55 protein-coding genes (2 of these 55 cut by a window edge) are annotated in these 56,819 nt (G+C 74.5%); 11 read left to right on the forward strand and 44 right to left on the reverse strand.

All coding sequences use genetic code 11. The features are described from left to right. The 5 genes from AB5970_RS09740 to AB5970_RS09760 all read right to left on the reverse strand — a co-directional run. A protein-coding gene (locus tag AB5970_RS09740) for a LacI family DNA-binding transcriptional regulator (RefSeq protein WP_370503736.1) crosses the window boundary here: on the reverse strand, positions 1-391 show its beginning. 659 nt of this gene lie to the left of the window's left edge; the window shows 391 of its 1,050 coding nt (coding positions 1-391); it begins with the start codon at positions 389-391; the stop codon falls past the left edge of the window. A 70-nt stretch (positions 392-461) separates the two neighbouring features. Further along, positions 462-2,408: a glycoside hydrolase family 127 protein gene (locus tag AB5970_RS09745; RefSeq protein WP_370503737.1), complete on the reverse strand. Its 1,947-nt coding sequence runs from the start codon at positions 2,406-2,408 to the stop codon at positions 462-464. A 106-nt stretch (positions 2,409-2,514) separates the two neighbouring features. Continuing rightward, positions 2,515-2,613 carry a 30S ribosomal protein bS22 gene (locus tag AB5970_RS09750; RefSeq protein WP_003792170.1) on the reverse strand — a complete coding sequence of 33 codons (99 nt, stop codon included), beginning with the start codon at positions 2,611-2,613 and terminating at the stop codon, positions 2,515-2,517. Between the two features lie 161 nt (positions 2,614-2,774). After that, a complete protein-coding gene (locus AB5970_RS09755) occupies positions 2,775-3,002 on the reverse strand; it encodes a helix-turn-helix domain-containing protein (protein ID WP_370503738.1) in 228 nt (75 codons plus the stop codon). A 130-nt stretch (positions 3,003-3,132) separates the two neighbouring features. After that, positions 3,133-4,320, reverse strand: coding sequence for an acetoin utilization protein AcuC (locus AB5970_RS09760; RefSeq protein WP_370503739.1), 1,188 nt, complete (start codon positions 4,318-4,320; stop codon positions 3,133-3,135). A gap of 137 nt (positions 4,321-4,457) precedes the next feature. Here AB5970_RS09760 and AB5970_RS09765 point away from each other — a divergent pair, with 137 nt between their 5' ends. Together AB5970_RS09765 and AB5970_RS09770 are read left to right on the forward strand one after the other, a co-directional pair. Beyond that, the gene (locus AB5970_RS09765; RefSeq protein WP_370503740.1) at positions 4,458-5,834 is read left to right on the forward strand and encodes a TrkH family potassium uptake protein; all 1,377 of its coding nucleotides are present in this window, start codon (positions 4,458-4,460) and stop codon (positions 5,832-5,834) included. Next, positions 5,827-6,534: a potassium channel family protein gene (locus tag AB5970_RS09770; protein WP_370503741.1), complete on the forward strand. Its 708-nt coding sequence runs from the start codon at positions 5,827-5,829 to the stop codon at positions 6,532-6,534. Before AB5970_RS09765 ends, AB5970_RS09770 begins: the two co-directional genes overlap by 8 nt. A 120-nt stretch (positions 6,535-6,654) precedes the next feature. On the opposite strand, the gene yjfF is transcribed toward AB5970_RS09770, so the two are convergent. The 7 genes from yjfF to AB5970_RS09805 form a co-directional block, all read right to left on the reverse strand. Next, entirely contained in the window at positions 6,655-7,683 is a 1,029-nt protein-coding gene (gene yjfF / locus AB5970_RS09775) for a galactofuranose ABC transporter, permease protein YjfF (RefSeq protein ID WP_370503742.1), read from the reverse strand. Beyond that, positions 7,683-8,711 (reverse strand): ABC transporter permease, encoded by a 1,029-nt coding sequence (locus tag AB5970_RS09780; protein ID WP_370503793.1) that lies wholly within the window; start codon positions 8,709-8,711, stop codon positions 7,683-7,685. The genes yjfF and AB5970_RS09780 overlap by 1 nt, the downstream gene beginning before the upstream one ends. A gap of 5 nt (positions 8,712-8,716) precedes the next feature. After that, a complete protein-coding gene (locus tag AB5970_RS09785; protein ID WP_370503743.1) occupies positions 8,717-10,255 on the reverse strand; it encodes a sugar ABC transporter ATP-binding protein in 1,539 nt (512 codons plus the stop codon). 96 nt (positions 10,256-10,351) lie between these two features. Further along, positions 10,352-11,359 carry an ABC transporter substrate-binding protein gene (locus AB5970_RS09790; protein WP_370503744.1) on the reverse strand — a complete coding sequence of 336 codons (1,008 nt, stop codon included), beginning with the start codon at positions 11,357-11,359 and terminating at the stop codon, positions 10,352-10,354. 593 nt (positions 11,360-11,952) lie between these two features. Beyond that, positions 11,953-12,684 (reverse strand): ABC transporter permease, encoded by a 732-nt coding sequence (locus AB5970_RS09795; protein ID WP_370503794.1) that lies wholly within the window; start codon positions 12,682-12,684, stop codon positions 11,953-11,955. Between the two features lie 89 nt (positions 12,685-12,773). Then, positions 12,774-13,511 carry an ABC transporter ATP-binding protein gene (locus AB5970_RS09800; RefSeq protein ID WP_370503745.1) on the reverse strand — a complete coding sequence of 246 codons (738 nt, stop codon included), beginning with the start codon at positions 13,509-13,511 and terminating at the stop codon, positions 12,774-12,776. 42 nt (positions 13,512-13,553) lie between these two features. Further along, entirely contained in the window at positions 13,554-14,372 is an 819-nt protein-coding gene (locus AB5970_RS09805; RefSeq protein ID WP_370503746.1) for a maleylpyruvate isomerase family mycothiol-dependent enzyme, read from the reverse strand. Positions 14,373-14,424: 52 nt separating this feature from the next. Here AB5970_RS09805 and AB5970_RS09810 point away from each other — a divergent pair, with 52 nt between their 5' ends. Then, a complete protein-coding gene (locus tag AB5970_RS09810; protein WP_370503747.1) occupies positions 14,425-14,814 on the forward strand; it encodes a DoxX family protein in 390 nt (129 codons plus the stop codon). Here the strand turns inward: AB5970_RS09810 and AB5970_RS09815 are convergent. The 23 genes from AB5970_RS09815 to AB5970_RS09925 form a co-directional block, all read right to left on the reverse strand. Then, positions 14,807-15,430, reverse strand: coding sequence for a TetR family transcriptional regulator (locus AB5970_RS09815; RefSeq protein WP_370503748.1), 624 nt, complete (start codon positions 15,428-15,430; stop codon positions 14,807-14,809). The genes AB5970_RS09810 and AB5970_RS09815 overlap by 8 nt on opposite strands. A 23-nt stretch (positions 15,431-15,453) precedes the next feature. Then, positions 15,454-15,675, reverse strand: coding sequence for a hypothetical protein (locus AB5970_RS09820; RefSeq protein ID WP_370503749.1), 222 nt, complete (start codon positions 15,673-15,675; stop codon positions 15,454-15,456). A gap of 65 nt (positions 15,676-15,740) precedes the next feature. Then, positions 15,741-16,751: a hypothetical protein gene (locus AB5970_RS09825; protein ID WP_370503750.1), complete on the reverse strand. Its 1,011-nt coding sequence runs from the start codon at positions 16,749-16,751 to the stop codon at positions 15,741-15,743. A 102-nt stretch (positions 16,752-16,853) separates the two neighbouring features. Next, positions 16,854-18,356 (reverse strand): L-arabinose isomerase, encoded by a 1,503-nt coding sequence (araA, locus tag AB5970_RS09830; protein ID WP_370503751.1) that lies wholly within the window; start codon positions 18,354-18,356, stop codon positions 16,854-16,856. Beyond that, positions 18,353-19,063: an L-ribulose-5-phosphate 4-epimerase gene (locus AB5970_RS09835; RefSeq protein WP_370503752.1), complete on the reverse strand. Its 711-nt coding sequence runs from the start codon at positions 19,061-19,063 to the stop codon at positions 18,353-18,355. The genes araA and AB5970_RS09835 overlap by 4 nt, the downstream gene beginning before the upstream one ends. Continuing rightward, entirely contained in the window at positions 19,060-20,640 is a 1,581-nt protein-coding gene (locus AB5970_RS09840) for a xylulokinase (RefSeq protein ID WP_370503753.1), read from the reverse strand. The genes AB5970_RS09835 and AB5970_RS09840 overlap by 4 nt, the downstream gene beginning before the upstream one ends. A 93-nt stretch (positions 20,641-20,733) precedes the next feature. Then, a complete protein-coding gene (locus tag AB5970_RS09845; RefSeq protein WP_370503754.1) occupies positions 20,734-21,072 on the reverse strand; it encodes a cupin in 339 nt (112 codons plus the stop codon). Between the two features lie 36 nt (positions 21,073-21,108). Further along, a complete protein-coding gene (locus tag AB5970_RS09850; protein WP_370503755.1) occupies positions 21,109-22,116 on the reverse strand; it encodes a LacI family DNA-binding transcriptional regulator in 1,008 nt (335 codons plus the stop codon). Next, positions 22,116-22,946 (reverse strand): pyrroline-5-carboxylate reductase, encoded by an 831-nt coding sequence (gene proC, locus AB5970_RS09855; protein WP_370503756.1) that lies wholly within the window; start codon positions 22,944-22,946, stop codon positions 22,116-22,118. The genes AB5970_RS09850 and proC overlap by 1 nt, the downstream gene beginning before the upstream one ends. A gap of 92 nt (positions 22,947-23,038) precedes the next feature. Continuing rightward, complete coding sequence (locus AB5970_RS09860) at positions 23,039-24,955, reverse strand: biotin/lipoyl-binding protein (RefSeq protein ID WP_370503757.1); 1,917 nt, start codon at positions 24,953-24,955, stop codon at positions 23,039-23,041. After that, positions 24,948-25,835: a hypothetical protein gene (locus tag AB5970_RS09865; protein WP_370503758.1), complete on the reverse strand. Its 888-nt coding sequence runs from the start codon at positions 25,833-25,835 to the stop codon at positions 24,948-24,950. Before AB5970_RS09865 ends, AB5970_RS09860 begins: the two co-directional genes overlap by 8 nt. A gap of 24 nt (positions 25,836-25,859) precedes the next feature. After that, positions 25,860-27,092 (reverse strand): ABC transporter permease, encoded by a 1,233-nt coding sequence (locus AB5970_RS09870; protein ID WP_370503759.1) that lies wholly within the window; start codon positions 27,090-27,092, stop codon positions 25,860-25,862. Then, positions 27,089-27,823, reverse strand: a complete 735-nt coding sequence (locus AB5970_RS09875; RefSeq protein WP_370503760.1) for an ABC transporter ATP-binding protein — start codon at positions 27,821-27,823, stop codon at positions 27,089-27,091. The genes AB5970_RS09870 and AB5970_RS09875 overlap by 4 nt, the downstream gene beginning before the upstream one ends. Continuing rightward, positions 27,816-29,009, reverse strand: coding sequence for an efflux RND transporter periplasmic adaptor subunit (locus tag AB5970_RS09880; RefSeq protein ID WP_370503761.1), 1,194 nt, complete (start codon positions 29,007-29,009; stop codon positions 27,816-27,818). Before AB5970_RS09880 ends, AB5970_RS09875 begins: the two co-directional genes overlap by 8 nt. A 98-nt stretch (positions 29,010-29,107) precedes the next feature. After that, complete coding sequence (locus tag AB5970_RS09885; protein ID WP_370503762.1) at positions 29,108-30,652, reverse strand: DUF7059 domain-containing protein; 1,545 nt, start codon at positions 30,650-30,652, stop codon at positions 29,108-29,110. A 153-nt stretch (positions 30,653-30,805) separates the two neighbouring features. Next, the gene (locus AB5970_RS09890; RefSeq protein WP_370503763.1) at positions 30,806-31,576 is read right to left on the reverse strand and encodes an endonuclease/exonuclease/phosphatase family protein; all 771 of its coding nucleotides are present in this window, start codon (positions 31,574-31,576) and stop codon (positions 30,806-30,808) included. A 12-nt stretch (positions 31,577-31,588) separates the two neighbouring features. Beyond that, on the reverse strand, positions 31,589-33,883 hold the full coding sequence (locus AB5970_RS09895) for a sodium-translocating pyrophosphatase (protein WP_370503764.1): 2,295 nt from the start codon (positions 33,881-33,883) through the stop codon (positions 31,589-31,591). Between the two features lie 185 nt (positions 33,884-34,068). Continuing rightward, positions 34,069-34,404, reverse strand: coding sequence for an STAS domain-containing protein (locus tag AB5970_RS09900; protein ID WP_370503765.1), 336 nt, complete (start codon positions 34,402-34,404; stop codon positions 34,069-34,071). Between the two features lie 57 nt (positions 34,405-34,461). Next, a complete protein-coding gene (locus tag AB5970_RS09905; RefSeq protein WP_370503766.1) occupies positions 34,462-35,112 on the reverse strand; it encodes an anaerobic ribonucleoside-triphosphate reductase activating protein in 651 nt (216 codons plus the stop codon). After that, on the reverse strand, positions 35,109-36,899 hold the full coding sequence (locus tag AB5970_RS09910; RefSeq protein WP_370503767.1) for a ribonucleoside triphosphate reductase: 1,791 nt from the start codon (positions 36,897-36,899) through the stop codon (positions 35,109-35,111). The genes AB5970_RS09905 and AB5970_RS09910 overlap by 4 nt, the downstream gene beginning before the upstream one ends. A gap of 197 nt (positions 36,900-37,096) precedes the next feature. Continuing rightward, positions 37,097-37,963 (reverse strand): biotin-dependent carboxyltransferase family protein, encoded by an 867-nt coding sequence (locus tag AB5970_RS09915; protein WP_370503768.1) that lies wholly within the window; start codon positions 37,961-37,963, stop codon positions 37,097-37,099. Next, entirely contained in the window at positions 37,960-38,604 is a 645-nt protein-coding gene (locus AB5970_RS09920; RefSeq protein WP_370503769.1) for a 5-oxoprolinase subunit B family protein, read from the reverse strand. The genes AB5970_RS09915 and AB5970_RS09920 overlap by 4 nt, the downstream gene beginning before the upstream one ends. Positions 38,605-38,620: 16 nt before the next feature. Beyond that, on the reverse strand, positions 38,621-39,391 hold the full coding sequence (locus AB5970_RS09925) for a LamB/YcsF family protein (protein WP_370503770.1): 771 nt from the start codon (positions 39,389-39,391) through the stop codon (positions 38,621-38,623). A gap of 103 nt (positions 39,392-39,494) precedes the next feature. On the opposite strand from AB5970_RS09925, the gene AB5970_RS09930 reads away from it, so the two are divergent. Beyond that, complete coding sequence (locus AB5970_RS09930; protein WP_370503795.1) at positions 39,495-42,044, forward strand: DEAD/DEAH box helicase; 2,550 nt, start codon at positions 39,495-39,497, stop codon at positions 42,042-42,044. Between the two features lie 14 nt (positions 42,045-42,058). Here the strand turns inward: AB5970_RS09930 and AB5970_RS09935 are convergent, their stop codons facing one another. From AB5970_RS09935 to ssd, 7 genes are all read right to left on the reverse strand, one after another. After that, positions 42,059-42,418 carry an Rv3654c family TadE-like protein gene (locus AB5970_RS09935; RefSeq protein ID WP_370503771.1) on the reverse strand — a complete coding sequence of 120 codons (360 nt, stop codon included), beginning with the start codon at positions 42,416-42,418 and terminating at the stop codon, positions 42,059-42,061. After that, on the reverse strand, positions 42,415-42,759 hold the full coding sequence (locus AB5970_RS09940) for a TadE family type IV pilus minor pilin (RefSeq protein ID WP_370503772.1): 345 nt from the start codon (positions 42,757-42,759) through the stop codon (positions 42,415-42,417). Before AB5970_RS09940 ends, AB5970_RS09935 begins: the two co-directional genes overlap by 4 nt. Continuing rightward, positions 42,756-43,070, reverse strand: coding sequence for a DUF4244 domain-containing protein (locus AB5970_RS09945; RefSeq protein WP_370503773.1), 315 nt, complete (start codon positions 43,068-43,070; stop codon positions 42,756-42,758). Before AB5970_RS09945 ends, AB5970_RS09940 begins: the two co-directional genes overlap by 4 nt. A gap of 259 nt (positions 43,071-43,329) precedes the next feature. Beyond that, positions 43,330-43,887 carry a type II secretion system F family protein gene (locus tag AB5970_RS09950; protein ID WP_370503774.1) on the reverse strand — a complete coding sequence of 186 codons (558 nt, stop codon included), beginning with the start codon at positions 43,885-43,887 and terminating at the stop codon, positions 43,330-43,332. Then, complete coding sequence (locus tag AB5970_RS09955) at positions 43,884-44,513, reverse strand: type II secretion protein F (protein ID WP_370503775.1); 630 nt, start codon at positions 44,511-44,513, stop codon at positions 43,884-43,886. Before AB5970_RS09955 ends, AB5970_RS09950 begins: the two co-directional genes overlap by 4 nt. Next, positions 44,510-45,691: a TadA family conjugal transfer-associated ATPase gene (locus AB5970_RS09960; RefSeq protein ID WP_370503776.1), complete on the reverse strand. Its 1,182-nt coding sequence runs from the start codon at positions 45,689-45,691 to the stop codon at positions 44,510-44,512. Before AB5970_RS09960 ends, AB5970_RS09955 begins: the two co-directional genes overlap by 4 nt. Then, positions 45,688-46,446: a septum site-determining protein Ssd gene (gene ssd, locus AB5970_RS09965; RefSeq protein WP_370503777.1), complete on the reverse strand. Its 759-nt coding sequence runs from the start codon at positions 46,444-46,446 to the stop codon at positions 45,688-45,690. Before ssd ends, AB5970_RS09960 begins: the two co-directional genes overlap by 4 nt. A gap of 213 nt (positions 46,447-46,659) precedes the next feature. Here ssd and AB5970_RS09970 point away from each other — a divergent pair, with 213 nt between their 5' ends. Further along, complete coding sequence (locus tag AB5970_RS09970; RefSeq protein WP_370503778.1) at positions 46,660-47,478, forward strand: HAD family hydrolase; 819 nt, start codon at positions 46,660-46,662, stop codon at positions 47,476-47,478. Between the two features lie 268 nt (positions 47,479-47,746). Here AB5970_RS09970 and AB5970_RS09975 read toward each other — a convergent pair whose 3' ends face one another. After that, positions 47,747-48,571, reverse strand: coding sequence for a cell filamentation protein Fic (locus tag AB5970_RS09975; protein WP_370503779.1), 825 nt, complete (start codon positions 48,569-48,571; stop codon positions 47,747-47,749). Positions 48,572-48,605: 34 nt separating this feature from the next. Between AB5970_RS09975 and AB5970_RS09980 the strand changes: the two genes are divergently transcribed. After that, positions 48,606-50,000 (forward strand): NAD-dependent malic enzyme, encoded by a 1,395-nt coding sequence (locus AB5970_RS09980; protein ID WP_370503780.1) that lies wholly within the window; start codon positions 48,606-48,608, stop codon positions 49,998-50,000. On the opposite strand, the gene AB5970_RS09985 is transcribed toward AB5970_RS09980, so the two are convergent. Further along, positions 49,997-50,731, reverse strand: a complete 735-nt coding sequence (locus AB5970_RS09985) for an IclR family transcriptional regulator (RefSeq protein ID WP_370503781.1) — start codon at positions 50,729-50,731, stop codon at positions 49,997-49,999. The two genes, AB5970_RS09980 and AB5970_RS09985, sit on opposite strands and share 4 nt — an antisense overlap. A gap of 80 nt (positions 50,732-50,811) precedes the next feature. Between AB5970_RS09985 and hutH the strand changes: the two genes are divergently transcribed. The 5 genes in view from hutH to hutI are tightly spaced (each overlapping or abutting the next) and all read left to right on the forward strand, a layout consistent with a single transcriptional unit that may run on beyond the window. Next, positions 50,812-52,350 (forward strand): histidine ammonia-lyase, encoded by a 1,539-nt coding sequence (hutH, locus tag AB5970_RS09990; RefSeq protein WP_370503782.1) that lies wholly within the window; start codon positions 50,812-50,814, stop codon positions 52,348-52,350. Next, positions 52,347-54,011 carry a urocanate hydratase gene (gene hutU / locus AB5970_RS09995; RefSeq protein WP_370503783.1) on the forward strand — a complete coding sequence of 555 codons (1,665 nt, stop codon included), beginning with the start codon at positions 52,347-52,349 and terminating at the stop codon, positions 54,009-54,011. Before hutH ends, hutU begins: the two co-directional genes overlap by 4 nt. Further along, entirely contained in the window at positions 54,008-55,171 is a 1,164-nt protein-coding gene (locus AB5970_RS10000; protein ID WP_370503784.1) for an allantoate amidohydrolase, read from the forward strand. Before hutU ends, AB5970_RS10000 begins: the two co-directional genes overlap by 4 nt. Next, the gene (locus tag AB5970_RS10005) at positions 55,168-56,484 is read left to right on the forward strand and encodes a formimidoylglutamate deiminase (protein WP_370503785.1); all 1,317 of its coding nucleotides are present in this window, start codon (positions 55,168-55,170) and stop codon (positions 56,482-56,484) included. Before AB5970_RS10000 ends, AB5970_RS10005 begins: the two co-directional genes overlap by 4 nt. Next, positions 56,481-56,819, forward strand: the start of a protein-coding gene (hutI, locus tag AB5970_RS10010; protein WP_370503786.1) for an imidazolonepropionase. 804 nt of this gene lie beyond the right edge of the window; only the first 339 of its 1,143 coding nucleotides appear in the window; its start codon is at positions 56,481-56,483; the stop codon falls past the right edge of the window. Before AB5970_RS10005 ends, hutI begins: the two co-directional genes overlap by 4 nt.

Here is a 56,819-nt window from a genome sequence, read left to right on the forward strand (position 1 = left end):
GCGAGAAGATCAGCCCGTCGGTGAGGTGCCGGCGCTGCCCGGAGAGCACCTCGAGCTCGCGCTCGCGCACCGACCCGGTCTGCTCGATGAGCACCGTGAGTCCCCGCGCCTCGGCGGCACGGATCACGGAGTCGGCCAGCTCGGCGAAGTACGGCAGCGACAGCTCCGGCACCGCGAGCCCGATGATCCCCGTGCGCCCGCGCCGCAGGTTCCGCGCCGTGAGGTTCACCTGGTACCCCAGGTCCGCGATGGCCTGCTCCACCCGCTCCTTGGTGGCCGGCCGGATGTACTGGTAGCCGTTGACCACGTTGGAGACGGTCTTGATCGAGACTCCGGCGCGCGCGGCGACCTCGTGCATGGTCACCGCACCCCCGCGCTTGGCCGTGCTCATCGCGCGCTCCTCGTCAGTACTGTCCCGGCTGCCTGGTGGATCGAGGGCAAGCGTCCCAGACCCGGGGCCGTCATTGGCGCTCCGCCACGGGCATCCACACCCGCATCGCCCCTGGTCCGCGGCTCGCCCAGCAGTGGTAGGGCACGGCGCGCACCGTGAGGCGCCGCTCCACCGGGGGCACGCCGGGGGTGCCGACGACGCCGCTGCCCACGGGCCGGTACAGCGGACCGCCCGACGCGGGCCGGTGCACGACGACGGCCTCGACGGCCACGGGCGCGTCGACACCCGCGACCGGCCCGACGGTCCGCAGGGGGCTGCCGGGCACCAGCGCTAGGTCCTCGAGCACGATGCCGGCCGGCAGTCCCGCCTGCTCGACGCAGAACACCACCGGGCCCCGCCGCAGCGCCACGCAGCCGCGCACGGCGTCGACGCGCGGGTGCGCCGCCACCGCGACCACGGGCATCGGGAGGTCGAGCTCGATCCGGGACGCCGGGCCGCTCACGCGCGCGTAGCCGTCCACGACCACCACCGGTCGCTCCACGCCGTCGACCACCAGCCGGGCGGCGGCCGGGTCCGCCCAGCCCGGGACCCGCAGCGACAGGTCCTCCGCCAGACCGTTCGGCCCGGCGTCGACCACCACCCGGCCGTCCCACGGGTACTCCGTGCTCACGGTGAACCGCGACGCGCCGACCGCCACCTCGGCGTCGGTGTACAGGTGCAGCTGCACGCCCCGGTCGTCGCGCGTCGCCACGTAACCCTGCAGCGAGGCGACCAGCCGGGCGAGGTTGGGCGGGCAGCACGCGCACGCGAACCACGGCAGCCGCCCGGCCGGCGAGAACTCGCTGGAGCCGTCGTGGTCGGTGCGGACCTGCAGCGGGTTGGAGTAGAAGAACCGCGTGCCGTCCGCCGAGGTGGACGCCCGGATGGCGTTGTGGAGCGTGCGCTCCATCTCGTCGGCGAACCGGCTCTCGCCCGTGAGCAGCAGCATGCGCCAGGCCCACTGGAAGGTCGCGACGGCCGCGCAGGTCTCGGCGTACGCGCGGTCCGGCGGCAGCTCGAACGGGTCGCCGAGCGCCTCGTCCTTGTGCCGCGACCCCGTTCCGCCGGTGACGTAGGTGCTCGTCGCCTGCGCCGAGTCCCACAGGCGCAGCAGCGCCGCGAGCAGCTCGGGGTCGCCGGTCTCGGCCACCACGTCGGCGACGCCCGCCGCCAGGTACGCCTGGCGCACCGCGTGCCCGGCGACCTCGGTGGCCTCGCGCACCGGCACGTGGTCCTGGTGGTAGGCGGGCTCGAACGGTCCGGAGCCGAGGACGCCCGACCCGCGCTGGTCGACCTGGCTGCGCGCGAGGTCGAGGTACGACCGCTCGCCCGTCAGCCGGTAGAGCTCCACCAGCGCGGTCTCGACCTCGGGGTGGCCGCAGTACCCGACCTGGCCGCCAGGCCCGAAGCGCCGGACCGCGAGGTCGGCGAAGCCCCGCGCGACGTCGAGCAGGTCCGTCCGGCCCGTGGTGCGCGCCCGCGCCACGGCCGCCTGCACCAGGTGCCCGAGCACGTAGAGCTCGTGCCCCCAGCGCAGGTCCGCGAACACCTCGTCGCCGCGGTACAGCGAGTGCAGGTAGCCGTCGTCGCGCTGGGCCGCGGCGAGCAGCGCGACGAGCTCCTGCGCCTGCCGCTCCCACGGCTGGTCGTCGGGCACCCGGCCCGCCTCCCACGCGATCGCCTCGAGCGTCTTGGCGATGTCGGAGTCGACGAAGTTGAAGCCGCGGTGGTCGGCGTCGGAGAGCCCGACCAGGCGCCGGACGTTGTCGATCGTGCCGGCGGCCTCGAGCTGCGCGAGCACGTGCGGGATCGTCGCGTCCCGGTTGACCGACTGCCAGCGGCCGAGGAAGCCCCCCGCGCCGATGGTCACGTCGCCGAACGCGAGGGGCCGGCGCCGGACGTGGCTCGCGCGCGGGGCGACCGGCCCGTCCACGGGCACGACCGCCGTCGGCGTCAGGCTGCTCGTCGTGGAGGACATGGCGCAACTCTACATCGTTGTAGAAGTCATCGGCCGGAGACACGTCAGGCCCGGCAGATGCCGGGCCTGACGGGACGAGCAGGCGGCCTCGAGGGGCCGCCGGGGCTCACTTCTTGTTGCGGCGCTGGTGGCGCGTCTTACGAAGAAGCTTGCGGTGCTTCTTCTTGGCCATCCGCTTGCGGCGCTTCTTGATGACGGAGCCCATGGGGTCCTCACTTCGCTTCCGATGGAGGCCCGGCAGACGGGCCGTTCTGGTGGTCGATCGACGCGTAGAAGAGATCGAGTGCTATCGAGTCGACCACGCACGAACAAAGTCCGAGGCTCTACCTTACGCGATCCCGAGGGCCCCCCGCGACGCGCGGTCGCTCAGGAGCTGCGGCGGTCCTGCTCGCGGGCCTCGACGGCCGGCGACGTGGCGAGGTAGTGGTCCAGCGCGTCCTGCGGGACGCGGAACGACCGGCCGACCCGGACGCCGGGCAGCTCGCCCGAGTGGAGCAGGCGGTACACGGTCATCTTGGAGACCCGCATCTCCTCGGCGACCTCGAGGACGGTGAGGAACCGCGTGCGGCCGGACTGGTCGCGCTGCTCGCTCATGTCTCTTCCATTCCGCCCGTCGGCGCGCCGGGCCCGCGCACCCTCCTGCGGGTGCCGGCTCAGCCTAGTGGCGCGTGGGACGCGTGGGAAAGAGGGGGCGCCTGGGACGTCCCCCGTGTGGCCCAGCGGGTCAGTCGTGCTCGGGATCGAGCCCGAGCGAGGGGAACACGGCCGCCCGGGTGGCCCGGATCGCGCGGTCCACGTCGTCCCCCGGGTCGTAGCCGGCGGACCACGGGCTGAAGTGCGCGTCGCGCCCGTCGGTCATGCGGTCGGGGCCGAGGCGGCCGTAGCGCTCGCGCACCAGGGAGCGCCACTCGTCCGGGATGGCCGTGTCGGGGTCGATCGGGTGGTGCGTCGCGATGCCCAGCAGGTGCGTCCACGAGCGCGGCACCACGTCGACCACGGCGTACCCGCCCCCGCCGAGCGCCACCCAGCGGCCGTCCGCGACCTCGTGCGCGAGGTCGTGCAGCAGCACCGCGGCCGCCCGCTGCCCGTCCACGCTGACCCGCAGGTGCGTCAGCGGGTCGAGCAGGTGGGTGTCGCAGCCGTGCTGCGTGACCAGCACGTCGGGGTCGAACTCGCGGACCACCGCCGGCACCACGGCGTCGATCGCCCGCAGCCAGCCCGCGTCGCCCGTGCCGGACGGGAGCGCGACGTTGACTGCCGTGCCGTCGGCGCCCAGGCCGCCGGACTCGCGGGCGTGCCCGGTGCCCGGGAACAGCGCTTGCCCCGTCTCGTGCAGCGACACCGTGAGCACGCGCGGGTCGTCCCAGAACATCGCCTGCACGCCGTCGCCGTGGTGCGCGTCGATGTCGACGTAGGCCACGCGCTCGGCCCCGGCGTCCAGCAGCGCGACGATCGCGACCGCCGCGTCGTTGTACACGCAGAAGCCCGACGCCGCCGCAGGCATGGCGTGGTGCAGGCCGCCCGTCACGTTGACCGCGTGCTCGGCCCGGCCCTCCCAGACCGCGAGCGCGGAGTCGACCGACCCCTGCACCACCCGGGCCGACGCCTCGTGCATGTGCGGGAACACGGGGTCGTCGCTGGTGCCCAGCCCGTGCGCGAGAGCGGGCGTGCCGTCGGCCGAGGCCCGGTGCACCGCGGCCACGTACTCCGGTTCGTGCACGGTCTGCAGCAGCTCGTCGGACGCCATCTCGGCGCCGGCCAGCTCGACGTCCGGTCCGGTCAGCAGCCCCAGCGACTCGGCCAGCCGGATGGTCAGGTCGAGCCGCTCCGACGTCATGGGGTGGCCGTGGCCGAAGTCGTACGCGAGCATCTCGCGCGACCAGACCACGCGCACGGGTGCCGACGACGTCATGCGGACACCGTCGCACCCGGCAGGGCCGCTGTCGATCCGACCGGCGCTGTCCACGATCCGCCTGTCGGGTCGATCCGGCCGGGGACGCGTGCCAGAGTTGCCCCGTCCGGCAGGCGCCGGCCGGTCGAGGAGGTGCGATGGCGCGAGGCGGCCCGGGCGTGACCTGGCGGGTGCGGGAGTACGTCGACCGCTCCGCACGGCAGTCCCCCGCACGGCTCGCGCTCGGCGTCTTCGCCCTCGTGATCGGCCTGGTCACCCTGGGCCTGTCGGCCCCGTGGGCCACGGCGAGCGGGCAGCGCGCGCCGTTCGTCGACGCCCTCTTCACCGCGGCGTCCGCCAGCACGGTCACCGGGCTCGTGGTCGTGCCCACCGGCGAGTACTGGTCGGCCTGGGGGCTCGTCGTCATCCTGATCGCCATCCAGATCGGCGGCCTGGGCGTCATGACGCTCGCGTCGCTGCTCGGCATGGCGGTGTCCCGCCGCATCGGGCTCACGCAGCGGCTGCTCGTCTCGTCGGAGACCAAGGAGACGCGGCTGGGCGAGGTCGGGTCGCTGGTCCGGACCGTGATCATCACGTCCGTGTCGCTCGAGCTCGTGATCGCGCTCGTGCTCTTCCCGCGGTTCCTGATGTTCGACGAGAACCTGGGCGAGGCGGCGTGGCACTCGATCTTCTACGCGGTGTCGGCGTTCAACAACGCGGGCTTCGTGCCGACCTCGTACGGCCTCGCGCCCTTCGTGTCCGACTGGTGGGTGCTGATGCCGATCATCATCGGCGTCTTCATCGGGTCGCTGGGATTCCCCGTCATCCTCAACGTCGCCCGCAACCTGCGCGAGCCCCGCCGATGGAGCCTGCACTCCAAGCTCACGGTCACCACCAGCGTCGCCCTGGTGATCGCCGGGTCGATCCTCGTGGCCACGTTCGAGTGGACCAACCCGGGGACCTTCAAGCCGCTGGGCCCCAGCGCGACGGCGCTGGCCTCGCTCTTCGCGGGCGTCATGCCCCGCTCGGGCGGCTTCTCCACGGTCGACGTCGGCAACATGCACGAGAGCACGTGGCTGCTGATGGACGCGCTCATGTTCGTCGGTGGCGGCTCGGCGTCGACCGCGGGCGGCATCAAGGTGACGACGCTGGCCGTCATGCTGCTCGCCATCCTGGCGGAGGGGCGCGGCGACAAGGACGTCGAGGCGTTCGGCCGCCGGGTCCCGCGCGAGGCGCTGCAGGTCGCGATCGCCGTCTCGCTCGTCTCGGCCACCCTCGTGCTCGTATCGTCGCTGCTGCTCCTGGCGATGACGGGCCTCACGCTCGACAAGGTGCTGTTCGAGGTCATCTCGGCGTTCGCCACCTGCGGCCTGTCCACCGGCATCACGCCGGACCTGCCGGCCAAGGCGAAATACGTGCTCACCGTGCTCATGTTCATCGGCCGGACCGGCACGATGACGCTTGCGGCCGCGCTCGCGCTGCGCAACCGTCGTCGGGTGATCCGGCTACCGGAAGAGAGGCCGATCATTGGCTGAGAAGTTTGGCGACCCGATCAAGGGGACGCAGAACGCACCACGCACGCCCAAGAAGGACGCGGGCGTGCTCGTCATCGGGCTCGGCCGGTTCGGGTCGTCCATCGCGGCGACCCTCGACCGGCTCGGGCAGGACGTGCTGGCCGTCGAGCGCAACCCCGAGCTGGTGGCCCAGTGGGCCGGGCGGATCGCGCTGGTCGAGGCGGACGCGGCCAACCCCGAGGCCCTCGAGCAGCTGGGCGCGCGGGAGTTCCCCGTCGCCGTGGTCGGCGTCGGCTCCTACCTCGAGGCGTCCGTGCTGATCACCGGCAACCTGGTCGACATCGGCGTGCCGCAGATCTGGGCCAAGGCTGTCAGCAACGAGCACGCGCGCATCCTGCAGCGGATCGGCGCCCACCACGTGGTGCTGCCCGAGGCCGACGCCGGCGCCCGCGTGGCGCACCTGGTGTCTGGCAAGCTGCTCGACTACATCGAGGTCGAGGACGGGTTCACCATCGTCAAGATGCGCCCGCCCAAGGAGACGCAGGGGTTCACGCTCGCGCAGTCCAAGGTCCGCGAGCGGTACGGCGTGACGGTCATCGGCGTGAAGAGCCCCGGGATCGAGTTCGTCTACGCGACGCCCGAGACCCGCCTGTCGGGCAACGACCTGATCATCGTGTCGGGCCACGCGGACCTGCTGGAGCGCTTCGCGGCCCGGCCGTAGCGTTGGACCATCGCGAGGTCGTGAGTTCGCGACGAGATCGTGAGGAGCAACTCACGATCTCGTCGGAAACTCACGACCTCGTCGCCGCCCGGCCGTCGGTCGGGCCTCGCCGACCGGTCGTCAGCGGCGCCTGATCACCAGGAGCCGCTGGAGGACCACGAAGATCAGCAGCAGCGCGCCGATGAAGATCTTGGTCCACCACGAGCTCAGGGTGCCCTGGAACGTGATGATCGTCTGGATCAGGCCCAGCACCAGCACGCCGAGCACCGACCCGAGGACGAAGCCGCTGCCGCCGGTGAGCAGGGTGCCGCCGATGACCACCGCGGCGATGGCGTCCAGCTCCATGCCGACGCCGGTCAGCGAGTACCCGGACCGCGAGAAGATGGCGAACAGCAGGCCGCCGAGGCCCGCGCACGTGCCGCTGATGACGTAGACCAGCACCTTGGTGCGCGCGACCGGCAGGCCCATGAGCTTGGCGGACTGCTCGCCGCCGCCGATCGCGTAGACCGTCCGGCCGAAGCGCGTGTAGTGCAGCGTGACGAACGCGACGAGCACCACGGCCAGGGCGATGACCCCGCTGGGCGTGATGACCAGGCCGTCCTCGGTGCCCCAGCGCGTGCGGGCCAGCGCCACGATGGTCGGGTCCGTGATCGGGATCGACTCCGGGGCCACCAAGTAGCACAGGCCGCGGGCCAGGAACATCGCGGCCAGGGTCGCGATGAAGGGTTGGATCTCGAACACGTGGACCATCACGCCGACCACGAGCCCGATCGTGGTGCCCACCAGGATCACGGTCGGGATGGCCACCGCGGCGCCGAAGCCGTGCGTGAACATCCAGGCCGCGATGCAGCTGGACAGGGCGACGACCGCGCCGACGGAGAGGTCGATGCCCCCGGTGAGGATGACGAACGTCATGCCGACCGCGAGCACCACCAGGAACGAGTTGTTGATGAGCACGTTGGCCATGACGCGGCCGGTGAGGAAGTTCTCGTACAGCGAGCCGCCGACGGCCAGCATGATGACGAGGACGACGACGGCGCCGAGCACCGGCAGGTAGCGCTCGTCGATGCGGAACCGGCGGACCCGCGCGCGCAGGGGTGTCGGCTCGTCCGCCGGCAGCGGGGTGGTGGTGATCTGGTCGGTCGCCATCAGGCAGCCACCTCCGCGGGGACCGGTGCGGCGGTCGGTCGTCGCGACCGCATCCTGTTGCGGACCACCGGCGACTGGAGCAGGCAGACCGCGATGACGACGAGCGCCTTGAACAGCGAGACCGCGTTGGCGGGGACGCCGAGGATGGTGACCGAGAACGTCAGGGTCGTGATGACGAGCGTGCCGACCAGCGTGCCGGCGAGCGAGAACTTCCCGCCGGCCAGCGAGGTCCCACCGATGACCACGGCGAGGATGGCGTCCAACTCGATGAACAGGCCCGCGTTGTTGGCGTCGGCCGCCATGATGTCCGAGCTCTTGATGAACCCGGCGATGCAGGCGAAGAAGGCGCACAGGATGTAGACGGTCCAGATGATCGTCCGGGACCGCACCCCCGCCAGGCGCGAGGCCGACGGGTTGATGCCGACGGCCTCGATCAGCACGCCGAGCGCGGTGCGCCGGGTCATCAGGGCCGTGGCGGCGAAGAAGAACCCGGCGATGAGCGCGGCGACGGGCAGCCCGAGCCAGTAGCCCGTCGCGATCGTCTTGTACGGCGCGCTGGTGACGGTGGTGATCTGGCCGCCGGTGATGAGCATCGCGATGCCGCGCCCGGCCGTCATGAGGATCAGGGTCGCGATGATCGGTTGGATGCCGACCACGGCGATGAGGAACCCGTTCCACACGCCGATCACCAGGCAGACCAGGACGGCCACGCCCATGGCGCTCAGCACGGTGGCCACCGACCCCGGGTCCGGCGACGCGGCGATCTGCGTGAGCGCGATGGCCCCGGCGATCGCCATGACGGCGCCGACCGACAGGTCGATGCCGCGCGTGGCGATGACCAGCGTCATGCCGAGGGCCACCAGAAGCAGCACGCTCGAGCGCCGCACGATGTCGATGGGCCCGCCGTACAGGTGGCCGTCGCGCACCGTGATGTCGAGGAACGTGTGCGCCTTGAGCACGCACGCGAGCAGCAGCAGCGCGAGCGCGACGATCGGCCACAACAGCCGGTGGCGCGTGATGGAGCCGATGGTGCTCACTCGTCCTGCCCTCCGCTCGCGATCAGGTGCACGACGTCGTCCGTGGTGACGTCGTCGGAGTTGACGATCTGCGCGACCAGCCGGCGGTCGCGCAGGACGGCGATGCGGTGCGAGAGGCGCAGCACCTCCTCCAGCTCGGCGGAGATGAACACGACCGCCATCCCCTGCGCGGCGAGGTCGGCCACCAGCCGCTGGATCTCGGCCTTGGCACCGACGTCGATGCCGCGGGTGGGCTCGTCGAGCAGCAGGAGCTTCGGCTGGGTGGCCAGCCACCGCGCGAGCAGCACCTTCTGCTGGTTGCCGCCGGACAGGTTGCCGGCGATCGCGTCCGGGTTGGCCGGGCGGATGCCCAGCGCCTCGACGTACCGTGCGACCACCTCGTCGGACTTGCGCCTCGACACCCGGCGCAGCCAGCCACGCTCCGCCTGCAGGCCGAGCGTGATGTTCTCGCGGACGGTCAGGTCGCCGACGATGCCCTCGGTCTTGCGGCTCTCGGAGGAGTAGACGATCCCGCGGGACAGCGCCGAGCGTGGCGTCCGCATCTTCGTCGGCCTGCCCTCGATCTGGATCTCGCCCTTGTCGGCGCGGTCGGCGCCGTACAGGAGGCGTGCCAGCTCGGTCCGCCCGGAGCCCAGCAGCCCGGCCAGTCCGACGACCTCGCCGGAGTAGACGTCGAGGTCGAACGGTTCGATGGTGCCCTTGCGCCCGAGGCCGATCGCCTGCAGGTACGGCGTCGTGTCGGCGCGCTCGGCGACGGAGCGCTTGGGCGCCTCCTCGAGCTGCTCGAGCACCTCGAGCGCGCGCCCGATCATCTTCTGCACCAGCTCGACGCGGGGCAGCTCAGCCGTGCGGTACTCGCCCACCAAGGCGCCGTTGCGCAGCACCGTCATGCGGTCGCTGATGGCGTACACCTGGTCGAGGAAGTGCGACACGAACAGGATCGCGACGCCGCGGTCGCGCAGGCCGCGGACGACGTCGAACAGCCGCGCGACCTCCTCGGCGTCCAGGCTGGACGTCGGCTCGTCGAGGATCAGCACGCGGGCGTCGACCACCATCGCGCGCGAGATGGCCACCAGCTGCTGCACCGCGAGCGAGTGGGACGACAGCGACGACTTCGGGTCGATGTCGAGGTTCATGGTCCGCAGGTGCTCGCGGGCCGCGGCGCGCGTGCTCCGCCAGTCGACGACGCCGGCCCGGCGCACCTCGTGGCCCAGCATGATGTTCTCGGCCACCGACAGGTTGTCGCAGAGGTTGATCTCTTGGTACACGGTGCTGATGCCGGCCGCCTGCGCCTGCGCCGGGCCCGCGAACGTGCGCTCCTCGCCGTCCACGACGATGCGCCCGGCGTCGATGCTGTACACCCCGGTGAGGGCCTTGATGAGGGTCGACTTGCCGGCGCCGTTCTCGCCCATCAGGGCGTGCACCTCGCCGGGGAACAGGCGGAAGTCGACCGCGTCGAGCGCCTTGACGCCCGGGAACGTGATGGAGATCCCCGTCATCGCGACGATCGGGGCTGGGGAAGCTGTCTCGGTCATCGTCGACCTTTCGTCCGCGCCGGTCCCACGGTACCGGCAGGGGTGTGCTGCCCGGGGGGACGTGGAGGTCCCCCCGGGCAGCCGGAGCAGGTCGGGTCAGTACTGCCGGGTCGGCAGCGCCTCCTTGGCCGCCGCCTGGTCGAACGCGTCGTCGTGCGTCACGATGCGCGGCTCGACGGTCCCCCCGTCGTGCAGCGTCTTGATGATCTTGGCGAGGTCCGGACCGAGCAGCGGGTTGCACTCGACGATGTAGCTGATCTTGCCCTCGGACAGCGCCGTCATGCCGTCCTTCACGCCGTCGATGCTGACGATCTTGATGTCCTTGCCGGGCACCTTGCCGGCGGCCTCGATCGCCTCGATGGCGCCCAGGCCCATGTCGTCGTTGTGCGCGTACACCACGTCGATGTCGGGGTAGGCCTGCAGGAAGCCCTCCATGACCGTCTTGCCCTCGGCGCGCGTGAAGTTGCCCGTCTCGGACGCGATGATCTTGATGTTCGGGTTGTCCTTGGTGGCGTCCGCGAAGCCTTCCTTGCGGTCGATCGCGGGAGCGGAGCCCGTGGTGCCCTGCAGCTCGACGACGTTGATGGGCTCGGTGCCGAGGTTGTCGGACACCCACTCACCGACGCGCTTGCCCTCCTCGATGAAGTCCGAGCCGATGAACGTCTTGTACAGCGACGTGTCCTTGGAGTCGACGGCACGGTCCGTGAGGATGACCGGGATGTTCGCCTGCTTGGCCTCCTCGAGGACCGAGTCCCAGCCGGACTCGACCACCGGGGAGAACGCGATGTAGTCGACACCCTTCGCGATGTAGGACCGGATCGCCTGGATCTGGTTCTCCTGCTTCTGCTGGGCGTCGGAGAAGCTCAGGTCGAACCCGGCGTCCTTCGTGAGGGTGTCCTGGATGGACTTGGTGTTGGCGGCGCGCCAGCCGCTCTCGGAGCCGACCTGGCTGAAGCCGACCGAGATCAGGTCGCCGCCGCCGTCGCCGCTCGAGCTGGTCGCACCGTCTCCGGAGCCACTGCTGCCGGCACAGGCCCCGAGCCCGAGGGCGAGCACCGCGATGCCGGCGGCGAACGACCGGGTCCTCAACTTCTTGCTGACCATCTGCTTCTCCTCCTCGAGAAACGCACTCGCACGCGGCTCCGGTCCACGCCGACCGGCCCGCGTCGTGCACCCCGGGGCACCGGGGGCACGAGCTCCGCCGGACCGAGGCCCAGCGGGTGGTTCGTCCTGATGTTAGCGCTCACATTCGTCCGGATGGTCGCGTTTCCAGGTTGCATTCCGGTCACGGTGCAGACCTGGGATGACCGACCCTGCCCGGCCTGTGACTCGAGGGACGCCTGCGCCACCTCGTGAGTCCCACGGATCACGGGCGCCACAAGAGCGGCACGATCGGCGGGCGTGCGATCACCGCGGGTGGACGCGCTGCCGCGCGTCGCGAGGTCGTGAGTTTGCCGCGACGTCGTGAGTTGCAACTCACGACCTCGTCGCGAACTGACGATCTCGCGCGAACCGACGGGCTCAGCCCGTTCCGCTGAGCTGCGCGCGCGCCACAACGGCGCCACGACCCCGCGCGAGCCCGCTCGCCTGCACGAAATCGTGGGTTCGGCACGAGGACGAGGGTCCGGACCCTCGTTCTCGTGCCGAACCCTCGTTCTCGCACCCGGACCCCCGCCGGCCTGGGGCGGCGGCGCCGGTCAGGGGGTGCGGCGGCGGAGGGTGGCGCTGCCGACGAGCAGGGCGCCGGCGATGAACAGGGCGATCACCCCGACGTCGCCTCGGACGTCGGGCCATGTGGCGCCGGCGGCCAGCTGCTTCATGGCGTCGAGCGCGTAGGTCAGCGGGAGCACGCGGGAGATCCACTCGAGGACGGTCGGCATCTCGTCGCGAGGCATCAGCAGGCCGCACGTGATGAGCTGCGGGAAGAGGACCAGGGGCATGAGCTGCACGGCCTGGAACTCGGTCTTGGCCAGCGCCGACGCCCCGAGGCCCAGGGCGCACCCGAGCACCGCGTCGAGCACGGCCACCAGGATGACGAGCCCGATCGGCCCGGCGACGTCCATGCCGCACACCCACACCGCGAACCCGACGATGACGAGCGCCTGGACCGTCGCCAGCACCGCGAACGCCAGTGCGTAGCCGACGACCACGTCGCCGCGGCCGATCGGCAGCGTCATCAGCCGCTCGAGCGTGCCGGAGGTGCGCTCCCGCAGCGTCGCGACGCTGGTGACCAGGAACATCACCATCATCGGGAACAGCCCGACCAGCAGTGGCCCGAACTGGTCGAGCACGGGCGTCCCGTTGAACATCCACGCGATCAGCCCGATGAGCACGCAGGGCAGCAGGACGACGAGGGCGATCGTGCGCTTGTCGTGCCGCAGCTGGGTGAGGACGCGCTCGGCCGTGGCGGCGGTCAGGGCGGGGGTCAGGCTGCCGCGCACGCGCTCGCGGCCGACCTCCGTCGGGGCGGCCGGCGTCACCCCGGCGGCGTGCCGCGAGGTCCTCGGTTCGGTCGCGCTCATGCTGCCGCTCCTCCCTCACCAGCGACCGCCTGGTCGACCAGCGCAAGGAACGCCGCCTCGGCGTCGCTCGTGCCCGTCCGGGCGAAGAGCTCGTCCAGGGTGCCGTCGGCCAGCACCGCTCCGCCGCGCAGCAGGATCAGCCGGTCGCAGCGCGCGGCCTCGTCCATCACGTGGCTGGACACCAGCAGGCTGACGCCCGTCCGGCTGAGCCGATGGAACAGCTCCCAGAGGTCGCGCCGCAGGACGGGGTCCAGGCCGACCGTCGGCTCGTCGAGCACCAACAGGTCCGGCCGGCCGAGCAGCGCGATCGCGAGCGAGACGCGGGAACGCTCACCGCCGGACAGGGTGCCGATGGACTGGCCGGCGTGCGCGACCAGGTCGACGTCGGTGAGGGCCCGCCGGATCCCCGCGGCGTCCACGCCCAGGATCGCGGCGGCGTACCGCAGGTTCTCGGTCACGGTGAGGTCGGAGTACACGCTGGGCGACTGGGTGACGTACCCGATCCGACGCCGCAACGGTGGGGAGCCCGCCGCCTGCCCGAGCACCGTGACCGTCCCTCCCGCCACGATCTGCGCGCCGACGATCGCGCGCATCAGCGTCGTCTTGCCGCTCCCGGAGGGCCCGAGCAGCCCGACCACCTGCCCCACCGGCACCGTCAGGTCCAGCGACGGGATGACGGGGGTTCCGCCGCGCACGACCCGCAGACCGGTGATCTCGATCGCGTTATTCCCCATACGGGGAATTGTGCTCCTGCCGGGCGCCCGCAGGCAAGGGCTCTACTGGGTCGACTCGACGATCACGGCGCGCAGCCGCGCGACGGCGGCGGGGTCGCCCTCGTGCGTCAGGGCATCGGCGGGGCCGCGTCCCCAGAGCCACAGCTCCAGGTCCCACGCGGCGCCCGAGACGGTCGCGGTGACGTCCTCGTCCTCCCCCTCCCACGGCGCGCCGCCGACGAGCTCCGCGCACTCGTCGTCGTAGGTCCTGCCCGTGGTGGGCGAGGTGCCGTGGAACCGGCCGAACGCCATCACCCACTCGCGGCCCGCGTCGGTGGCGTGCAGCCGCACGCGCTGCCCGTCGGGGGCGAACGTGGCCCACTCCGGCAGCCCGCTGACCATCACGCCGAGCATCTCGTCGACCCCGTCCGCCGCGAGCCCGATCCCCGGGTCGGTCACCGGCAGCCCGGCCGCCTGCTCCGCGTCGACCCGGTGCACCAGGGCCTCGTGCGCCTGCCGGCGGTACACCCACTCGACCGTGCCGCCGTTGGACGACCACGACCAGCACGGCTCGGCCGGGTCGTGCGCGGCCAGGGCGCCGAGCAGGGCCTCGGTCCGGGTGCGCAGGAAGGCGACCAGCTCGTCGTCCGGGCGTCGCTCCGTGTCCGTCGCGGCGTCGGGACCAGCGGGGGCGTTCCCGACGATCTGCGACCAGAAGTCCTGCACCTCGCCCAGGTGGTAGGCGAGGTCGGCCGTGTCCCAGTCCCCGCAGGCCGGCACCGGCGCGGGCGCCGTCACCCGGTCGAGGGCGTCCGCCGCCCGGGCGGACTCCTGCGCGATCACGTCGGCGTAGAAGGCGGGACTGCGGTCGACGGTGTCCATGCCGCGCACGGTATCGGCCCGCACCCACACGCCCGGCCGGATACGGTGGCGCGTGCTCTCCACCACCCTCCGGCGTCACGGGCCCGCGATCGCCCTCGCCGCGCTGCTGGGCACCTCCGGCGCGCTGCACCTGCGCAGGCCCGGGATCTTCCGCCCGCTGATCCCGCGCAGCCTGGGCGACCCGGACCCGTGGGTGCTGGGCAGCGGCGTCGCGGAGCTCGCGTGCGCGGCCGCGCTCGTCGTGCCCGCGACGCGGCGGATCGGCGGCGTGGCGTCGGCCGCCCTGCTCGTCGGGGTCTTCCCCGGCAACGTGACGATGGCCGTCCGGTCCCGGCCCGACGCGCGCTCGTGGACCGGCCGGCCCGCGGTCGCCTGGGCGCGGCTGCCGCTGCAGGTGCCGCTGGTCGCGTGGGCGGTCGCGGTGGCGAGGCGACCTAGCTGAGGGGTCCCGCCAGGTAACGCTGCAGGACGGGGCCGACGACGGCGACGACGTCGTCCACGGGCATCGACGCCAACGGCTCGAGCCGCATCACGTGGCGGGCCAGCAGGACCCCCGCCACCTGCGACGCGACGAGCGAGACCCGCAGCTGCTGGTCCGGGGGCGGCAGGATCCGGACCACCTGCCCGAACACCTCCCGGCTCACGTAGCCCATGAGCGCCTCGGCGGACACCTCGCCCGACGTCATCCCAGAGAACGCCACCCGGAACGCGACGCCGCCGTCCGCCTCCCAGACCCCGAGCACGGCGGCGAGCAGGCGCTCCCCCAGCCCTTCGACACCCCCGGCGGTGAGCCCGCCGGCGATCGCGGCCGGGTCCGCGCCGGCGGGGATCATCCCGGCGGCGAACAGCTCGGACTTGTCGCGGAAGTAGTGCCGGACGAGCGCAGGGTCGACGTCGGCCCGACGCGCCACGGACCGCACGCTCGCGCCGTCGAACCCCCGCTCGGCGAACTCGTCGCGCGCGGCCGCGAGGATGGTGCCGCGGGTGTCCTCCCCCGCCGGCCTGCGGCCGCGGCGACGCCCCGGCGTCGGGGCGTCGTCGGTGCCGGTCGCGGACATGGGACCAGCGTACGGAAACCGCCCTACGACTCCGGCGGCGCGCTGCGCTGCGTCGGCACCTCGCGCAACGGGGAGGGTCGGCGGCCGGCGGGCCACCGGGGCTGCCGCACGGCGACGGGGACGGCGGCGACCGAGACGACCGCGACCGCGACGGCGGCGGCCGGCCCGGCGAGCTGGAGGGCGGTGGCGGCCAGACCGCCGGTGACGAGCACGGTCTGGAGGGTACGACGGACGAGGGTGTGCATGGCGGAGCTCCTTGACGGCGAGGTGAACGGTGCGGGCTGGTCGCGCACAGGGCGCGGCGGCCCGCTCACGCCGGGGAGTCGAGGACCTCCGGGGCAGGCGCTGCGACGGGCGCCGGACCAGGGCCGGCACGGGTCGACGGCCCGCGGAGCACGGGCGGTGCTGCGGCGGACGGCACGTCGCCGTCGACGCCGCCGCGTCCGGTGCCGGCGGAGGCCGACCCGGACGTGGGTAGTCCGACACCGTCGCGGGGCAGGAGCGGGGGCCGGTGCAGGGAGCGGAGGGGATCGGGCTCCGCCGCCGACGCGACGCGCGCGAGCGGTCCGGCCGCGGGGTCCACGGCCGAAGGCCGGGCCGTCACCCCAGTCCCGTCAGCGGCAGCACGCACGTGGTCGGGGGATGCGGGCGCGCCCGCGGACGGGAACAGCGGGATGCCCGCAGACTCGTCCGACAGCGGGAGCGAGCCGGTCGCGCCGGCGACGGGCGGAAGGTCGTCCACGACCGGCTCGGGCACCGGGAAGGCGCCCGCCACGATCGGGGTGACGGCCTGAACGACTGGCGTGAGGATCTGCGCGACCGGAGCGACGACCTTGGCCGCGTTCTGCGCGACGGGCGCCACCAGCGGAGCGGCGATCTGCGCGACCGGCGCCACCAGCGGAGCCGCGACCTCCACAACCGGCGCCACCACCGGGGCGGCGGCCTGCGCGACCGGCGCCACCACCGGGGCGGCGGCCTGCGCGACCGGCGCCAGCAGCGGTGCCGCTACCTGCGCGACCGGCGCCACCAGCGAGTCCGTGACCTGCGCGACCGGGGCGACCAGCGGACCCGCGACCTGCGCGACCACCGGCGCCGCGACCCGGTCGACCACCGGCTGCGCGACGTCGACAACGGGTGCGAGCGCGGTCGCGGCGACCGGGGCGAGCGCCGCCGACACGCCGCCCAGCAGGTCGTCGGGGGACGGCGCCTCGGCGTGCGCCGGTGCCGCGGACCAGACGGCGGTCAGCACGCCGACGAGCACGGCACCGGCGCAGGCCAGCAGCGCGCGGAGCACCCAGGTCGCCCCCGGTACCCCCTGCACGCCCATCTGGTTCCCCCATCACCTCGCGTGTCATCACGTTAGGCACACGAGTTGCAAGGGGCAATCACTGCGCGGTCGGGCTCACCCGTTCGGTGGAACGGTTCAGAACCCCTGGGCGAGCCGGAAGTAGACCTGGTTCCACCGGACCTGGTCGCGGAACCCGCGCCGGGTGGTCGACTCGTCGATCACGAGCAGCTCGGTGCGGGCGATCTCGGCGAAGTCCTCGAACGCCTCGACGCCCACGGCCGTGCTGAGCACGGTGTGGTGCGCTCCCCCGGCCGTCAGCCAGGCCTCGGCGGACGTGCGGAAGTCCGGGCGGGGCTCCCACACGGCGCGGGCGACCGGCAGGTGCGGCAGGTCGGCGGTCGGCGGGACGACGTCGACCACGTTGGCGGTGAGCCGGAAGCGGTCGCGCATGTCCGCCAGCGAGACGACGACGCCGACGCCCGGGTCGGCCGAGAACACCAGGCGGACCGGGTCCTCCTTGCCGCCGATGCCGAGCGGGTGGATCTCGAGCGTGGGCTTCGCGGTGGTCAGCGACGGGCACACCTCGAGCATGTGCGCACCGAGGATCCGCTCCGAGCCGGGCGTGAGGTCGTAGGTGTAGTCCTCCATCAGCGACGCCCCGCCGGGCAGGCCCTCGCCCATCACCTTGGCGGCGCGGACCAGGATGGCGGTCTTCCAGTCGCCCTCGGCGCCGAACCCGTAGCCGTCGGCCATGAGCCGCTGGACGGCCAGGCCGGGCAGCTGGCGCAGGTCGCCCAGGTCCTCGAAGTTCGTCGTGAAGGCCTTGGCGCCCAGCGACTCGAGCAGGGTGCGCAGCGCGATCTCCTGCCGCGCGCCGTAGCGCAGGGCGTCGTGCCGGTCCCCGTCCTTCCGCAGCTCCGGGACCACGTCGTACAGGACCTCGTACTCGGCGACGAGCGCGTCGACGTCGGCGTCGGCGACCGCGTCCACCGCCGCCACCAGGTCGTTGACGCCCCACGTGTTCACCGAGACGCCGAACCGCAGCTCGGCCTCGGTCTTGTCGCCCTCGGTCACCGCGACGTTGCGCATGTTGTCGCCGAACCGGGCGAGCCTCAGCTCGTGCGTCGCGGCCCAGCCCGCGCACGCCCGCACCCAGGTGTCGATCGACGCGACCACGGCCGGGTTGGACACGTGCCCCGCGACCGTCTTGCGGGCGGCGCCGAGGCGGGTCGCGATGTACCCGAACTCCCGGTCGCCGTGCGCGGCCTGGTTGAGGTTCATGAAGTCGAAGTCGATGGAGTCCCACGGCAGCTCGACGTTGGCCTGCGTGTGCAGGTGCAGCAGCGGCGTGCGCAGGGCGTCGAGGCCGGCGATCCACATCTTGGCCGGCGAGAACGTGTGCATCCACGCGATGACGCCGATGACCTTGTCGTCGGCGTTGGCCTCGAGCGCGGCGCGGCGGATCGCGTCGGAGTCGGTGAGCACCGGCTTCCAGACGAGCGTCGCGGGGAGCGTGTCGCCCAGGACGCGCGCGATCTCCTGCGACTGCGTGGCCACCTGGCGGAGCGTCTCCTCGCCGTACAGGCCCTGGCTCCCGGTGAGGAACCAGATCTCGCGGTCGGCGTAGGGCTTGGTCATGAGTCGCGCTCCGGGGTGTGGGTGGGCTGCTGTCCGTAGACGTTCTGATAGCGGGCGTACAGGGAGTCGATGTCGGCCTGGGCGATCGGGACCGTGTCGCCCAGCTGCCGGGCGATGTGCACCGTGCGGGCGACCTCCTCGACCATGACGGCGGCCTTGACCGCGGCCTTCGCGTCCCGGCCGATGGTGAACGGCCCGTGGTTGCGCATGAGGACGGCGGGGCTGCGGGAGCCCTGCAGGGTCTCGACGATGCCGCGGCCGATCGAGTCGTCGCCGATGAGCGCGAACGGGCCGATCGGGACGTCGCCGCCGAACTCGTCGGCCATCATCGTCAGCACGCACGGGACCGGCTCGCCGCGCGCGGCCCAGGCGGTCGCGTACGTCGAGTGCGTGTGCACGACGCCACCGACCGACGGCATGTGCCGGTACACGTAGGCGTGCGCGGCGGTGTCGCTGGACGGGGCACGGGTGCCGTCGACGAGGGTGCCGTCCAGGTCGCAGACGACCATCGACTGCGGGGTGAGCTCGTCGTACGTGACGCCCGAGGGCTTGATGACGAACAGGTCGTCGGGGCCCGGGGCGTCGCCGACGACGACACGCTGCGACACGTTCCCGGCGGTCCACACCACCAGTCCCCAGCGGGGCAGCTCGGCGTGCAGGGTCGCGACGACCTCGCGCGTCTGCCGGATCTGGTCGTCGATGCTCACAGCGCCTCCACCGCGGCCCGCTCGACGGCCAGCCCGGCGCTGTAGCGCTCGAGGTAGGCGTCGAAGCCGCGGACGTCGTCCTGGTCCGGCGCGACCGTCTCCGAGACGGCGCCGCCGAACACGCGGGTGGTCAGGTACGTGCTCAGGTCCTGCTCGTCGGCCGCGCCGAGGTACGCGGCGAGCACCGCGATGCCCCACGCGCCGCCCTCGCCGGCGGTCTGGCCGACGGTCACTGGCGCCCCGACCGCGGCCGCGAGCAGCCTCTGCGCCACGCCCGCGGTGCGGAACAGCCCGCCGTGCGCGTACATCGCGTCCAGCTCGACGCCCTCGCCGCGGAGCACGCGCATGCCGAGGCTGAGCGTGCCGAACGCGCTGTACACCTGCGTGCGCATGAAGTTGGCCAGGGTCAGCCGGCTGTCCGGGGTCCGCACGAACAGCGGACGCCCCTCGGTCAGCCCGGTGATCGGCTCGCCCGACAGGTAGTTGTACGCCAGCAGCCCGCCGCCGTCGGCGTCGCCCGCGAGCGCCTCGCGCAGCAGCGCGCCGAACACCTCGTCCGGGGCGGTCGGCTGACCCAGCGCGGTGGCGAACTGGCCGAACAGGTCCGCCCACGCCCCGAGCTCGCTGGCGCCGTTGTTGCAGTGCACCATCGCGACGAGGTCGCCGGACGGCGTGGTCACCAGGTCGAGCTCGTGGTGGACCTGCGTCAGCGGCTTCTCCAGCACGACCATCGCGAAGATGCTGGTGCCCACGCTCACGTTGCCGGTGCGCGGTGCGACGGAGTTGGTGGCCACCATGCCCGTGCCGGCGTCACCCTCGGGCGGGCAGAGCGGGATGCCCGGCCGCAGCGTGCCCGTGGGGTCCAGCAGCGCGGCGCCGGCCTCGGTCAGCCGGCCGGCGTCCTGGCCTGCGAGCAGGATCTCGGGCAGCAGGGCCGCGACGTCCGCCCCGGGGTAGGCCGCGAGCATCGCCGCGTCGTACGTCTGGGTGGCCGTGTCGATGGGGAACATGCCGGACGCGTCGCCGACGCCGAGCACCTTGCGGCCGGTCAGCCGCCAGTGCACGTACCCGGCCAGCGTGGTGAGGAAGCGGACCCGGGCCACGTGCGGCTCGGCGTCGAGCTCCGCCTGGCGGAAGTGCGCGATCGACCAGCGCAGCGGGATGTTGTGGCCGAAGAGCCCGGTCAGCTCCTCCGCCGCGCGCCCGGTCGTCGTGTTCCGCCAGGTGCGGAAGGGCACCAGCAGCTCGTCGGCGTCGTCGAACGCGAGGTAGCCGTGCATCATCGCGGAGATCCCGATGGCCTGCAGGTTCGTGGGGCGCACCCCGTACCGCTGCTCGGTCTCGGCCAGCAGCGCGGCGACGGCCTCCTGCAGCCCGGCCCAGACGGCGTCCAGGTCATAGGTCCACACGCGGTCGACGAACTGGTTCTCCCAGTCGTGGCTGCCGCTGGCCAGCGGCACGTGGTCCGGGCCGATCAGGACGGCCTTGATGCGGGTGGAGCCCAGCTCGATGCCGAGCGTCGTGCGGCCGTCCGCGATGGCTGCCCGGGGGTCGGCACCGGGGGGATCGACCGTCATCACGCGGCTCCGCTCTTACGTCGAGGACCGCGGCGGACACCGGCGGCCGGGACACATGTTAGCGCTAACATCGGGTCCCGTCGCCACTCCCCCTCAGCCGTGCGACGACCGCCCGACGCCGGTGAGAGTGGTGAGCAGGAAGACGCTGTCCTCGAGCGCGTGCACCGAGTGCCGCTCGTGCGTGAGCACCCACAGATGCCCCGTGCCAGCCTCGACGTCGCCCTCCGGCGACTCCACGCGGACGCGGCCTTGCCACACCTGCAGCGTCGCCGCGTTCGGCGAGTTGTGCTCGCCCAGGCTCGACCCGGCGGTCAGGGCGATGACGGTCTGCCGCAGCTCGCCGTCGTGGGCGACGATGCCCGCCGACCGCCCGTGCTGGTCGGAGCGGGCGGCGTCCAGGTGCTTCGTGGCGAGCTCGGCGAGGTCGATCATGAGCCGAGCGTAGGGCCGCGTCTGCGCGGGCGGGGCTCAGCGGCTCCGGATCGAGCTGGCGCGGACCACGAGCTCCGCCGGGATCTGCTGGCGCGCGACGTCCTCGCCGGCGAAGGCGGCCTGCAGCGACTCGATGGCAAGCCGCCCGAGCGCCCCGAAGTCCTGCCGGACGGTGGTGAGCGGCGGCGTGTAGTGCGCGGCGCCGACCTCGTCGTCGAACCCGACGATCGCGACGTCGTGCGGCACGCGGACGCCGGCCTCCCAGAAGGCGTGCAGCAGGCCGAGCGCGAGCTGGTCGTTCGCGGCGAAGATCGCCGCCGGCAGCCCCTCCCGCACCATCCGCAGCCCGAGCTCGTAGCCGTCGGCGGCGTCCCAGCCGGCCTCGATGTGCTCGGGGGCGCCCGGCCCGGAGACCTCGCGCCAGCCGGCCAGGCGGTCCTGCGCGTCGAACCAGTCCTGCGGGCCGGCCACGTGGACCACCTCGGTGAAGCCCTGGTCGAGCAGGTGCTGGGTGGCCAGGCGGGCCCCGTGCCGCTGGTCGACGCCGACCGCGTGCAGGTGCGCGACCGGCGGGACGTCGGACGCCGACGAGATGAGCACCACCGGCACGGGCGACGCGATCGCGGCGATCGCCTGGGCGACCTCGGTGGTGGGCGCGATGATCGCGATGCCGTCGACGCCCTGGCCCAGGAAGTGCTCGATCGCGGTATGCATGCTGTCGCCGTCGAACTGCCGGATGGTCGCCACCGACACGAACCGGCCGACCACGCGCGCGGCCTCCTCGAGCCCCACCAGCGTGCTCGTCGGGCCGTACAGCGCCGTGGCGGGCGTGACCACGCCGAGCGTGCCGGACCGGCGCGTGACCAGGGCGCGGGCCGCGCTGTTGCGGCGATAGCCCAGCTGCGCGATGGCCGCGGTGACCCGGTCGCGGGTCTCCGGCCGCACGCTCGGGTGGCCGTTGAGCACCCGGGAGACCGTCTGGTGCGAGACGCCGGCCAGCGCGGCGACGTCACTCATCGCCGGAGGTCGTGCGAGCGTGCTCATCAGGACTGCTTGCCGAGCTCACGCGAGCGGTCGCGGGCCGCCTCCGCCGCGGCGACGATCCCGGCCCGGACGCCGTGGGCGTCGAGCACCTGCACCGCCGCGACCGTGGTGCCGCCCGGGGACGACACGCGCTCCCGCAGCACCGCCGGGTGGTCCCCGGACTGGGCCGCGAGCGCCGCCGACCCCTCCACCGTGGCCACGGCGAGCCTGGTCGCGAGGTCCCGGCTCAGCCCGAGCAGCACCCCGGCCTCGGCCATCGCGTCGATCAGGTAGAACGCGTACGCCGGCCCGGACCCGGAGATCGCGGTCACCGCGTCCAGGTCCTTCTCCTCCACGCGGACCACGAGCCCGGTGGCCGCGAGCATCTTCTCGACGAGCACCAGGTGCCCCTCGCTCGCGTGCGTGCCGGGGGCGATCGCGCTGGCCCCCTTGCCCACCACCGCCGGCGTGTTCGGCATGACCCGGACCACGGGCTGGCCCCGGTTCAGCCGCGTCTCGTACGCGGCGATCGGCACCCCGGCGGCCACGCTGACCACGAGCTCGCCGCCGCGCAGGGCGTCCTTGACCTCGTCCAGGACGGACGCGACGACGTTGGGCTTGACCGCCAGGAGCACGACGTCGGCCCGGGCGGCGGCCTCGGCGTTCGACGCCCCGGTCCGGACGCCGTAGCGACCGGCGAGCTCGTCGGCGCGCGGCACGTGCTTCTCGGTGACCTCGACCTGCTCGGGCGCCCAGCCCGCGGTCAGCAGCGCGCTGAGCAGGGTCTCGCCCATGACACCGCCGCCCAGCACCGCGACCCGCGGCGTGCCGTCGGTGACCTCGTCGGTCATCGTCGTCCTCCCGTCCGTGCCGCCGAGCGGCGACGCCGCGAGCCTACCGACCACCGATCGGCTCGTGGCGCGCCGCCCGGACGGCACGGGGGTCAGCCGCCGTTCGGGCCGCCCGTGAAGCCGGCCGGAGGGCCGCCGTTGCCGTCCATCACGAAGCCGGCGGGCGGACCACCCGTGTCGGTCGAGCTGCCGCCCAGGCCCGAGAGGCCCGTGGTGGTGGAGGACGTGCCGGTGTCGATCGCCTGGTCGAGGTCCGCCAGGACGACCTCGTCGCCCACCGAGAGGCCGTCGGTGATCTCGGTCCGCTCGGCGCCGATCGCCCCGCGCGTGACGGTGACGTCGGTCGGGGTGCCGTCCGTCAGCACCTGGACCGTGGCCGTCGTGCCGTCGACGTGCACGGCGGACGTCGGGACCGTGAGCACCTCGTCGGCGCCAGCGACCGACAGGTGGACCTGGGCGGACGCGCCGTCGTAGAGCTTCGCGTCGGTCGGGTCGAGGGCGAGCTCCACCGTGTACGCCGGGTCGGCCGTGGTCGACGTGTCGAGGACGCCGACGCTGCTGACCGTGCCGGTGAGCGTCGCGTCGGTGCTCGGCGTGGTCACCTGGGCCGTCTGGCCGACCGTGACGATGTCGATCTTGGTCAGCGGGACGCTGGTGGTCACCGTGTAGCCGTCGGGCCCGAGGATCGTGACCACCGCGGTGGTCGACGAGGCCGTGACCGAGTCGCCCGCGGCCAGCGAGACGGCCGCGACCGTGCCGGCGATCGGGCTGGTCAGGGTGGCGAACGGGAGCCGGCTCTGCGCCAGCGCCACGTTCGCCTCCGCGAGGTCGATCGCCGCCTGGTCGGCCAGGATCGTCGCCGCGGTGGCGACGGTCGCGGTGCTCGCGCCCGTCGGCGAGCTCGAGGAGGGAGTCGACGACGACGCGGTGGTCGACGACGACGGGGTGGAGGTCGACGTGGACGGCGCGGTCGAGGACTGCGAGGGGGTCGAGGTCGAGGTCGAGGTCGACGGCGTCGAGGGGGTGCTCGTGCTCGTCGAGGACGCGATCGCCCTGGTCAGCGCCTGCACTGCGTCGTCCAGCGCCGTGGCCAGCGTCATCAGCGCCTGCTGCTCGGCGTCGGTGGCCGTCTGCGCGTCGAGCGCCCCGGTCAGCGCGGCCTGGCAGTCGGCGAGCGCCTGCCGGATCGCGTCGGTGTCGGGGTCAGCGGCAGGGGTGGCCGGGTCGGCGTCCTCGGTCGCGGTCGGGTCCGGCGTCGGCGTGGGGTCGGCCGCGCCGTCGTCGGCACCCGCGTCCCCCGTGACGTCGCCGCCGACCACCGCGAGGAACGCCGCGCACGACGCCTGCGAGGCCGTGACGCTGGCGCCGCCGGCGGCCAGGGCGTCGGCCGTCACCTGGTACTGGTCGAGCAGAGCCTGCTGCGCCCTCTGCACGTCGGCCGTCGCCCTGGCCACCGCGGGGTCCGTCGCACCCGCGCCGCCGACGCTGGGGCTGGAGGCGGCCTGCGTCGGGGTGGAGGACGTCGACGGGCTCGACGCCGAGGACGGCGTCGACGAGGAGGCTGCGGAGGACGAAGAAGCGCTCGAGCTCGAGGACGTCTGCGAGTCCAGGTCGTCGCTGAGCTGCTTCTGGGCGTCGGCGAGGTCGGCCTGCGCCGTGTCGACCGCGTCCTGCAGCGCGCCGGTGTCGAGGGTGGCGAGCACGTCCCCGGCCGCGACGACCTGGCCGACCGACACGTTCACGGTCGCGACCGTGCCGTCGACCGAGAACGACGCGTCGCGCCGACTGGCCGAGGCGATGGTGCCCACGGAGTCGACGATCTGCTCGACGCTCGACCGCTCGGCCTTCGCGGTGCGGTACCGGCTGCCGTCGGGGCCTGCGACGGCCAGCGCGACGCCGCCACCGGCGGCGACGAGCACCACGGCACCGGCCACGCCGAGGGCGACGACGCGCCGCCGGCGGGCGCGACGACGCAGCGCGACGGACGGGCGGGCTGCGCGGTCAGGCATCGGTGCCGCCCTGGTCGGTGGTGCCGGTCCCGCCCTGGCCGCCACCCGGGCCGCCCGGGAACCCGCGTCCGGCGATCCCGGTCGAGCACGCGCCGTCGGTGGGCGCAGAGATCGTGATGCTGGTCGCGGTCACCTTGCCGCTGTCGTCGGCCTCGCCGCGGGCGCTGGCGCACTGCCCGACCACGATCGCCGAGGCGTCGGCGGTCACGGACTTCGTGTACGTGGTCGCGTCCGTGACGGTGACCGTGCGCGACGTCGTCGCGTCGTCCTGACCCGTGACCTCGACGGTCAGGGTGCTGCCGTCGATCGCCGTGACCTTGCCGCCCGCGACGCCGCCGAACGACATGGCACCGCCCGACGGCAGGTCCGTCGGGGCGCCCGACGGGCGGTCCCCCGCCTGCATGCTGGGCATGTCCGTGGGGGCGCCGTCGGGCCGCTGGCCCCCGCCGGGGCCCCCGCCGCCGAACCCGCCGGAGCAGGTGCCGTCGTCGGCGGCCGCGGTGAGCCGGATGCTCGTCGCCTCGAGCGGCGCCGAGGTGTCGGTGGAGGTGCTCGTCGACACCGCGACGACGCACGAGCCGACCGTGACGTCGGACAGCGCGCCGGCGACCGTCGCCGAGAAGGTCGTCGCGTCGGTCCAGGTCACCGCGGTCTGCGCGTCGGTGGACCGGACCTGCATGACCGTGCCGGTGACGGACGCGATCTCGCCCGAGGCTCCGCCGCCACCCGGGCCGCCGGCCTGTGCGCCGCCGCCCTGCTGCTGCGGCGCGGCGGAGGTGGCGGGCGCGGCGGCCTGGGAGGCGCCGGCGGAGCAGCCGGCGAGGGCGAGGACCGAGGCCGCGGCGAGCGCGGGAAGCAGTCGCGTGGTCAGGGTGGACATGGGACGTCTCCTTGCTAGAGGGGGCTATTCCGCGCGCAGCGCGTCGATGGGGGCCAGTCGCGCAGCGCGCGTGGCGGGGTAGACGCCGAACACCAGGCCGATGCCCATGGCGACGACGACCGAGCCGACGACCGCGGCGCCCGACACCACGACCGAGCTGCCGAGCAGGCCGGGCAGCACCTGCGCCGCGACGATGCCGAGCGCCGCACCGAGCACGCCGCCGGCCAGGCCGAGCACCGTGGCCTCGACCAGGAACTGCCGGCGGATGGCCCACGGCGGGGCGCCGAGCGCCTTGCGCAGGCCGATCTCGCGGGTCCGCTCCGTGACAGAGACGAGCATGATGTTCATGACGCCGATGCCCCCGACCAGCAGGGACAGGGCCGCGATGCCGGTGAGCAGCACGGTCAGCGTCTTGTAGACCGCCGTGGCCGTCGACACCAGGGCGTCCTGGCTGTTGATGGTGAAGTCGGCACCGTCGGCGGCGGTGATGCCGTGCAGGTTGAGCAGCAGGGCCTCGGCCTCCTGGTAGGCCGCGTTGAGCTGGTCGGTCGACGCCGCCTGGACGTAGATCGTCGACACCGCGTTGCGGTCCTGGCCGCCCACCAGCGTGTCCGCCGCGGTCGACATCGGGATGACCGCGAGGTCGTCGAGGTCGCTCTCGCCGCTGGCCCCCTCGGCCTCGAGCACGCCGACCACCCGCAGGTCGGTGTCGCCGATGGTCACGGTCTGGCCCACCACGCGGGTCGAGCCGAAGAGCTCCTGCGCGGTCTCGGGGCCGAGCACGACGACGTCCGCGCGGGAGGCCTCGTCGGCAGCCGTGAAGAACGCGCCCGACGCGAGCGTGCGGCCGCGGACGTCGAGCCAGTCGGTGCTGGTGCCGACGACGCTGGTGGTCCAGTTGGTGTCGTTCGCCTCGAGCGAGGACGACGTCGTCTTCTCGGCCGCGACCTTGCCGATGTCGGGCGCGTCGACCGGCGAGGCGAGCGCCTCGGCGTCCGCCGTGGTCAGCGTGGTGCGCGAGCCGAAGCCGCCGCGGACGCCCGCCGTGCTGGTGCTGCTGCCCGGCTTGACGATGAGGAGGTTGCTGCCCAGCTGGTTGATCTGCTCGCTGACGTCCTTCTGCGTGCCGAGCCCGAGCCCGACCGTGAGGATCACCGCGGCGATGCCGATGAGGATGCCCAGCACGGTGAGGATCGAGCGCATCGCGTGCGAGTGCACCGCCGCCCAGGCGGTCCGGAGGGTCTCGGTCCAGGTCATGCCGCACCCCCGACGATGAGCCCGTCGCGGACGCGGACGATCCGTTCCGCGCGCTCGGCCACCTCGGCCTCGTGCGTGATGAGGACGATCGTGCGGCCCTGCGCGTGCAGCTCGTCGAAGAGCGAGAGCACGTCGTGGGTGCTGGTCGAGTCGAGGTTGCCGGTGGGCTCGTCCGCCAGCAGGAGCGCCGGCTCGCCGACGAGGGCGCGGGCGACCGCGACGCGCTGCTGCTGGCCGCCGGAGAGCTCGCCGGGACGGTTGGCCAGACGGTCGCCGAGGCCCACGCGCTCCAGCGCGGCTGCGGCCCGCTCCCGGCGTTCCGCCGCGTGCACCCGCCCGTAGACCAGCGGGAGCTCGACGTTGCGCCACGCCGGCAGCGAGGGCAGCAGGTTGAACTGCTGGAACACGAACCCGATCTGGCGGTTCCGGATGTCGGCGAGGTCGATCTCGTCGAGCTCCCCCACGTCCTCGCCGGCCAGGTGGTAGGTGCCCCGCGTCAGCGTGTCCAGGCAGCCGAGGATGTTCATGAGCGTCGACTTGCCGGAGCCCGACGGCCCCATGACGGCCACGTACTCGCCCTGCTCGATCCGCAGGTCGACGCCGCGCAGGGCCTCGAACTCGATGCTGCCGGACGTGTAGGTCTTGGTGACGCCGACCAGGTCGATGACGGGCTCGTTCTCGTGGGTGGGCGGCGGTGGCGCGTCGTAGTACGGCAGCGTCAGCTCAGCCATTCGTCGAACCGCCCTGCTGCTGGACCGGACCGGTGCCGCCGTCGGGCGGGACGCCCTGGAAGCCGCCCTGCGGGAACGTGCCCTGCTGGTCCGTGCCCTGCCGGCCCGTGCCGCCCGTGCCCGGCGTGAAGGTCGCGAGCACGACCTCGTCGCCCTCGGCCAGGCCCGCGGTGATCTCGGTGAGGTTGCCCGACGTCTCGCCCGTGGTGACCGGAACCGCGACGGTCGTGCCGTCGGCGTCGACCTGCTTGACGGTCGTGGTGCCGTCGGCCGCCGTGGTGACCGCGAGGCTGGGGATCGTGAGCACGTCGGTGCGGCGCTCGTAGACGAGCTCGACGTCCGCGGACACCCCGTCGTGCAGGCCCTCCTGGTCGCCCGTGACCGCGACGGTCACCGGGTAGGCGGCGACGCCGGTGTCGCTGGTGGACAGCAGGCCGATCTCGCTGATGGTGCCGAACACCGGGGTCGTGGCGCCGTCGAGCGTGACCTCCGCCTGGTCGCCGACCTCGATGAGCGCGACGTCGGCGTCGGAGACCGTGACGTCGACCTCCCACGCGTCGGTGCCGACGATGGTGAACTGCGCGGTGCTGGTCGAGCCGGTGCTCGAGCCCGTGGGGGCGTTCCCGCTCGACCCGCCGCTGACCGCGTCGCCGACCTCGAGGTTCACCGCGGTGAGCAGGCCCGCGACGGGGGCGACCAGCGTCGCGCCGTCCATCGCCGCCTGGGCGGTGTCGACGCCCGACTGCGCCACGTCGACCTGCGCCTGCGCGGCGGCGACCTGCGCGGTGCCGCTGGCGTCCGACAGCTTGGCCTGCGCATTGGCCAGCGTGGCCTTCGCCTGGAGCAGGTCCGCGTTGAGCTGCAGGGTGTCCACCGTGGCGAGCGTCTGACCGGCCGTGACCGTCTGCCCGACCGCCACGGGGACGGCGGTGACCGTGCCGCTCACGTCGAAGCTCACGTCCTGCTGCACCGACGGCGTCAGGGTGCCGCTGCCGCTCACCGACTTCTGCATCGTCGTCAGGCTCGCGGCGACCGTCCGGGTCACGGGTGCGGCCGACGCCGCCGACGCGTCCCTGATCCCGAACCACCAGACCCCCGCACCGATGAGGCCCACCAGGACCACCGCGGTGATCGTCCTCGTCAGCGGCGTCGTCCGCCTCCATACGTGCTGCATGTTCTCCCTCACGTCGACCCGGTCCTGTGACCTGGGCCGAACGTAGGGAGGGGTGCTGGGCCGGCCTTAGCACCGGCCTGTGGCTCACCTGTGAGTCAGGTGCGGCAGCGTCAGTCCGCGGGCAGCAGCAGGCCGTCGCGGACCAGGCCCCGGGCCGACGGGAGGACGTCGGCGGCGACCGCGTCGGCGCCGACCTCGAGCAGGGCGCCCAGCGCGTTCACGATCTGGCCGACCGTGAGCTCGCCGTCGCAGACCCCGACGAACCCTGCGAGCGCCGTGCCGGCCTGGACCGCGCGCCCGAAGCCGCCGCCCTGGCGCAGCAGCACCACCTGCGGGTCCGCCGACCCCGGCGTCAGGTACCGCTCCTCGGTGACGTCGGGGGCGACCACCAGGCGCTGGCCGGCGAGCTCGTCGTCGTCCATCGCGAGCCAGTCGTGGGCCGCGAGCGACGCGGCGATCGCCGGCCCCAGCGGCTGCCGCACGGTGCCGGTGACCTCCTCCAGGCGGCGCAGGGTCGGCGCCCCGAGGGGCTTGCGCAGGGTCACGATGCCGAACCCGATCCCCTCAACGTCCCGCGAGGCGAAGTCGTCGAGCCACTGCCCGTACCGCAGGGCCCAGGCAGCCCGGTCCCGGTCGGGCGTGGTGCCGCCGTCGCGGATCCACGTCTCGGCGTACTGCGCGGGGTCCTGCAGCTCGCGCTGCACCACCCAGCCGTCGAGCCCGCTGGCGTCGAGCCACGAGCCCACCCGCTCGTGCCACTGCTCGCCGCGCCGGACCTCCCAGTTGCCCAGCAGCTGCGCGACGCCGCCCGGCGCCAGCACCGACCCGACGCCCTCGACCAGCTCCCGCACGATCGCGTCCCCGGCCCGCCCGCCGTCGCGGTACTCGTACGACGGCATGCCCGGCGTGCGCGGCGTGATGACGAACGGCGGGTTGCTGACGACGAGGTCGAACCGCTCGGCGGCGACGGGCTCGAGCATCGACCCCTCGCGCAGCTCGATCCGGGAGCCGTCCAGCCCGGCCAGCGCCGCGTTGAACCGCGCGAACGCCAGGGCCCGTCGCGAGATGTCGGTGCCGACCACCCGCCGCGCGTGCCGCGACGCGTGCAGCGCCTGGATCCCGCACCCGGTCCCCAGGTCGAGCACGTGGTCCCGCTCGTCGCGGACGGTGACCTGCGCCAGCGTGGTGGACGCACCGCCGACGCCGAGCACGTGGTCCGTCCGCAGGGCCGAGCCCGTGGCCAGCTCCCCGAGGTCCGACGCGATCCACCAGTCGACCTCGCCGCCGCCGTCGACGGCCGTGTACGGGCGCAGGTCCACCCGGGCGCGGACCTGGTCGCCGTCGGCCTCGACCAGGCCGAGCCGCTCCGCCCCCGCGACGGTGAGCGTCGGGAGCGCGCGCTCGAGGGTCCGCCGGGGCGTGGTCGAGCCGAGCAGGAACGTCCGCACCAGGGCCGCGACCGGGTGCTCGGAGGCGGCCGCCGTGGCCCGCAGCGCCGGTACCGGCTCCTCGCGGTGCAGCGCGTCGGCGGCGACGGCCCCGAGCACCTCCTCGACGCCGGCGACGCCGTACCCGGCGGCGGACAGGTCGTCGCGGAGCGCCGCCACGAGCGCGGCATCGGTCAGGGGGGCGCCGGGCGCGGGATCTGTGGGCACGCCGCCATCATCCCCGCCCCGGCCGCCGGCCACGACGTCCGCACATCCGGTCGCGGGGGCGCGCGATCGTGCGGACGTCCGCGGACAGTCCCCGCAGCGTCCGCACAATCGGTCGTCGGGGCGCGCGAATGTGCGGACGTCCGCACCCGGCGGTCAGGCGTTCAGGTCGACGATCAGGGGGCGGTGGTCGCTCGCGCGCAGGACGTCGGGGCCGGACACGACATGCGGCGCGGAGACGCGAAGGTCGGGGGTGACCAGGATCGCGTCGATGCGGTGCAGCGGCTCGAGCGCGGGGAACGTGGGGCCGCCGTCGGGGTCGGAGTCGAGGAGCAGACCCGTCAGGCTCGACCAGGTCGGTCCGCCGGGCAGCTCGTTGAGGTCGCCGAGCACGACCGTCCGGGCGCCGGGGACGTGGTCGCGCAGGATGTCGGACAGGTGGGCGGCGCGCTCGTCGCGGACCAGGGACAGGTGCACGACGACGAACCGGATGCCGTCGACGGTCGCCATCGCGACGCCCCGCCGGGTGCGCCCGGACAGCGGCGGGAGCCGGAGCGCGCGCGCGGCGGCCACCACGCGCCCGGGGGCCACCAGCAGCGCCGTGGTCCGCGCGCCGCGACCGTTCACCACCGTCCGCAGGCCGACAGCCCGGGCGAATCTCCACATCCGCAGCCGGCCGAGCAGCCCGCGCGGGGGCTCCTGCACGCCGAGCACGTCGGGCGCGGCGGCGCGGACCACGGCCACCGCGTCCGGCCGGGACAGCTGCAGGCCCTTGACGTTGTAGGTCATGACCCGCAGGCGGCCGGCGTCGGAGCTCACCGGGACATCCTGGCCCACCAACCAGCGGACACGCGGGTCCTCGCACCGGCCGTGGCGGGCGAGCACGAGCGTGTGCACGACGATGCCCCCGACCAGGGCCGGGGGCATCGTCGTCGTGCGTCAGCCTGCGAGCGCCTTCTCGGCCTCGCGGGTCAGGTCCTCTCGGTCGGCTCGCGCGGCCCGAAAGCGGGACATCACCACGGCGCCGCCCGCGATGAGGGCGGCGACGACGGCGATGGCCAGACGCGCGGTCTGGTTGGCGTCGGCACCCACGGAGATGGCGACCACGGCCGGCGCGATGAGCAGCGACACCAGGTTCATCACCTTGATCAGCGGGTTGATGGCCGGTCCGGCGGTGTCCTTGAAGGGGTCACCGACGGTGTCGCCGATGACCGCCGCGGCGTGGGCGTCGGAGCCCTTGCCGCCGAAGTTGCCGTCCTCGACGATCTTCTTCGCGTTGTCCCAGGCGCCGCCCGAGTTGGCCAGGAAGACCGCCATGAGCACGCCGGACGCGATGGCCCCGCCGAGGAACCCGGCGAGCGGGCCGACGCCGAGGCCGAAGCCGACGGCGATCGGCGCGAACGCCGCGAGCAGACCCGGGGTGGCCAGCTCCCGCAGCGAGTCGCGGGTGCAGATGTCGACGACCTTGCCGTACTCCGGCCGCACGTCGTACGTCATGATCCCGGGGTTCTCGCGGAACTGGCGCCGCACCTCGAACACGATGGCGCCCGCGGCCCGGGTCACGGCGTCGATCGCCAGGCCCGAGAACAGGAACACGGTCGCGCCACCGAGGATCACGCCGACCAGGGTGACCGGGCTGATGATCGAGTAGTTCACCATCGCCGCGGTGAGCTCGTCGCCCACCTGCCCCGCCGTGCCCAGCGCGTTCTTCACCGCGTCGGCGTACGACCCGAACAGCGCGGTCGCGGCGAGCACGGCCGTCGCGATCGCGATGCCCTTGGTCACGGCCTTGGTGGTGTTGCCGACGGCGTCGAGGTCCGTGAGGATCTGCGCGCCCTCGGGCGTGACGTCGCCGGACATCTCGGCGATGCCCTGCGCGTTGTCGCTCACCGGCCCGAACGTGTCCATGGCGACGATGACGCCGACCGTGGTGAGCAGGCCGCAGCCCGCGAGCGCGATGAGGAACAGCGACAGCGCCACGGACCCGCCGGCCAGCAGGAACACGCCGCAGATGGCCGCCGCGATGATGCCCGCGGTGTAGACGGCGGACTCGAGGCCCACCCCGATGCCCGAGAGCACCACGGTGGCCGCGCCGGTCAGGGTGGTGCGCGCGACGTGGAGCGTCGGCTTGCTCGTCGTGCCCGTGAAGTACCCGGTGACCCACAGGATGATGCCCGCCAGCACCACACCGATGGCCACGGCGACCGAGGCGATCAGCCGCGGGTCGCCGGCGTGGGTCTCCAGGCCGGTCGTGCCGCCCGTGAGGTCCGCGAACGTCGACGGCAGGTAGATGAAGGCGGCGATCGCCGACAGGGCGACCCCGACGAGCGCCGAGATGTAGAAGCCCCGGTTGATCGCGGTCAGGCCGCTCTCCGCGCCGCGCACCCGCGTGATGAACACGCCGAGCACCGCGACGAGCGCACCCATGGCCGTGACGATGAGCGGGAACACGAGCCCCTGCTCGCCGAACGCCGCCTTGCCCAGGATCAGCGCCGCGACGAGCGTCACCGCGTAGGACTCGAACAGGTCGGCCGCCATGCCGGCGCAGTCGCCGACGTTGTCGCCCACGTTGTCCGCGATGGTGGCGGCGTTGCGCGGGTCGTCCTCGGGGATGCCCTGCTCGACCTTGCCGACGAGGTCGGCGCCCACGTCGGCCGCCTTGGTGAAGATGCCGCCGCCGACGCGCATGAACATGGCGAGCAGCGCGGCCCCGAAGCCGAAGCCCTCGAGCACCGCCGGCGCCTCGGCCTTGTAGATCAGGACGACGGACGCGGCGCCGAGCAGGCCGAGGCCCACGACGCTCATGCCGACGAACCCGCCGGTCCGGAACGCGATGCGCGCGCCCTCCGCACGCCCACCCGCCTGGGACGCGGCGGCTGCCACCCGGACGTTGGCCCGCGTGGCCAACCACATGCCCAGGTACCCGATCGACGCGGAGAACCCGGCACCGATCAGGAAGAACACCGACCGGCCGATCTTGACACCGCTGTCGCCCGGCAGCAGGAACAGCAGGGCGCAGACGACGACCGCGAAGAGGGCCAGGGTGCGGAACTGCCGGTTGAGGTACGCCGCAGCCCCTTCCTGGACCGCGCGCGCGATCTCGCGCATGGACTCGGTCCCCTCACCGGCCGCGAGCACCTGGCGACGCAGGGCGACGGCGATGAGCAGGGACGCGACCGCAACGGCCGCGATGACACTGACGATCGTGATGCTCGTTGACCCGAGCTCGACCATGCATCCTCCTCGGACATCAGCGAGGCCCCCCTGACCACGCCCGTCCCGCAGCCCCGTTGCTGCGCGACCCGGTGAGTCTAGCCAGCAGATGTGACGTGGATCGCACCACCACGCGTCGGCGCTCGTCGCCTACGCCTCGCCGGCGAAGATCACCCGTGTGCCCGGCGACAGGCGCCGCGCGGGGCTCAGTCGGCGAGCGCGGCCTCGACCGTGTCGTGCACGGTGAACACCTGCAGCAGCGCGGTGATGCGGAAGACCTTGAGCAGCCGCTCGGAGTCGATCACCAGCTGGAGCTGGCCGCCGGCCAGGCGCACCTTCTTCAGGGTGCCGACGAGCAGGCCGAGGCCGGTCGAGTCCATGAAGGTCACGCCCCGCAGGTCGATGACCAGGTCGGCACGGTCGCGGTCGAGCAGCCGCGCGAGCTCGTCGCGCAGGTGGTCGGCGGAGGACACGTCGATCTCGCCCTCGACCGTCACCACGGTCCGGGGACCCATGTCCCGGCTGGTCACACGCACGTCCACGCAGGCTCCCCTCCCGAGGGCATTCAAACAGAGTGGACGCCACCACGCCGGGACGAGTTACCCCGGCAACCGGCGCGCGTCGAGGAGGGCGGCCCGGTACTCGCTCGAGGTGCCGTCCGCGCGGACCTCCTGCAGCACGTGGTCGCGCACCCCGAGGTCGGCCAGGGCCGCCGTCAGCTCCTCGACGTCGGCGTCGCCCAGCACCGTCGGGTCGACCGTCGTGCGGACCTGCACGTCGACGCCCGCGTCCAGCACCAGGCGCAGCGACGTGAACGCGGCGTCGGCGCTGGTCGTCGGCCCCCCGACGCGGGTGATCGCGCGGTAGAGGCGCGCGGGCGCCTTGATGTCGAGGCCCACCCAGTCGACCAGGGGCAGCACGGCGGCCAGCCGGCGCGGGTAGGCGCCGGCCGTGTGCAGGCCGACGCCGAACCCCGCGTCCCGCACCTCGCGGGCGGCGTCGACCAGCTCCGCCTGCCTCGTCGGCTCCCCGCCCGAGAACACCAGGCCGTCGAGCAGGCCGTGCCGCCGGTCCAGCAGGTCGAGCACGTCGGCCCACGGCACCGTGCCCGGCACCCGCGGGTCGAGGATCGACACGTTGTGGCAGTAGGTGCACCGCCACGGGCAGCCCTGCAGGAAGGCGGTCGCGACCAGGCGCCCCGGCCAGTCGCACGACGACAGGGGCACCAGGCCGGCGATCGCGAGGGTCATACGAGCGCGGGCTCTCGGAACGGCGTCCGCTCTTCGTGCTCGCCCTGCTTGCCGATGTTGAACGAGCTCACCGGCCGGTGGTAGCCCATGACGCGCGTCCACACCTCGCAGGTCAGGCCGCACGTGGTGCAGGTCGTGTGCTCGCCCGCGAGGTAGCCGTGGTTCGGGCAGATCGAGAACGTCGGCGTCACCGTGAGGTACGGCAGGCGGAAGCTCGAGAGGGCACGGCGCACCAGCGTGCGGCACGCGTCCGGGGTGGACAGGCGCTCGGCCATGTAGAGGTGCAGCACCGTGCCGCCGGTGTACTTGGTCTGCAGCTCGTCCTGCCGCGACAGGGCCTCGAACGGGTCGTCGGTGTACCCCACCGGCAGCTGCGAGGAGTTGGTGTAGTACGGGTGGTCGTCGGTGCCGGCCTGGAGGATCTCCGGGAACCGGCGGCGGTCCTCCTTGGCGAACCGGTACGTGGCGCCCTCCGCGGGCGTCGCCTCCAGGTTGTAGAGGTGGCCGGTCGCCTCCTGCAGCTCCACCATCCGCGCGCGCACGTGGTCCAGCACGCGCACGACGAGCGCGTGGCCGCGGTGGTCGACGATCCCGTACCGGTCGCCCGTGAGGTTGCGGACCATCTCGTGCAGCCCGTTGACGCCGATCGTCGAGAAGTGGTTCTCCAGCGTGCCCAGGTAGCGGCGCGTGTACGGGAACAGGCCGTCGTCGATGAGGCGCTGGATGAGCTCGCGCTTGAGCTCCAGCGACGTGCACGCCAGGTCGATCAGGCGGTCGAGGTCCGCCAGCAGGCCGGCCTCGTCGTCGCGGTGCAGGTAGCCGAGCCGGGCGCAGTTGATGGTCACGACGCCGATCGAGCCGGTCTGCTCCGCCGAGCCGAACAGCCCGTTGCCGCGCTTGAGCAGCTCGCGCAGGTCCAGCTGCAGGCGGCAGCACATCGACCGCACGTCGCCCGGGTTCAGCTCGGAGTTGAGGAAGTTCTGGAAGTACGGCAGCCCGTACTTGGCGGTCATCGCGAACAGCCGCTCGGCGTTCTCGCTGTCCCAGTCGAAGTCCTTGGTGATGTTGTACGTCGGGATGGGGAACGTGAACACCCGGCCCGAGGCGTCGCCGGTGGTCATGATCTCGATGTACGCGCGGTTGATCATGTCCATCTCGACCTGCAGCTCGCCGTACATGAAGTCGCACGGCTCGCCCGCGACGAACGGCACCTCGTCGCGCAGGTCGTCGGGGCACACCCAGTCGAACGTGAGGTTGGTGAACGGCGTCTGCGTGCCCCACCGCGACGGCACGTTGAGGTTGTAGACGAGCTCCTGGATGCCCTGCAGCACCTGCTCGTAGGTCAGGCCGTCCAGCCGCAGGTACGGCGCCAGGTAGGTGTCGAACGAGCTGAACGCCTGCGCGCCGGCCCACTCGTTCTGCATGGTGCCGAGGAAGTTGACGATCTGGCCGACCGCGGCGCTGAAGTGCTTCGGCGGGCGCGCGTCGACCTTGCCCGGGACGCCGTTGAGGCCCTCCTGGAGCAGGTTCCGCAGCGACCAGCCGGCGCAGTAGCCGGAGAGCATGTCGAGGTCGTGCACGTGGATGTCGCCCTCGCGGTGCGCCGTGCCCACCCCGGGCGGGTAGACGTGGCTGAGCCAGTAGTTGGCCACCACCTTGCCGCTGGTCTGCAGGATCAGGCCGCCCAGCGAATAGCCCTGGTTGGCGTTGGCAGCCACGCGCCAGTCGCTGCGGTCGAGGTACTCCTCGATCGAGGACCCGACATCCACGACCACCTTCTCCGACATGTCCTGCTCCTGTCTCCACGATGAGGATCCCCCGATCGCCACCACAAGATGATGTGGTCGAAGCGATCTCTGGGGACTAGATGTAGAGATTTCTATGCCTGCGCCCGGACTCCACGTAGGCCTTTGGTCCCGGCCGCCGGCGCGTCCCCGTGCGGGGATCGCGGCGCGACGCGCGAAGTGTCGGCGTGTCGCTCCCGTCACCCGCGGACGAAGCGCACGGGGTCCCCGGGACGCAGCTGCCCGAGCCTGCCCAGGGCGTGCCGGCGGACCACCGCGGCGACCGGGTAGCCGCCCGTGACGGGGTGGTCGACGGAGAACACGACGGGCCGGCCGTCGGGCGGCACCTGCACGGCGCCGACCACCAGGCCCTCCGACGGCAGCTCGCGCCCCACCCGGTCCGGCCGGCGCGCGACGACGGGTCCGTCGAGCCGCACGGCCACCCGGTTGGTCGCCGGCGTCACCAGGTAGTCATGGGCCCAGCAGAGCCGCGCCAGCGGGTCGTCGAACCAGTCGGCGTGCGGGCCGGGAACCACGGGCAGCTCGACGTGCGCCGGCCACGGCCCGACGGGCGCGACGTCGACCAGCGGCCAGTCCCGCGGCGCGTGGCCGACCGGCAGGACGTCGCCCGCGGCCAGGGGCGCCGGACCCAGCCCGGCCAGCTGGTCCGTGCTGCGGGAGCCCAGCACGGGCGGCACGTCGATCCCGCCGCGCACGGCCACGTAGGTGCGCAGGCCCGCGACGACGGTGCCCAACCGCAGCTCCGCCCCGTCGGCGAGCTCCAGCACGGCCTCGTGGCCCACCGGCCGGCCGTCCACCCACGCCGGCCCGCGTCCCCCGGTCAGCGCCACGGTCAGCGGCCCGCGCGCACGCACCCGCAGCCCTCCGAGCAGCACCTCGAGGCCCGCGGCGCCCTCGTCGTTGGCGACCAGCCGGTTGGCCAGCCGCAGCGCTCCCGCGTCGGCCGCGCCCGAGCGCCCGACCCCGACGTGCGCCCAGCCCGGCCGGCCCAGGTCCTCGACGAGCGTGAGCAGGCCGGGTTCGAGCACCTCGATCGCGCCGCTCACGTCGCCCGGAACCGCACGCGCGTGCCGGGCTGGAGGAGCGCCGGCTGGTCCCTGGCCACGTCGAACAGCACCACCTCGCACCGCCCCAGCAGCCGCCAGCCGCCCGGGGTCGCCGCGGGGTAGACGGCGCTGAACTCGTCGGCGACCGCGACCGAGCCGGCCGGGACCCGCTCGCGCGGGCTGTCCAGCCGGGGGACGCGCAGCGCCGGGTCCAGGCCGGTGAGGTACGCGAAGCCGGGCATGAAGCCGCCGAAGGCCACCGTGTAGGTCGCGGCCGTGTGGCGGTCGACCACCTCCTGGGCCGTGAGCCCGGTGAGCCCCGCGACGTCGGCGAGGTCGGGACCGTCGTAGTCGACGTCGAGGACGACCTCATCGCCGCCGTTCCCGGGCGCCACGCTCCTGGACCTGCCGGCCCACCACCGCACCACCGGGAGCGCGGCCGGGTCGGCGCCCTCGCGCACCCGCAGCAGCAGCGTGCGCGCGGCCGGCACCTGGTCGACGATCGCCGCCGCGTCCGGGTCCGACGCGCGCGCGGCGCGGACCGCGTCGTCCAGCTGCCGGACCTCGGCCAGGCCCGGGAGCTCGACCAGGACGGCGTCGTCCCCGTAGGGGAGCACCCGCAGGTCGCGCGCGTTGGTCATGGGCCGATCCTGCCGGTCAGGCCGGGCTGCGGACGAAGGAACCGATCCGGATGCCGCCGTCCTCGAGGGCCGACCGCACCGCGGCCGCGAGCACCGCGGCGCCCGGGGTGTCGGAGTGCACGCAGACGGACTCCGCGACGACGCGCACGTCGGTGCCGTCCACCGCGCGCACCATGCCGTCGCGGGCCATCCGCACCACGCGGGCCGCGACCTCGCCGGCGTCCGTGACCAGCGCACCCGGTTCCGACCGGGGCACCAGCGTGCCGTCGGCGCGGTAGCCCCGGTCGGCGAAGGCCTCGGTGACCGCCCGCAGGCCTCGCCGCGCGGCCGCGTCCAGCACCGCGGAGCCGGGCAGGCCGACCACCGGCAGGTCGCCCACGGCCTCCACCACGGCGCGCGCGTGCACCTCGTGGTGGACGACCGCGTTGTACAGCGCGCCGTGCGGCTTCACGTAGGCCACGCGGGTCCCGACGCCGACCGCGATCTCCCGCAGGGTCGCGACCTGCTCCGCCACCTGCACCCGCAGCACCTCCTCCGGCACGTCGAGGAACCGGCGGCCGAAGTGCTCGCGGTCCAGGTAGGACACGTGCGCGCCGACGGCGACCCCGCGCTCGGCCGCCGCCCGGCAGACCGCAGCCATGATCCGCTCGTCGCCCGCGTGGAACCCGCAGGCGACGTTCGCGCTGGTCACCACGTCGAGGAGGCGGGCGTCGACGCCGTCGACCCCCGGCTCCCAGGCGTCGAGCTCCTCGCCGAGGTCGCAGTTGAGGTCGATCCACGTGGCCATGCCCCGATCCTGCCCGACGACCGCCCGGTGCGAGGATGGCCGCGTGGTCCGATCCGGCGAGCTGCTCGACGTGCTGCTCGCCGCTGGACGGCGCGCAGACCGGATGACGCACGTGCGGCACCTCCCGCCGCGCCCCGGCGAGCAGGCGGACTGGCCCGCCTGGGCCGACGCCGACCTGGTGCACGGGTACCGGTCGCTCGGCGTCGAGCGCCCCTGGCTGCACCAGGTCGAGGCCGCCGACGCCGCCTGGTCCGGGCGGCACACGGTGCTGGCCACCTCCACCGGATCCGGCAAGTCGCTCGCGTTCTGGCTGCCCGCGCTCACCGCCACGCGGGCCGCGGCGGCGGGGGCCCTGCTCGATCCCGGTCGCATCGAGACCGTGAGCCGCCGGGCCACCACCCTGTACCTCTGCCCGACCAAGGCCCTGGCCGCCGACCAGCTCGCCGCGCTCGACCGGCTTCTGGTCGCCGGTCGCACCCGCGACGTCCGGGTGGCCACCTGCGACGGCGACACCTCGCTGGAGGAGCGGCGCTGGGTGCAGGAGCACGCCGACGTGGTGCTCACCAACCCCGACTTCCTGCACTTCGCGCTGCTCCCGCAGCACCGGCGCTGGGCCCGGCTGCTCGGGTCGCTCCGGTACGTCGTGGTCGACGAGTGCCACGCCTTCCGCGGCGTGTTCGGCGCGCACGTCGGGCTGGTCCTGCGACGGCTGCGGCGGCTCGCGGCGTCCTACGGCGCGACGCCGACCTTCCTGCTGGCCTCCGCGACCACCTCCGACCCGGCCGCGAGCGCCGCACGGCTCATCGGCGTCGACGCCTCCGAGGTCACCGCCGTCACGCAGGACGCCTCCCCCGCCGGCCGCAAGACGTTCGTGCTGTGGCAGCCCCCGGAGCTGCCCGGGGTCGAGGCGCCGTGGTCGTCGCTGCTCCCCGCCGACGACCCCTGGGCCACCCCGCTCGCGCTGCCCCGCCACGTGACCCGCGGGCAGGACGACCCGAGCCCGCCCGCGCCCGACGACGTCTGGGGAGCATCGGCTCCCACCCCGACGTCCCAGCCCGTCGTCCTCGCGGACCTCCTCGCGGCCGTCGACCTCGGGGTCGAGGGCTCCGGCCCGCTCGGCACCGGTGAACGGGTGGTGGCCGAGCCCGCGGACCGTCCACGGCGCACGGCCACCGCCGAGATCGCCGACCTGCTGGCCGACCTCACGGCCGCGGGCGCGCGCTCGCTCGCCTTCACGCGCTCGCGCCGCGGGGCCGAGTCCGTCGCCGCCACCACGCGCGCGCACCTCGAGGAGATCGACCCCACGCTGGCCCGGTCCGTCTCGGCCTACCGCGGCGGCTACCTGCCGGAGGAGCGCCGGGCGCTCGAGTCCGCGATCCGATCCGGCTCCCTGCGCGCGCTGGCCACGACCAACGCCCTCGAGCTCGGCGTCGACATCTCCGGGCTGGACGCCGTGCTCATCGCGGGCTGGCCCGGCACGCGCGTCTCGCTCTGGCAGCAGGCCGGCAGGGCCGGGCGCGCCGGGACCGACGGGCTCGTGGTCCTCGTCGCGCGCGAGGACCCGCTGGACACCTTCCTGGTGCACCACGCCGAGGCGATCTTCGACGCCCCCGTCGAGGCGACCGTCTTCGACACCACCAACCCGTACGTCCTCGCGCCGCACCTGTGCGCCGCCGCGGCCGAGCTTCCCCTGCGCGCCGACGAGCTCGACCTGTTCGGTCCCCGGACCGCGGAGCTGCTGGGCCAGCTGGTCGAGCGCGGCACGCTGCGCCGTCGTCCGTCCGGCTGGTACTGGACGCACAACGAGCCCGCCAGCCGCCTGACCGACCTGCGCGGGTCCGGCGGCGACCCCGTCCGCGTCGTCGAGTCCGTCACCGGTCGGCTGCTCGGCACGGTCGACGCCGGCTCCGCGGACTCGACCGTGCACGACGGCGCCGTCTACGTGCACCAGGGGGCGACGTTCGTCGTCGACGAGCTGCGGCTGGAGGACGGCGTCGCCCTGGTCACGCGCCGCGACGTCGACTACGGCACCTGGGCCCGGTGGGTCACGACGACCGAGATCCAGTCGGTCGACGCGCAGGTGCCGTGGGGGCCGGTGACCTGGGGGTTCGGTTCCGTCGACGTGACCACACAGGTGCTGGGCTACCAGCGCAAGCGGATCCCCGACCTGCAGGTGCTGGGCAGCGAGGAGCTCGACCTGCCGGCCCGCACGCTGCGCACGACCGCCGTCTGGTGGACCGCGCCGGCCGAGGTCCTGGCCGCCGCCGGCGTCACGGTCGAGACCGCCCCGGGCGCCCTGCACGCCGCCGAGCACGCGTCGATCGGCCTCCTCCCGCTGCTGGCCACGTGCGACCGCTGGGACCTCGGCGGGCTGTCCACCGCGCTGCACGTGGACACCGAGCAGGCCACCGTGTTCGTCCACGACGCCTACCCGGGCGGCGCCGGGTTCGCGGAGCGCGGCTTCGCGCTCGGGGCCACCTGGCTGCGCGCCACCCGCGACGCGATAGCCAGCTGCCGCTGCGCGACGGGCTGCCCCGCGTGCGTCCAGTCCCCGAAGTGCGGCAACGCCAACAACCCGCTGGAGAAGGCCGCAGCGATCCGCCTGCTCGATGCGGTGCTGGCCCACGCGCCCGGGCCTGCTCCCGCCGCCTGAGCGCCGCTGGCGGTTCACCCGGCCACCGCGCGGGCCGACGACGGGCCCGCCCGCGCCGCCGCCGTGGCGTCGCCCGCGGCCGCGTGCACGACAGCCCTCACCCCGAGCACCCCGTCGCCCTCGTCCGTGCAGTCCACGAGCCGGGCCCCGTTGCGTCGGGCCACCTCATCAGCGAGGGCACACGCACCCGTGGCCGACTCGTGGCGCAGCACGGCGGCGCCGGCGAGGGCTGCGAGGTCCGCGGCGGACTGGGCGCGGCCCCGGGCCAGCTGGGCGGACGCGAGCAGCCCGAGCAGCGCGGCGACCAGCACCACCGCCGCCATGAGGCCGAGCAGCAGCACGGTGCCCGAGCCACGGTCGTCGCGCGGACTCATGGCTCGACCGTCGCGACGGCGGACGCGTGGGCGCGCAACGGCGACCCCTGCCACGAGCCGACGGGCACGGACACGTCGACCGTCACCCAGCCGCCCGCACGGCTCACCGCGACCGCCGCACGATCGCCCGCCACGTGCCGCGCCGTCACGGTGACGGTGCCGTCGGGCTCGCCCAGCGCCGCCGCCCGCGCGCCCGCCCGCGCCCCGTCCGCGCACCGCGTCTGCGAGATCGCCGCGGACGCCACCGTCAGCAGCGCCGCGACGAGCAGGACCACCGCGGGCAGCCCGGCGGCGAGCTCGGCGGTGACGCTCCCCCGGTCGCGCCGGCCCGCGGGGCTCACAGCGACAACGCCTGCCGGATGATCCCCAGCAGCAGGCCCTTCACCTCGTTCCCCTTGAGGATCACCACCAGCAGCCCGGCGAACCCGACCGCGGCCAGGGTCGCGATGGCGTACTCGGCCGTCGCCATCCCGGCCTCGGCCAGCTCCGCGCGCACGTGCCGGCCACGGGCGTGCCACGCGCGGACGCTGCGCGGCAGGACCGCGCGGCGCCGGGTCGCGGGTCCGGGGTGCGGTGCGTGGGCTTCCGTCGGGTCGTCGTCACCGCCCGTGTCGGCGCTCGCCTCGGTCGTCCCGGTGGGCTCGATCGTCATGGCCTCTCCTCTCGTCGGACGCCGGGGACCGTCCGGCGCCACGCCAGCGTCGACCGCGACACCGGGGCGCGGGCGGCCGCGTCGGCGATCCGTGGATCCAGCCGCTGCAACGAGGGGCTGTGGGCGGGTCGACCGGCGGTTCGGCCGAACAGGCCCTCGGTCTCGGCGGCACGGGAACGCGGTCCGACGGACGGCGTCTGCCGAACCGGTCTCCGGCGCGGCTGACCAGCAGGGGCGCGTGGACGGCTCGACGGGCGCCTCAACCGAAGAGGTCCCCCGCCAGGCTGAGCAGCAGGGGAACCAGCCCGAGCAGCACGAACGCCGGCAGGAAGCACAGCCCGAGGGGTAGGACCAGCTGCACGCCGAGCGAGCCCGCGGCCGACCGGGCCCGCGCACGTCGCTCCCGGCGGAGCTGCTCGGCCCGCGCGCGCAACGCCGGACCGGGCGACGACCCGGTGGCCCAGCTGGCCTCCAGGACGCCGACCACCTCGGCCACGGCGACGTCGGCGCCGGCCCAGGCCGACCCCCACGGCGCGCCGAGCAGCAGCGCCGCGCCGCCGCGGGCCAGCACGGCGCCCTGGTCCCCGCCGACCACGGCTCCCACCGCGGACAGCGCGCGCGGGACCGGAGCGCCCGTCGCGATGGCCACGTCCACCAGGTCGAGCAGCAGCACGGCATCGATCGCCTCCGCCGGAGCACCCCGGGGAGCTGCGGGGTCGGGCCCGGAGCCCGACGCCGGGCGTCGCACCCACCACCATGGGCTGCTCCCGCACGCGCCGGCCATCGCGACGACGGCCGCGAGCACGATCGGCGTCACCGGCGGGCGGCCCGGGCCAGCAGTGCCGACGTCCACCAGCGGCCCAGCAGCAGCAGGGCCAGGCCGAGGACGGCGGCCGCCGTCCCGAGCCCGCCCGAGACGACGACCCCGACGGGATCGGCGCCGAGCGCGACGCCCAGCAGCAGCCCGAGCACCGGCAGCCAGGCCAGCACGCGGGCGGTGGCGCGGGGGCCGGCCAGCGCGGCGCGTCGCTCGCCCTCCGCCTCCTCGTCGGCGGCCACGGCGGCGGCGATCCGCTCGACCACGCCGGCCAGCGGGGCGCCGAGGTCGTCGGACAGCCGTGCGGCCGCCACGACCACCCGCGCCCGCTGCGCGTCGCCGGCGCCGGGCCGTCGCCGACCCGTCGCCCGCAGGACGGCCCCGACGCTCGGCACGGCGCCGACAGCCGGGTCGCCCAGCGCCCGCGCCCACGCCTCAGCCGGGCTCGCCCCCGCACGCAGCTGGGCGGCCGCGCCGAGCAGGATCGACGAGAAGTCGCGCGGCGGCCCGGTCGACCGCGGTGTCCGGGCAGGACGAGCGAGCCGCGCCGCACCGGGCAGCCGGCGCCCCGAGGGCCGGGCGAACGCGACCGCCAGGCCGACCAGCACCCCGACCAGGCCGGTCACCGGGCCGGGCCGATCGCCGCGAGCCCGAGGCGCGCGGCGAGCGCGGACCAGGCGGGTCCGGGCTCGCTCGCGCCGGACGGGTCGCAACGCACGGCGCAGGCGACCTCGAGCGCGCCGGCCGCGTCGCGCCGCACGACGCCGACCTCCGCCAGGTACCGCCGACCCCGGTCCGCCGCCGTCCGGCGCAGGTGGAGCACCGCGTCGAACGCGCTGGACGCCTGCGCCGCGACCGAGTCGCGCGACATCCCCGCGAGGGAAGCGAGCGCCTCGAGCCGCGCGGGCACGTCGGCGGCGGCGTTGGCGTGCACGGTCGCGCACCCGCCGTCGTGCCCGGTGTTGAGCGCGGCGAGCACCTCGCGCACCTCGGCTCCGCGGCACTCCCCCAGCACGATCCGGTCGGGGCGCATGCGCAGCGCGTGGCGGACCAGGTCGGCCAGGTCGACGCGGCCCGCGCCGTCCACGTTGGCGTGCCGGGCGAGCAGCCTGACCACGTGCGGGTGCCGCGGGGACAGCTCGCCGGCCTCCTCGACGACCACGATGCGCTCGTCGTGCGGGACCAGCGACAGCAGCGCGGCGAGGAGCGTGGTCTTGCCCGAGCCGGTGGCCCCCGAGACCAGCAGGTTGGCCCGCGTGGCCACGAGCGCCCGGAGGACCGGGACGAGGCCCGGCGTCAGGGTGCCGGACGCGACGAGCTGGTCGAGCGTGAACGCCCGCGACCGGACCGCGCGCAGACTGATGAGCGCGCCGGCATCGGCCACGGGAGGGAGCACCGCGTGCAGTCGCGTCCCGTCGGGCAGCCGGGCGTCGACCGCAGGCGACGCGTCGTCGAGACGCTGGCCGCCGGCGGCCGCGAGCCGGACCGCGAGCGAGCGCACGTCGTCGGCACCCCCGAGGTCCACCCCGGTGAGGGCGAGCCGTCCCGCGCGCTCGACCCACACGTCGCGAGGCCCGTTGACCAGCACGTCCGTGACCTCGGGGTCGTCCAGGAACGCCTGCAGCCGGCCCGCCCCGAACAGCTCGTCCCGGACCGTCCGCGTGAGGGACCCGAGGGCCGTCGAGCCGAGCACCGCACCGGCCTCGCGCGCCGCGGCCTCCACGGCGGCGGCGACCGACTCGACGGTGCCCCCGCCCACCCGGGCCCGGACCGCGTCGAGGAACTCGGGGCCGACCGTCGTCATCGCCCGAGCTCCCGCTCGAGCGCCCCGACCAGCCGCGCGACGGCCCGCGCGGTCCGACCGCGCGCCGGGACGCCGCCGCGCTCCAGCGCCGCGACCAGCCCGCGGTCCGTCGGCAGGGTGCCGAGCACCGGCAGGTCCACGGCCGCGGACAGCTCGGCGCCGCCCAGCCCGCCCGGCGCGGGACCCCGCACCACGAGCCATGCCGGCACCCCGTCCAGGCGCGGCCGCACCACGAGGGTCCCGGCGACCGTGCGCAGGTCGCGCGGGGCGACCACGAGCACGGCGTCGCAGGCCGGCGCGAGCGACTCGCCCGCCGCCGTCGCCGCGCGGTCGAGGTCCAGCACCACCGCGCCGGTCTCGGTGGTGAGCGCGTGCAGGACGTCGGCGACCACCGCCGGCTCGGGGGGTCCGGGCCGCTCGCGGTCGGCGCTCAGGACGGCGCACGCTCCCCACCGGGGCAAGAGCGCGAGCACGTCGGCGCCCGGCACGTCACCGCGGGCGTCCGCCAGGTCGGGCCACCGGACCCCGTCGGCGGACTCGAGCCCGAGCAGCACGTCGATCCCGCCCGAGGCCCGGTCGAGGTCCACCAGCACGGTCGCGGTCCGGCGGGACAGGTGGCGGGCGACCGCCGCGGCCAGCGTCGAGGCACCGGCTCCGCCGCGGCCGGCCACGACGCCGACGACGAGCGCGCGCGGACGGGCCGGGACCACCGACGGCCAGGCGGGACGAGACCGGGCACCGTCGAGGGGGGTCATCGGGTGCACCTCTCCGTCCGCCCGACCTGGCCGCCGGCGCACGAGCAACCCTGCCGCCGGCGTCCCCGGCCCCCCGCCGGCCGCACCCGGATCTGTGCAGGCGCCCGGCGGCGTCGGGGGCTGTGGACGTGTCGGCGCAGGCCACTAGGCTCGCAGCGAACCGCTCGTCACCCCCGGGTGCCGCGCGCCCACCGACCACCGCCCCGGAGCAGCATGGACGAGGAACCGACGCCCGACGACGCGGCGTCGCCGCGCGAGGCGGCGTTCTTCGACCTCGACAAGACGATCATCGCGACGTCGTCGGCCACCGCGTTCTCCCGCCCGTTCCTGGCGGAGGGCCTGCTCACGCGCCGGTCCGTGGTGCGCACGGCCTACGCCCAGCTGCTCTACCTGCTCGGCGGCGCCGACGAGGACCAGACCGAGCGCCTGCGCGCGCAGCTGTCCCGCATGGTCGCCGGCTGGGACGTCTCGCAGGTGAGCGCGATCGTCGCCGAGACCCTGCACGAGTCGATCGACCCGACCGTGTACGCCGAGGCGGTCGCGCTGATCGAGGCGCACCACGCGGCGGGCCGCGACGTGGTCGTGGTGTCGGCGTCGGGCGCCGAGGTGGTCGAGCCGATCGCCGAGATCCTGGGCGCCGACCACGTCATCGCGACCCGGATGACAGTGGCCGACGGCCGCTACACCGGCGAGATCGACTTCTACGCATACGGCGAGAACAAGGCGTCGGCCATCCGGGAGCTCGCCCGGACCGAGGGGTACGACCTCGACGCCAGCTACGCCTACTCCGACTCGATCACGGACGCACCGATGCTCGGCACGGTCGGGCACGCGTTCGCGGTGAACCCCGACAAGGCGCTGCGCGGCCTCGCGGTCGAGCGCGGCTGGGGCACGCTGTCGTTCGTCCGACCGGTCGCGCTGTTCTCGTTCCCGAGGCCCGCGCGGGTCGCGACGGCGGGTGTGGCGGCCCTCGTGGTGGCCGCCCTCGTGGTCACGTGGGTGCTCGTCCGGCGGCACCGCCGCCGCTCCTGAGGCGTCCCGCATCACGGACGCGCGTCCCAGCATCCGTCGCGCGCACCCGCCTGGCCTGCGACGCCGTCGGCCCGGGTTCCGCTCGTCGAGCACATGCGGTACCAAGGGGTGACAACTGCATGACCGCGAGGGCACCCACGCGCAGGAGAGCCCACCTATGGGCAGGTCGACCGGGCTCGTCCCGTCGCGACCGACACCGGTGCACGCTTGATCACCCTCCGGTCGGCTGTTGGCGACGGCGCCCCCCGGGGCGCCGTCGTTCGTCCGCCTACTCCCCGAGCGAGCCGGCCAGCACGGCGTCCGCGACCGCGCCCGCCTCGCGCGCACCCTCGACGACAGCCGCCCCGTAGTCCCGCAGCCACGCCGCCACCCCCTCCGGGCTGCCGGTAGCGAACCCCGCGGCGCCCGCGAGGTACGGGTTCAGCGCGGCCGCCCACGCCCGCTCGGGCACGACGGAACCCGTGGGATCGAGCCCGCGCGACGTGACGAGCAGGCGCGCGACGGCCCTCGCCACCAGCCCGTTCGCGGCGCGGAACGGCCGCAGCCCGAGCAGCTCCCCGTGCACGACGGCCGCCACGACGACGGCCGGCGCCGCCGACGCGCGCACGGTCCGGTCGAGCAGGTCCACCCGCGCGGCGAGCTCGTCGCCCACGGGCGCCGGCCCGAGCCCGGTGAGGTCCTCCGGAGGCCCCGACGCGCGCAGCCGCCCGAGGTCGGCGTCGTCCAGCCACCCGCCGGCCGCCGCGACGTGCAGCCGCACCAGCAGCTGGCGCAGGGGCGGCAGCGCGACCCCGCCGCGCGAGCCGAGCGCGGGCATCAGGCCCTCCACCAGCGCGGTGGCCCGGAGGGCGCCGACGACGACGGGCGCGTGCCCGCCGTCGGTGGCCAGCGAGCGCACGAGCGACAGCGGCACCCGGACGCCCTCGATCGCGCAGGACGACCGCGTCGCGCGCAGGCCCGCCTCGGCCCGGACCTCGGCACCGCGCCGCCGGTAGACCTCGTGCCAGCGCAGCTCCTCGCACGCGACGCGGGCCCGCTCGACCGCGTCGGCGACCCCGGGCAGCTCGAGCAGGGCGGCGAGGGGGTCCGGCACGCGCTCACCCTACGAGACAGGACACAATGGCCGGATGGTGTCACCGAGCGTCTCCTCGTCCATCACGGCGCGGCTGGAGGTGCAGGCCCGGCCGACGGCTGTCAGTGAGCTCACCACGGCGATCGAGAAGGCCGGTGGCATCGTCACCGCCCTCGACGTCACGGCCTCGGGCCACGAGCAGATGACGGTCGACGTCACGTGCGCGACGCGCGGCGAGCAGCACGCCGCGGACATCGTCGACGCCCTCAAGGACCTGCACGGCGTCGTCGTCGAACGCGTCAGCGACCGCACGTTCCTCATGCACCTCGGCGGCAAGCTGTCGATCGAGTCCAAGGTGCCGCTGCGCAACCGCGACGACCTGTCCATGGCGTACACGCCCGGGGTCGCGCGCGTCTGCGAGGCCATCGCGGCCCACCCCGAGGACGCCCGCCGCCTGACCATCAAGCGCAACACGATCGCGGTGGTCACCGACGGCACGGCGGTCCTCGGCCTCGGCAACATCGGGCCGCTGGCCAGCCTGCCGGTCATGGAGGGCAAGGCGGTGCTGTTCAAGCGGTTCGCCGGCATCGACGCGTTCCCCATCGCGCTGGACACCACGGACGTGGACCAGATCGTCGAGACCATCTGCGCGATCGCGCCCGTGTTCGCGGGCATCAACCTCGAGGACTTCTCCGCGCCGCGCTGCTTCGAGATCGAGCGCCGGCTGCGCGAGCGCCTCGACATCCCGGTGTTCCACGACGACCAGCACGGCACGGCCATCGTCGTGGTCGCGGCGCTGACCAACGCGCTCAAGGTGGTCAAGAAGGACCTGGCCACGGTCCGGATCGTGCTCTCGGGCGCCGGGGCCGCCGGCACGGCGGTGCTCAAGCTGCTGCTCGCCGCGGGCGCCAAGGACGTCGTGGTCGCGGACATCGAGGGCGTCATCCGCGCCGACCGGCCGGGGCTCGACGAGTCCCTGTTCTGGACGGCGAGCATGACCAACCCGCGCGGCATCACGGGCTCGATCCCGGACGCGCTCAAGGACGCCGACGTGTTCATCGGGGTCTCGGCACCCGACGTGATCACGGGCCAGGACGTCTCGACGATGGCCAAGGACTCGATCGTGTTCGCGCTGGCCAACCCGCGGCCCGAGGTCGACCCCGACGACGCCGCCCAGTACGCCGCGGTCGTCGGCACCGGTCGCTCCGACTTCGCCAACCAGATCAATAACGTGCTCGCGTTCCCGGGCGTCTTCCGCGGGCTGCTCGACGCGCAGTCGCACCGCATCACGGACGGCATGCTGCTGGCGGCGGCGTACGCCCTGGCGTCGGTGGTCACGGACGACGAGCTCAACCCCACCTACATCGTGCCCAGCGTGTTCAACCCCGAGGTGACCACGGTGGTCGCGGCCGCGGTGACCAAGGCGGCGCACGCGACGTACGAGATCTAGACCCGGCGGGCCAGCGCCGCGGCGGCCCCCTGCGTCGCGCGCACCAGGTCGGCCGGGACGTCCCCGTCGGCGAACGTGACCGCGAGCCCGGCGATCGGGAACCCCGCGTGGTCGCGGACCGCCACGGCGACCGAGGCGAACCCCGGGGTCACGTCGCCGCGCTCCTGCGCCCAGCCGAGCCGGCGGACCTCGGTGAGCAGCGAGCGCAGCTCCGACAGGCGCCGCGGCCCGACGCCCGTGCGGTCGACGAACGCCTCGCGGCCGGGGAACAGGGCCCTGACCTGCGCGGGCGGCAGGTCGGCCAGGATCGCGCGCCCGCTGGCCGTGAGGTGCGCGGGCAGCCGGACGCCGACGTCGGTGACCAGCACCGGCCGCCCGGCGGCCCGCTCCTCGACGACGTAGAGCACGTCCCGCCCGTGCAGCACGGCCAGGTGCGCGCTCTCGCCCACCTGGTCGACCAGCCGCGCGAGCACGGGCCGGGCCGCGCGGGCCAGGGGGGCCTGCCGCGAGTAGGCCGACCCGAGCTCGAAGGCCGCGAGGCCCAGCGCGTAGCGGTGCTCCTCGGGCAGGTGCACGACGAACCCGTGCTCCGTCAGCACGGTGAGCAGGTGGTAGGTGGTCGACCGCGGGAGGTCGAGGGCGGTGGCCAGCGCGACGGCGGGCACGGGACCAGTCCGGGAGAGGTGGCGCAGGAGCCGCAGGGTGGCGTCGGCGGCGGGCACGGCGGTCATCGGAACCCCTGTCTGGAATACCAGACACTATCGCGGCGCAGGGCCTTCGGCACGGGGCGGGCGCCGGGGTGTCATGGACCATGAGCACCACCACAGCCACCGACACCGTCGTCGTGGGCACCGGGCCCGTCTCCCTCGCCGACGTCGTCGCCGTCGCCCGCCACGGGGCGGGCGTCCGGCTCTCCGACGAGGCCCTGACGGCCATCGCCCGCGGCCGCGCCGTCGTCGACGACCTCGCCCGCGACCCCCAACCGCACTACGGCATCTCGACGGGCTTCGGCGCCCTCGCCACCTTGAGCATCCCCGCCGACAAGCGCCGCGACCTGCAGCGCAGCCTGGTCCGCTCGCACGCCGCGAGCACCGGCCCGGAGGTCGAGCGCGAGGTGGTCCGCGCGCTCATGCTCCTGCGGCTCTCGACCCTGGCCACCGGGCACACGGGCGTCCGCCCGGAGACCGCGAGGGCGTACGCCGCGATGCTCGACGCCGGCATCACGCCCGTGGTCCGCGAGTACGGCTCGCTCGGCTGCTCCGGCGACCTCGCGCCGCTGGCGCACTGCGCGCTGGCGCTCATGGGCGAGGGTGAGGTCCGCGACGCCGCCGGCACGCCCATGACCGCCGCGGAGGCGGGGATCGTGCCCGTGACGCTCACCGAGAAGGAGGGCCTCGCGCTCATCAACGGCACGGATGGCATGCTCGGCATGCTCGCGCTGGCGCTGCACGACCTGGACAGCCTCCTCACCACGGCCGACGTGGCGGCGGCCATGAGCGTCGAGTCGCTGCTCGGCACCGACGCCGTGTTCGCGGCCGACCTGCAGGGCCTGCGCCCGCACCCGGGCCAGGCCGTGTCCGCCGCGAACATCCGGGCGGCGCTGCACGGCTCGGGGATCATGGCGAGCCACAAGACCCCCGACTGCACCCGCGTGCAGGACGCCTACTCGCTGCGGTGCGCGCCGCAGGTGCACGGGGCCGCTCGGGACACCCTCGAGCACGCGCGGACCGTGGCCGAGCGCGAGCTGGCGGCGGCGATCGACAACCCGGTGATCACCGACGACGGCCGGGTCGAGTCCAACGGGAACTTCCACGGCGCTCCGGTCGGCTACGTGCTCGACTTCCTGGCGATCGCCGTCGCGGACGTGGCCAGCATGTCCGAGCGGCGCACCGACCGGTTCCTCGACGTCGCGCGCAACCACGGGCTGCCCGCGTTCCTCGCGCACGACCCCGGCGTCGACTCCGGCCTGATGATCGCCCAGTACACGGCGGCCGGGCTGGTCTCGGAGCTCAAGCGGCTCGCGGCACCGGCCAGCGTCGACTCGATCCCGTCGTCGGCCATGCAGGAGGACCACGTCTCGATGGGCTGGCACGCGGCCCGCAAGCTGCGCCGCTCGATCGACGCGCTCACCCGCGTGCTCGGCATCGAGCTGCTCACCGCCGCGCGCGGGCAGGACCTGCGCGCGCCCCTGCAGCCGTCGCCGGTCACGGGTGCGGTGAAGGACCTGCTCCGCGCGCGCGGCATCCCCGGCCCGGGCCCGGACACCTACCTCTCCCCCGACCTCGAGACGGCGGCCGACGTCGTCCGCGAGGGGACCATCGCCGCCGCCCTCGAAGGAGCCCGCTCATGACCGCCGGCCCCCGCCCCGTCCGCGCCCCGCGCGGCACCACGCTGACCGCCCGGAGCTGGCAGACCGAGGCCCCGCTGCGGATGCTCATGAACAACCTCGACCCCGAGGTCGCCGAGCGGCCCGACGACCTCGTCGTCTACGGCGGCATGGGCAAGGCGGCGCGGTCGTGGGACGCCTACGACGCCATCGTGCGGACGCTGACCACGCTGGGCGACGACGAGACGCTGCTGGTGCAGTCCGGCAAGCCGGTCGGCGTGCTGACCACGCACGAGTGGGCGCCGCGCGTGCTCATCGCCAACTCGAACCTCGTGGGCGACTGGGCGACGTGGCCGGAGTTCCGCCGGCTCGAGCAGCTGGGCCTGACCATGTACGGGCAGATGACCGCCGGCTCGTGGATCTACATCGGCACGCAGGGGATCCTGCAGGGCACGTACGAGACGCTGGCCGCGGTGGCCGCGAAGCGGTTCGGCGGGACCCTGGCGGGGACCCTGACGGTGACCGGCGGGTGCGGCGGGATGGGCGGCGCGCAGCCGCTCGCGGTGACCCTCAACGGCGGCGCGTGCCTGATCGTCGACGTCGACGGCGAGCGCCTGCACCGACGGGTCCGCGAGCGCTACCTGGACCGGGTGGCGACGAGCCTCGACGAGGCGGTCGCGCTGGTCACCGCGGCACGGGCAGCACGGGAGGCCCTGTCCGTCGGCGTGGTGGGCAACGCGGCAGAGGTCCTGCCCGAGCTGCTGCGCCGCGGCGTCGAGGTGGACGTGGTCACCGACCAGACCTCCGCGCACGACCCGCTGAGCTACCTGCCGGTCGGCGTCGACGTGGCCGACTGGGCGTCGTACGCCGCCGCCAAGCCCGAGGAGTTCACCGACCGCGCGCGCGAGTCGATGGCCCGGCACGTCGAGGCCATGGTCGGGTTCCAGGACGCCGGCGCCGAGGTGTTCGACTACGGCAACTCGATCCGCGACGAGGCCCGCCAGGGCGGCTACGACCGCGCGTTCGACTTCCCCGGGTTCGTGCCCGCGTACATCCGGCCGCTGTTCGCCGAGGGCAAGGGGCCGTTCCGCTGGGCGGCCCTGTCCGGCGACCCGCGCGACATCGCCGTCACCGACCAGGCCGTGCTCGACCTGTTCCCGGAGGACGACCACCTGCACCGCTGGATCCGCGCCGCTCAGGACCGAGTGGCGTTCCAGGGGCTGCCGGCGCGCATCTGCTGGCTCGGGCACGGCGAGCGGGACCGCGCGGGCCTGCGGTTCAACGAGCTCGTCGCGGATGGCTCCGTGTCGGCCCCGCTCGTCATCGGCCGCGACCACCTCGACGCGGGCTCCGTCGCGTCGCCGTACCGCGAGACCGAGGGCATGGCCGACGGCTCCGACGCGATCGCCGACTGGCCGCTGCTGAACGCGCTGGTCGCGGCGTCGTCGGGCGCCACCTGGGTGTCCATCCACCACGGCGGGGGCGTCGGCATGGGCCGCTCGATCCACGCCGGGCAGGTGTCGGTCGCGGACGGCACGGAGCTCGCCGCCCGCAAGCTCGCGCGCGTGCTGGCCAACGACCCCGCCATGGGCGTGCTGCGCCACGTCGACGCGGGCTACCCGCGGGCCGACGAGGTCGCGGCGACCAACGGGCTGCGCGTGCCGATGCGGGAGGGTGGCGCGTGACCTTCGCGAGCACGTGGTCGGACCTGTCGACTGTCGGGAGGGCCGACGACGGCGGGTACCGCCGCTTCGCGTGGACGCGTGAGGACCACACGCTGCGCGAGTGGTTCGCCGGCGAGGCGTCGGCCCGCGGTCTCGACCTCGTCACCGACCGCGCCGGCAACCAGTGGGCCTGGTGGGGAGACCCCGACGCGACCCCGGGCGTCGTCACCGGCAGCCACCTGGACTCGGTGCCGGGCGGCGGCGCCTTCGACGGTCCGCTCGGCGTGGTCAGCGGCTTCCTGGCGCTCGACGCGCTGCGGGCGCGCGGGTTCGTCCCGACCAAGCCGCTCGGCATCGCCAACTTCGTCGACGAGGAGGGCGCGCGGTTCGGCGTCGCCTGCGCCGGGTCGCGGCTGATCACCGGGGTCCTCGACGCCGACCGTGCCCGCGGGCTCCGCGACGCCGACGGCGTGACGATGGCCGAGGCGCTGGCCGCCGCGGGCCGCGATCCCCGGACGCTGGGCCGCGACGACGAGACCCTGCGCCGGATCGGGTCCTTCGTCGAGCTGCACGTCGAGCAGGGGCGCGGGCTCGTGCACACCGGCGACGCCGTCGGCGTGGGCCGGATGATCTGGCCGCACGGCCGCTGGCGCGTCGAGCTGCGCGGCCAGGCGAACCACGCCGGGACCACCCCGCTGGCCGACCGCCGCGACCCCATGCTCGAGCTCGCGGGCCTCATCGGACACGTCCGCTCGGCCGCCCAGGACGCCGGCGCGCTCGCGACCGTCGGCAAGCTGCGCGTCGACCCGAACGGCGTCAACGCGATCCCGTCGCAGGTCACCGCGTGGCTGGACGTCCGGGCGGAGGACGAGAGCGCGGTGCGGGCCGTCCTCGCGGCGCTGCGGGACTACGCCCCGGCGGAGGAGTCGTGGACCCCGGTCACGGTGCTCGACGCCGATCTGGCGGACGCCGTCGCGGGCGCCCTGGACCACCCGCCGCGCCTCGGCACCGGCGCCGGCCACGACGCCGGCATCCTCGCCGCGGCCGGGATCCCGACCGCCATGCTCTTCGTGCGCAACCCCTCGGGCATCTCGCACGCCCCGGCGGAGGACGCCGACGAGGCGGACTGCCTGGCGGGCATCGACGCGCTCACGGCCGTCCTGGCACGGTTGCTCTCGTGACCACGTACTGGGCGGCGCAGGCGTGGCTGCCCGACGGGCTCGCGGCCGACGTCCGGATCTCCGTCGACGACGGCCGGATCGTCGCGGTCGCGCAGCGCACCGCCCCGGAGCCGGGCGACCACCGCCTGCCCGGCGTCGTGCTGCCGGGCTTCGCCAACACGCACTCGCACGCGTTCCACCGGGCGCTGCGGGGCCGCACGCACGACGACGGCGGCACGTTCTGGACCTGGCGGGTGCGGATGTACGCGCTCGCCGCGACCCTGACCCCCGACACCTACCTGGCGCTCGCCCGGGCCGCGTACGCCGAGATGGTGCTCGCGGGCGTCACCGCGGTCGGCGAGTTCCACTACCTGCACCACGCGCCCGGCGGCACGCCGTACGACGACCCGAACGTCATGGCCGAGGCGCTGCGCACCGCCGCGCACGACGCCGGGCTGCGCCTCACGCTGCTGGACACCGCCTACCTGACCGGCGGGATCGACGCCCCGCTGGCGGGCGCCCAGCTGCGGTTCGGCGACCACGACGCCGACGCGTGGGCCGCCCGCGTCGCCGCGATCCGCCCGGACGAGACCCTCACGGTCGGCGCGGCGATCCACTCCGTCCGCGCCGTCCCGCTGGACGCGATCCCGGCGATCGCCGCGCACGCCACGGGCCGCCCGCTGCACGTGCACCTGTCCGAGCAGCGGCTGGAGAACGAGCAGGCGCTGGCCACGTTCGGCGCGACGCCCACGCGGGTCCTCGAGGACGCGGGCGCGCTCGGCCCCGACACCACCGCGATCCATGCCGTCCACGTCACGCCCGAGGACGTCGCGATCCTGGGATCCACGCGCACGGGCGTCTGCCTGTGCCCGTCCACCGAGCAGGACCTCGGCGACGGCATCGCGCCCGGCGCCCTGCTGCACGCCGCGGGCGCCCGCCTGAGCGTCGGCAGCGACCAGCACGTCCGCACCGACCTGCTGGCCGAGGCCCGGACGGTCGAGCTGCACGAGCGGCTGTCGGGCGAGTCCCGCGGGGTCTTCACGCCCGCGCAGCTGGTCGACCTCCTCACCGCCGGCGGCCACGCGAGCCTCGGCGACCCGACCGGCGGCCGCCTCGCGGTCGGGGCCCGGGCGGACCTCGTGGCCGTCCGCACCGACACCCCCGGCACGGCGGGCGCCGACCCCGCGCAGCTGGTCCTCGTCGCGGGCGGCGCCGACGTCGACACCGTGGTGGTGGGCGGGGTCGTGCGGGTCGAGGGCGGCCGCCACGTGCTCGGCGACGTGGGCGCGATGCTGGGCACGGCCGTCCGCGCCGCCTGGGAGGAGACCCGATGACGTCCCACCTGGTCACCGGGATCGGCGAGCTGACCACGCACGACGACCGGTTCGGCGGGCCCCTGCCCGACGCCGCGCTCGTGGCCGAGGACGGCGTCGTCACCTGGGTCGGGGCGGCCCGCGACGCCCCCGCCGCCGACCGGCGCACGGACCTGGGCGGCGCGGCGGTGATCCCCGGCTTCGTCGACAGCCACACTCACCTGGCGTTCGCCGGCGACCGGTCGGCGGAGTTCGAGGCCCGCATGGTGGGCGCCACCTACACGGGCGGCGGCATCGCGACGACGGTCGCGGCAACCCGGGCGGCCTCGGACGACGAGCTGCGGGCGCGGCTGCGC

The sequence above is a fragment of the Cellulomonas sp. ICMP 17802 genome, from assembly GCF_041295535.1.
GTDB lineage: Bacteria > Actinomycetota > Actinomycetes > Actinomycetales > Cellulomonadaceae > Cellulomonas.

Coding starts and splice junctions, on each gene's coding strand:
- AB5970_RS09860 (WP_370503757.1), bottom strand. CDS start 24,955: ATGCCTGACCGCGCAGCCCGCCCGTCCGTCGCGCTGCGTCGTCGCGCC.
- araA (WP_370503751.1), bottom strand. CDS start 18,356: ATGACCAAGCCCTACGCCGACCGCGAGATCTGGTTCCTCACCGGGAGC.
- hutU (WP_370503783.1), top strand. CDS start 52,347: ATGACCGCCGGCCCCCGCCCCGTCCGCGCCCCGCGCGGCACCACGCTG.
- yjfF (WP_370503742.1), bottom strand. CDS start 7,683: ATGGCGACCGACCAGATCACCACCACCCCGCTGCCGGCGGACGAGCCG.
- AB5970_RS09935 (WP_370503771.1), bottom strand. CDS start 42,418: ATGAGTCCGCGCGACGACCGTGGCTCGGGCACCGTGCTGCTGCTCGGC.
- AB5970_RS09980 (WP_370503780.1), top strand. CDS start 48,606: ATGGTGTCACCGAGCGTCTCCTCGTCCATCACGGCGCGGCTGGAGGTG.
- AB5970_RS09970 (WP_370503778.1), top strand. CDS start 46,660: ATGGACGAGGAACCGACGCCCGACGACGCGGCGTCGCCGCGCGAGGCG.
- AB5970_RS09785 (WP_370503743.1), bottom strand. CDS start 10,255: ATGACCGAGACAGCTTCCCCAGCCCCGATCGTCGCGATGACGGGGATC.
- AB5970_RS09800 (WP_370503745.1), bottom strand. CDS start 13,511: ATGGGGAATAACGCGATCGAGATCACCGGTCTGCGGGTCGTGCGCGGC.
- AB5970_RS09930 (WP_370503795.1), top strand. CDS start 39,495: ATGACGCACGTGCGGCACCTCCCGCCGCGCCCCGGCGAGCAGGCGGAC.
- AB5970_RS09920 (WP_370503769.1), bottom strand. CDS start 38,604: ATGACCAACGCGCGCGACCTGCGGGTGCTCCCCTACGGGGACGACGCC.
- AB5970_RS09745 (WP_370503737.1), bottom strand. CDS start 2,408: ATGTCCTCCACGACGAGCAGCCTGACGCCGACGGCGGTCGTGCCCGTG.
- AB5970_RS09845 (WP_370503754.1), bottom strand. CDS start 21,072: ATGATCGACCTCGCCGAGCTCGCCACGAAGCACCTGGACGCCGCCCGC.
- AB5970_RS09875 (WP_370503760.1), bottom strand. CDS start 27,823: ATGGCTGAGCTGACGCTGCCGTACTACGACGCGCCACCGCCGCCCACC.
- AB5970_RS09840 (WP_370503753.1), bottom strand. CDS start 20,640: ATGACGGTCGATCCCCCCGGTGCCGACCCCCGGGCAGCCATCGCGGAC.
- AB5970_RS09865 (WP_370503758.1), bottom strand. CDS start 25,835: ATGTCCACCCTGACCACGCGACTGCTTCCCGCGCTCGCCGCGGCCTCG.
- AB5970_RS09890 (WP_370503763.1), bottom strand. CDS start 31,576: ATGCCCCCGGCCCTGGTCGGGGGCATCGTCGTGCACACGCTCGTGCTC.
- AB5970_RS09820 (WP_370503749.1), bottom strand. CDS start 15,675: ATGCACACCCTCGTCCGTCGTACCCTCCAGACCGTGCTCGTCACCGGC.
- AB5970_RS09750 (WP_003792170.1), bottom strand. CDS start 2,613: ATGGGCTCCGTCATCAAGAAGCGCCGCAAGCGGATGGCCAAGAAGAAG.
- hutH (WP_370503782.1), top strand. CDS start 50,812: ATGAGCACCACCACAGCCACCGACACCGTCGTCGTGGGCACCGGGCCC.
- AB5970_RS09905 (WP_370503766.1), bottom strand. CDS start 35,112: ATGACCCTCGCGATCGCCGGCCTGGTGCCCCTGTCGTCGTGCGACTGG.
- AB5970_RS09755 (WP_370503738.1), bottom strand. CDS start 3,002: ATGAGCGAGCAGCGCGACCAGTCCGGCCGCACGCGGTTCCTCACCGTC.
- AB5970_RS09765 (WP_370503740.1), top strand. CDS start 4,458: ATGGCGCGAGGCGGCCCGGGCGTGACCTGGCGGGTGCGGGAGTACGTC.
- AB5970_RS09910 (WP_370503767.1), bottom strand. CDS start 36,899: ATGTCGGAGAAGGTGGTCGTGGATGTCGGGTCCTCGATCGAGGAGTAC.
- AB5970_RS09985 (WP_370503781.1), bottom strand. CDS start 50,731: ATGACCGCCGTGCCCGCCGCCGACGCCACCCTGCGGCTCCTGCGCCAC.
- AB5970_RS09945 (WP_370503773.1), bottom strand. CDS start 43,070: ATGACGATCGAGCCCACCGGGACGACCGAGGCGAGCGCCGACACGGGC.
- ssd (WP_370503777.1), bottom strand. CDS start 46,446: ATGACCCCCCTCGACGGTGCCCGGTCTCGTCCCGCCTGGCCGTCGGTG.
- proC (WP_370503756.1), bottom strand. CDS start 22,946: ATGACCGACGAGGTCACCGACGGCACGCCGCGGGTCGCGGTGCTGGGC.
- AB5970_RS09960 (WP_370503776.1), bottom strand. CDS start 45,691: ATGACGACGGTCGGCCCCGAGTTCCTCGACGCGGTCCGGGCCCGGGTG.
- AB5970_RS09760 (WP_370503739.1), bottom strand. CDS start 4,320: ATGACGTCGTCGGCACCCGTGCGCGTGGTCTGGTCGCGCGAGATGCTC.
- AB5970_RS09805 (WP_370503746.1), bottom strand. CDS start 14,372: ATGGACACCGTCGACCGCAGTCCCGCCTTCTACGCCGACGTGATCGCG.
- AB5970_RS09790 (WP_370503744.1), bottom strand. CDS start 11,359: ATGGTCAGCAAGAAGTTGAGGACCCGGTCGTTCGCCGCCGGCATCGCG.
- AB5970_RS09925 (WP_370503770.1), bottom strand. CDS start 39,391: ATGGCCACGTGGATCGACCTCAACTGCGACCTCGGCGAGGAGCTCGAC.
- AB5970_RS09895 (WP_370503764.1), bottom strand. CDS start 33,883: ATGGTCGAGCTCGGGTCAACGAGCATCACGATCGTCAGTGTCATCGCG.
- AB5970_RS09870 (WP_370503759.1), bottom strand. CDS start 27,092: ATGACCTGGACCGAGACCCTCCGGACCGCCTGGGCGGCGGTGCACTCG.
- AB5970_RS09850 (WP_370503755.1), bottom strand. CDS start 22,116: ATGAGCACGCTCGCACGACCTCCGGCGATGAGTGACGTCGCCGCGCTG.
- AB5970_RS09815 (WP_370503748.1), bottom strand. CDS start 15,430: ATGTCCGCGACCGGCACCGACGACGCCCCGACGCCGGGGCGTCGCCGC.